Source organism: Leucogemmata humicola, from assembly GCF_055379415.1.
On sequence record NZ_AP040875.1, the window covers coordinates 748,571 to 804,671 of the forward strand.

Below are 56,101 nucleotides of genomic sequence, written 5' to 3' on the forward strand. Positions count from 1 at the left end.
GCGTACCCGGTCGACGACAAGCCGACGCCGCCGTACTCGGTCGGGATCGTCAGCCCGAGCAATCCGTCGCGAGCGAGCGCGCGGATGGTCTGTTCGGGGATGGTTTCCTGCTCGTCGAAGGCTGCCGAGTCGATCAGGCCGTCGGTGCGCATCTGGCGAAGGGCGTCGATCAACCGTCGAACCACCTTCGCCTCAGCCGGATCGTGCGCGTCGAGCTGATCGGGGAAGGGGAAGAGCAGGGCGTCGTGGAGCGCGCCAGCAAAAATGCCGCGGACAAAGGAGGCCATGTCTGGAAGCTACCATGCCCGGAAAAGCCGGAACCTCCGTCGATCCCGCTGGCCTTTCCGCTGAAAGGTTTCCGTAAAGGCGGTCCGCGCCTCTGGCACTTGTAAGGACCGACCGTTGTATTCAGGAATCATGCGTCGCTCACCCCGCCTGATCGGCACCGTTGCTCTGCTGATCCTCGCCCTCGTGGTCGTGGCAGTCTTGGCCTATCAGGCCTTCGACGCCGCGAAGTCCCAGAGGCGCACGGCGGAGAACACGCTCCACGACTACGCAAAGTTGGCCGACTGGCAACTGACCAAACAGGCCAAGAATCAGCTGCTGACGCAGGTCATCACGTCGCTCTACGGTCCGGCGACCCAGCTCGATCCGGCGCAGCTTAAAAAAACGGTCTTCTCGCCGACCGACGTCGAGGACCAGGCGCGCCAGGTGATGGGGTGGTGCAACTGCCTGTCGGGCGTGAAGTACTTCTTCCGGTACGACTGGCACGACGGGACGTTCCGCACCACCGACACCGACCTTCCGGACGCTGACCTGGCCTGGGCGCGCGACACGATGGTGGCCTACACCAAATCGGTCGGGCCGGTGCCGGATCGCGAAGTCGTCGTCTTCGGGTCAGCCGACAGGTCGTTTGGTCCGTTCAAGAATCTGGCGGTCGTTCTGACCAACGACTCGTACGCCATGCTGTTTGGCGAGCGCAACAAGAAGCCGGTGGTCGCCGTGTTCGTCGTGGCGCGCGATGTCGTGAAGGGCCTACCGGTCGTCACGTATGGCTACGTGACCGAACCCAAGCCGTTTCTCGCTCCAGTGTTCGCCAACATTCGCGGCGGGCCGGGCGAACCGAGCTCTCTCCTGCCGCCAGCGCTCATCGGTCAGCTTCCGATCGACTCGATCCTCTCGATTTCGGTGACGACGCCCAACGGAGTCGAGGTGTACAAGTCGCCGGGTTGGGCCGCGCCCTGGTACAGCACGACGGACACGATCGAGCCGCGTTTCGGCCGGCTCGTGATGCGCGTGAGTCTGAACACCGAGTTCGCCAACATGTTGGTCGTTGGTGGTCTGCCGCGCTCACGTCTGCCCATGCTCGTGACGCTCATCGTCATCGCGGCTGGATTGCTCACGCTGGCGCTCGTGCAGTTGCGACGGCAGCAGGAGCTCGCGCGCTTGCGCACAGAATTCGTGTCCGGCGTATCGCACGAGCTTCGCACTCCGCTCGCGCAGATTCGCTGGTTCGCTGAGCTCCTGCACCTCGGCAAGCTGCGGAGTGAAGACGAGCGAGCGCGGTCGGCGGGGATCATCGATCAGGAAGCGCGACGACTGACGTATCTCGTCGAGAACGTGCTCAACTTCTCGCGGTCGGAGAAGGGCGCGAACCGTGTGTCGCTGTCGCCTGCCGATCTCGATCACGAAATTCTCGAGGCGCTCGAGCTGTTCGCGCCGCTGGCTCGCGCGCGGAAGATGGTCGTTGCCACCGCACTCGACGCCAGTGCTGTCATTTCGCTCGACCGCGACGCATTTCGTCAGATTTTGCTCAATCTCCTCGACAACGCGGTGAAGTACGGCCCAGCCGGTCAGACGATCACCGTTGGATCGGAGATCACGAGTGATCGCGCGCGCGTCTGGGTCGAAGATCAGGGCCCTGGTATTCCGAACGAAGATCGGCAGCGCGTCTGGGAGCCGTATGTCCGCCTGAATCGCGACGTCGAGTCGGCGACGGGTGGCAGCGGCATTGGACTCTCTGTCGTTCGCGAGCTCGTGTCTCTTCGCGGTGGCCGCACGCGGGCCGAGAGCGCCCCTGGCGGCGGCGCACGCGTGGTGATCGACCTTCCGCTCACGCACCCCGATTCGGGCGAGCCGTCGCGTGAGTCTCCCGATACACCTGTGCAACTCAAGGCGGTGCCATGACGTACTCAACGATTACCGATAGTCGCCACGGGACAACGGACACCATCGCGACCACCATGACCCGCATCCTCATCGTCGAAGACAATCCCGATCTCGCGTACGGTCTGCGAACGGGCCTCGAGATCGAAGGTTATGAAGTACAGGTTGCCGAAGATGGAGAGACGGGACTCGAGCGTGCGCGCAGCTGGGCGCCTGAGCTCGTGATGCTCGACCTCATGCTCCCGGGCATGGACGGTTATCGAGTACTCAAAACTCTCCGCGAAGGTGGTTCGGACGTTCCCGTGCTGATCCTCACCGCCCGCGGCGAGGAGGCCGACAAGGTGCTCGGCTTCCGCTTGGGCGCCGACGACTACGTCACCAAGCCCTGCGGCGTGCTCGAGCTACTCGCGCGTGTTGGCGCACTGCTTCGTCGGTCGCGTATTGCAGAACATCGCGGCGGCGGTGATGGACATGAGCGCTTCGGCTCGGTCGAGATCAACCCTGCGTCACGCACCGTCTTCAAAGAGGGCATCGCAGTTGCACTCAGCCCTAAAGAATTCGATCTGCTGTTGGCGCTCGTTCGCCGTCGTGGCGCCGTTGCGTCTCGCGTCGAGCTGCTGCGCGAGGTGTGGGGCCACCGCGTCGAGGTCATGACGCGAACCGTCGACATTCACATCGCCGAGCTTCGACGCAAGCTCGAGGATGATCCGTCGCAGCCGCGCCACATTCTCACAGTGTGGAAAGCGGGGTATCGACTCGAGCCGTGACCATGATCGCTCTCTACCGCATTCTCTCAACCCCGCGCCGATTGGTCGTGGGGTTGTTTGTTTTTGCCGCTGCCTGCACGAGCCATACGCATGTCGTGACTGCGACACCGGCGCCACCGATGGGTCCGCCCAAGGAAGTCGCTCCCACGACCGCGACGGTCAGCGACGGCGCGAGTCTCATCTCGGCGATGCATGACCGATATCGGTCGACGTGGTATCAGTCGCTCACCTTCGTGCAGCGAACCACGGTCGGCATGGCTGGTGGCGGTGATCTCGTTCAAACGTGGTTCGAGGCAGGACTGCTTCCCGGTCGACTACGCATCGACACGGACACGGCGTCGAAGAGCGGCGTTCTGTATGCGCGCGACAGCGTTTATCGGTTTGCGAATGGCAAACTGACCAAAGCCGACACCGGAATGAACGAACTGCTGGTGTTGGGCTTCGATATCTATACGCAGTCGCCCGCGAAGACTGAGGCAGCGCTTCGGCACTTGGGCTTCGATCTCGCGAAACTGCATCAGACGACGTGGCAGGGGAAAGATGTCTACGTCGTTGGTGCGACCGCAGGCGACACAGCGGCAAAGCAATTCTGGATCGAGAAGGAGCGGCTGCTGTTCGTGCGCATGCTGCAATCGAATCCGCGCCGCGGCCAGGTCGATGTGCGTTTCGACAAGTACGTTCCCGCGGGGCGAGCGTGGATTGCCGTGCAGGTCGAGCAGTTCGTGAATGGCAAACGCACGCTGCTCGAGGAGTACACCGATGTGAAGACCGACGTGAAGCTGTCAGCTGATCTGTTCGATCCGAAGTTGTGGGGGACGGGCAACTATTGGGAGAAGAAAGACTGAGCTGCTCGTTGGATGCATGCAGGACTTTGGTGAAAACGAAACGGCCGAGTTGAACGGAAAACAGCCGGATTCAACGGAAACTGCCGGATCCGGCCCTTTCCGTTCATCCGGTCGTTTCCGTTCATCAATTCGCGATCTATACGCCGAGTCTGAGGGCAGTCGGGACTAGCACCATGGTAGCGCCGATATCAGAATGAGGAGACCCGCCCCACGCGTCTCCCCCTCGCCCCGCGTCGCCATGCGTTCTAAGCTCCTCCGCCTCGTTCCCGCCGCGGTGATCGCCGCCGCCGTTCCGCAGTTGCTCCATGCACAGGAAGCGAAAGGCTCCGGCACGGTCGCCCTTCGCGCCGCGCGCGTGATCGACGGAACCGGTGCCGCCGCGATCCAGAACGGCGTCGTCGTCATCACCGATGACAAGATCGTCGCCATTGGCAAGCAGGGATCCGTCACGATCCCCAGCGGCGCCAAGATCATCGACCTCGGGAATTCCACGCTGCTCCCGGGCTTCATCGACGCCCACACGCACATCATCGGTCGCACGCTCGGCGACCCGGCCGGCGACGACGCAGCGGTGCGCGACTACGAAGCGTTCGGTGCGATCCTCGGTGTGACGAACGCCGATCGAACGTTGATGTCCGGCTTCACCACGATTCGCAACGTAGGCGCGCCGAACTTCGACGACATGGCACTCCGCAAAGCGGTCAATGACGGTTTTGTGAAGGGCCCGCGCATGCAGAACGCGGGTCACGCCATTGGCATCACCGGCGGCCACTGCGACGAGAACGCGTTCAAGCCCGGCCTCATGGACGGCGATCCAAAGACCGGCATCGCTGACGGGCCCGATCAGATTCGCGCCGCCGTGCGCTATCAAGCGAAGTACGGCGCCGACGTCATCAAGACGTGCGCGACCGGTGGCGTACTCTCCGAGGGCGACGCGGTCGGCGTGCCGCAGTACACCTACGAAGAAATGAAGGCGCTCGTCGACGAAGCCACGAAGCTCGAGCGAACGGTGGCTGCACACGCACACGGCGCTGAAGGCATCAAGATCGCCGTGCGCGCCGGTGTCTCGTCGATCGAGCATGGCTCGTTCCTCGACGAAGAGGGCGCCAAGATGATGGCGCAGCGCGGCACGTACCTCGTGCCGACGCTGAGCGCCGGCGAAGTCGTCGAAAAGGCAGCGAAGTCAGGCGTCCTCAAAGGCCTCCGCGCCGAGAAGGCGTTGGCTGCCGCGCAGGCGATGCGCAACGGCGTTCGGATCGCGGTGAAGGACGGCGTTCCGATCGCGCTCGGCACCGATGCCGGGGTGGGAGCGCACGGAGCGAACGGTCATGAGTTTTCTCTCATGGTCGACTGGGGCGGTATGACGCCAATGCAATCGATCGTCGCCGGCACCATGAACGGTGCCAAGCTGCTCGGCTGGGACAATCGCATCGGGTCGCTGTCCGCTGGCAAGCTTGCCGACATCGTGGCGGTTCCGGGCGATCCACTCCAGGACATTCACGTCATGGAGAAGCCGACCTTCGTAATGAAGAACGGCGTGGTGTACAAGCAAATCGCTGTCGCGCCGCTTCCCTGATCTCGGTGCAAGCGCGAACTGAGAGCGTTCGGCGGAAGCTCTCAGTTCGCTCGCGGTTCACTTGCGAAGATACCGATCGAACCACTCGAGGGTTTCCTTCGTCACCACTTCCTGCGGAATGAGATGGCTCGCCGTCGAGTACTCGCGACGCTTCTTGTCGGCGAGCGGTGTGCCCAACTGATCGAAGAACGGCCGCTGTGACGTCTCGTATGGGAAGATGACGTTGTCGTGCTGGCCGCTGATGAGGAGCACCGGAACGCGCACCCGCGGTGCGTAGTTACCTGCCTCCGTCTCGGGGTGCGGCGAGTCGGTGACGTTGTAACCACCGCTGTTGAGCGCTGCCGCTTTGAAGCGCGGTTCCAGTGCGAGCGCGAGGGGCGCCATCTGTCCGCCCCAACTCACGCCGTAGTAGCCCAGCTGCGCGGAGTTCAGGTCGTTGCGCGTTTCGATGTAGTCCACTGTCCGCCGCAGATCCTTGATCCATTGCACGGCCAAGTCACGGTAGAGTGTGGTGCTGTCGATGCTGAGCCTCGTTTTGCTGTATCGGTCGCCATCTCGCTCGTAGCTCCCCTTGAACAGGGGAATCACGATCGCGCGGCCGGAATTCGGGAGGAATTCAATCAAGCGCTGGAAAATGAGCCCCTCGGGTTCCGCCGCTTTAACGCTGATCGGCGCTCCGGGCGGCCAGAACAGGATCGGCTCAAACGGCGCGGTTCCGGTCTTGGGCAGTAGGACGTACGCCAACATTCGTTCGCGATCATATCCTGCGCTGAAGCTGACTCGCTGCCACCGGAAGTGGTCGCGTTCACCCTGTGCTTCGATCTTGGGATCGAGCGGGCGATGGTCGTAGTCGAACATACGGCGATAGATGGCGAATTCGGCGTCAGAGATCGCTTTGAAATCTCTGAAGTCTCGTCGTCGTTGTCGCGCCGTTGGAACCGATACTCGCGCGAGCGTCGTGTCGTCATCGGTGAACGAGGCGAGACGCACCCCGTTGCTCGCATCGCGATCGAACTCAGGTCGCGATAGCGTATTTCCAGCCACCCATTCCGCGTCCTCCCAACCACCACCCATTACGACGTGGCCGCCAGTGGTCATTGCATTCGCGCACCACTCTCGAACGTTGCCGGCGACGTCGAACAAGCCGTACGGATTGGCGTTGCCTTTGCCGACTCGTCGCGGCTGATTCCCGTTGAGATTGCTCGAGCCGAGATAGGTCCAACCGAACTCGCGAAAGTGCACCAATGCCGCGCGTCGCCAGTGGCCGGTGGTTGGCAGGCGTTTCCCAGCGAAGCGTGCGTACGCCGCCGCTTCGTAAAAACTCAGTCCGCCGACCGGATAGTCCTCTTCCTCGGTGGGATAGGTCCCATTCGTCCAGCTGCTTGGCCCCGGCTTTCCCGACCGATCGCGAAACACGAGCATCGCCTCCTGCCACGAGACTGGACGCCCATCGCGGACCATCGGCTCGGTCCAGTACTCCGGCTTCTCGTATCCGCCGGCGGCCACGAAGCGCGCGTACTCTCGATTGGTGACTTCGGTTTTCGCGATGTGGAAGTCGGCGACGCGCAGGTCGTTCGACACTCGAAAACCGGGAATGCGGGCCATTCCTGGCGCGGCGCCAAGGCTGTCCAAGCGGAGCGTGTCGAGCGCGCGCGCAACAGGGGGATAATCGGCAAACAGGTCTGCGAACACCTCGACCGGCTCGAACCCAGCCAGATTGATGCGAACTCGATAATCCACTCCTCCGTTGTCGAACTTTGGCAGCGCGAGGCCAACGATCGGAGTCGTGCCGACGCTCGTCCATCCGCTATCGGGCGCGTTGATCGGTTGAATCAATACCTGCGCTCCGGCGGGCTTCGTCGTGATCTTGAGAAAATCAGTATACCCCGGACGAAGGCGTCGCAGCGTCGAATCGTTCGGAATGACAGGGAGAATCTCCTGGGTAACGCGGAATGCCGACGCGAGATCGCCAGCCGCCGCGTAGCGACTCACCTCGGCAACGCGACGCGTGGCGCGAGCGACCGCTTGCTCGCGTCGCAGCCAGGCGCCACCGCCGACCAGCGCGACAACCGCCGCTCCTGCGACGATCCACAGCGCTCGCTTGGAGGAGCGCTCCCTGGGAAGCGCCGCGGTGATCGCGTGCGAGAATTCTTCCATCGTTGCGAAGCGCGCGTTCCGATCTGCCGACAGCGCGCGATGAATCGCTGACTCGAGTTCGGGCGGCGTGTCAGGTCGCAGATCGCGCAGCTTGGTATAGCCATCGGTCAATTTTCGCGTCACCACCTGTTGCATGGACGCGTGGTCGATCGGTGGATGATTGGCAATCATCTCATAGAGCACGCAGGCGAGGCTGTAGACGTCGCTACGCGCATCGACGTCGCGCTCTCCCGCCGCCTGTTCCGGGCTCATGTACGTCGGGCTGCCGAGCGAGATGCCGGTCTCCGTGATTCGCCCCACCGCGGCACGCTGCAGTGCAGTCGCGATGCCGAAGTCGGCGACCATCGCGTGCCCGCCGCTCATGAGGATGTTCGACGGCTTGATGTCGCGATGCACGACGCCGTGATCGTGAGCGTAGCGCAATCCGTCGGCGACTTCCTGCGTGATCCGCACTGCTTCGTCGAACGGGAGCTTGCCCCGGTTCGTGATGAACTCGCGAAGACTCTGCCCCTCGACGTACGGCATGACGTAGTAGGGAAGACCGTCCACGTCGCCCGAATCGATCAGCGTTAGCAGGTGCGGATGCTGTAGCCGCGCGATGACCTCGATTTCACGGAGAAAACGCTGAACGCCGATCGTATGCGCCAACGTCTCATGGAGCACCTTCACGGCGACTCGCCGCGGATGCTTCAGGTCCTCGGCGAGAAACACCGTGGCCATTCCCCCGGCGGCGATGCGTTCCTCGACGCGGAAGCGCTCGGCGACGATACTCCCCACGAATCTTTTCTCGAATCGCGAGGTCGCGTCGGCGTTCAACGCCAGGCCATCATAAGTGTCTGTCATGATAGAATCCTGATGGTGCAGGTTACACAGTTACGAAGGTTCACGCAGATGCAGCCCGATCGCCGACAGCTCGGCGAGCACCTCTGCTGCCGAGTTGGGGCGATCGTCAGCTCGCTTCGCGAGCAGGCGCATGACCAATTGCTCCAGCCTTGCTGGCACACCGCTTCGATGTCGCGTGAGCGGTTGCGGGCGCTCGACGAGGTGGGCCGTCAGCAACGCTTGACGCGACTGGCCGGTGAAGGGCGTCACGCCGGCAATGAGCTGGTAGGCAATCACTCCTAGCGCGTACAGATCGATACGGTGATCCGCAGTCGGATCAGCGGACGCTTGCTCGGGCGCCATGTACGCTGGAGTGCCGATGCGTACACCCGCCGTCGTGGCGCCGCCATCGCGCAGGGCAACGGCACTCTCACCACTAGTTGCGACGACGAATGCCTTGGCCACTCCGAAGTCGGCAATGATCGCTCGACCGTCGTGGAGCAAAACGTTGTCGGGCTTGAGGTCGCGATGAATCACTCCACACGCGTGCGCATAGTCGAGCGCCGGGGCAATTTCGTGGACGATACGAACCGCATCGACGATCTCGAGCCTGCGTTCGCGCCGAAGCCGAGCGCCGAGCGTCTCACCGTCGACGAACGGCATCGTGTACCAGAGTCGACCAGCCTCCTCACCAGAGTCGAGGACGGACAGAATGTGCGGATGCTGCAGGCTCGCGGCAAATGCGATCTCGCGTCGGAAGCGCGCGGGGCCGCGACCGCCCACGGTCGCGCGCAGCACTTTCAGCGCGACGTGACGATCGCGAGCAATGTCACGCGCGCGGTACACGACGGCCATGCCGCCACGCCCTGCCTCGGCCTCGACGACATAACGGTTGCTGAGCGCCGCGGCAAATGACGCGTCGCCGCCCGGCTCCTCCCACAATGAGGCAAATCGCTCGGCGGCGGGCTGCGACAACAGATCGCTGCGCTGTTCGAGCCGATCGCACGCGATGAGCATTATCGAAAGCTCGTTGCGCAGGGCAGTGTGCCCTCCGCATTCGGTGTCGAGGAACGCGGCGCGCTCACTCGCAGGTAGCGCGAGCGCGGCATCGAGCAATGGTTCGAGCTCGTTCCACTGGGCGGGAGATGGCGTCTTTGCCGTCATGAGAGGAGCATCCGTTCGAGCAGCATCCGCGCCTTGGCCCAGTCGCGCTGCACCGTGCGAGTGGTGACGCCGAGTTCCGCAGCGGTTTCGCTTTCGGACAGTCCGCCGTAGAAACGAAGCTCGACGACTCGCGCGAGACGCGATGAGAGTTCGGCAAGACGATCGAGCGCTGCATCGATCGCGAGTAGCACCTCTGGCTCATCGCCCGCCGGTATGACGTCGTCCTCGAGCGTAACCCGTGTGTAGCCGCCGCCGTGTTTGTGCGTTGCACGAGCACGCGCACGGTCGACGAGAATGTGCCGCATCGCGACGGACGCAACCGCGCGAAAGTGAGCTTGGTCGCGCCACACACCCGGCGTGTTCGTAGCGAGTTTGAGATATGCCTCGTGAACGAGCGCCGTCGTCTCGAGAGTGCAGCCGCCGTGCTGCGCGCCGCGCGCAACGAGATGCCGGTGCGCGATCGTACGCAGCTCGTGATACGCCGCTTCCACCAATCCATCGAGGGATTTGGTCGCCTGCGCCTTGGTCCGGTTCACGTGCTCTCGAGGGCGTGTCGTGTTGCGCGGCCGATTCTCGTGTTTCCTGGTAGGCAGCGCGGCCTCGAACGTGTGACGTCGCGTCGAAAACCGCAACGGGAATTTTCATGAGACTCTTACGGATGCGAGCCATACGGCTTGCGAGCTTTGCCACGCTCGTCAGTGTCCCACTGCTGCTCGGCACCACGAGATCACGCGCGCCGGAAACCGCGGTCCCCAACGACAATCGCCGGGCGGCGGGGTCGTTGACGAACGGAGTGCTCGTCGTGACGCTCGAAGCACGCGAGGGACTCTGGCAGCCGGAAGGAACGAGCGGACGTGCGCTTCCCGTCGCCGCCTGGGCCGAAGAAGGCAAACCGCTGTCTGTGCCAGGACCGCTCATTCGCGTGCCCGTCGGCACCGATGTGCGCGCGACGTTGCGCAATACACTCGACAGGCCGCTCACCGTATTCGGATTCGGAAAGACACGCGGCATGTCGGACAGCGTCGTGATTCCGGCGCGTACGTCGCGCGTCGTGCAGTTCACTGCGAACGCGGCGGGGACGTACTACTACATGGCCCGCCGTGAAGTCGTGGCCCCGTTCGGTGGGCGCGCCGAGGGGGACATGGAACTCGTTGGCGCAATCGTCGTCGATCCGCCGGGCGCGAAGGCAAGCGATCGTGTTTTCGTTCTGTCATGGTGGCTAACGCTCGATCCAAAGAGTCCCAGTGGCGTCGGCCGCGGGACGATGGCGATCAACGGACTCTCATGGCCGCATACGGAGCGCATCGACATCACGCAGGGGGACTCCGTGCGCTGGCGTGTGATCAACATGACCGAGCTCGAACATCCGATGCACCTGCACGGCTTCTACTTCAGCTTGAAGTCGAGAGGCGACGGCGTGCGCGATACGATCTTCCGTCGCGACCAGGAGCGTCTAGGTGTGACCGAGCCATTGACTCCGTTCACGACGATGTCGCTTTCGTGGCTGCCGGATCGCGCTGGGAATTGGATCTACCATTGCCATTTCGCCGACCATATCTCTGCGCTCGCGTCACTCGAGGGCGGGAAGGGTCAATCTGCCTCCGGCATGGCGATGAAGCACGGCTCCGACACACCGCACGAAATGTTCGGTCTCGTGCTCGGCCTTCGTGTCGCGCCCAGCGGAAAGCCGGTGACGCTGGCGGAAGCGCCGCGCGCGGTTCGCATGACTGTGCGACAAAAGGACAACGTGTACGGCACCCATGCCGGGTATGCGATGGTGCTCGACGGAACGCCTGCGGCGAAGGATCCGAACGCGATGCCGGTTCCCGGTGCGCCGTTGGTGCTCGAGCGCGGAAAGCCGGTGGCGATCACCGTCGTAAATCGCGCGAAAGAGCCGGCGTCGATTCACTGGCATGGCATCGAGCTCGAGAGCTATCCCGACGGCGTTCCTGGTTGGAGCGGCAGCGGACAACAGGTTCTGCCCGCCATACGACCCGGCGACTCGATCACCGTTCGCTACACTCCGCCGCGCGCCGGAACGTTCATGTATCACTCACACTTCAACGAGAACGCACAGATCCCGTCGGGCTTGTACGGACCAATCCTCGTCGTCGAGCCAGGCGAGAAGTACGATCCCGAGCGTGATCGGCTGATGTTCTTCAATACGGCGGGTCCGTTCACGAACGTCGTCTTCGGACCCTTTCCAAATCACGTGTTGAATGGAGTCGAGCAACCGACGCCGATGGACCTGCAGGCCGGAAAGACCTATCGCCTTCGTCTGTTCAATCTTGCTGAAGGCGGTCCCACGGTTCTGTCGGTAATGAATGGCAAGCAGCCCGTTCAATGGAGAGCTGTCGCGAAGGATGGCGCTGCCCTGCCGGCGTCGCAGGCGACGATGCGACCCGCGGAGCTTCGATTTGATCCGGGCGAGATCTACGACTTCGAACTCACTCCGGCTAAGGCAGGCAATCTCGCATTCACGTTCGGACCGCCGCCGGCAGGGAGCGTTCCTCTGCCGCCGGGAGTATCGTTGCCGCCGCGACGGACGCTGACGATGCGAGTGAAGTAGTCCACGCACATCGAGAACAGAACGAGGCGAAGGGCCTCGTCCTGTTCTCAGTTTACGAACGTCTTGGCGTTACGGTTTGTTCGTGTTCTGCTTGTGGTCCCAGCTCTCGCGCAGCCAGCCCACCTTTCCACGCAATCCGCCGAACTGCTTCGACGACAGCACTGCCCCCGTCCGCGCATCGATGATCACCTTCGTGTGCGTCTGCTTCTTGTCCGGGATGATGTCGATGGCGTACTGCGGGCGACCGTCGACCGCGTTCATTTCGCCTGAGCCGATCTGCCCCGGTACCACGCAGAGCGCGATGAGCTTTGCCCGATTGGGCGAAATCATCGTCTCCTTATCGTAGAGGTCGGTCTTGATCGACACTTCCTTCGCGGCCGGGACGTCCGTGCCAGCGCAGGTCTTAGCGTCTGGCCGATACCATTCGCCCTTCTGCGCTCGCGCGGTCGCGGCTGATGCCACAACAAGCGCTGCTGCCAGTATTGTCATTTTCATTGCTCACACTCCTTCTTGAAGGCTCTGTTCGCTCCGATGGCGAGTTGGCTCTTCAATTGGCAATGCTCGTGCTCGAAATGCCGCGTGCTCACAAAGAAACGGGCGGAAGGCCGGGAGCCTCAATTCGTAGCCTTCAGAACTCCGTCGAGTTGCTCGCCGAGTCTCTCGGCGCTCGTCGCCGGCTCCTCGCACGCGTAATTGCGGCACACGTACGCCGTCGCCCGCCCATCGCGCGCCTCGCGACCCTCCAACAGCGCGATCCCATGATCGGCGCCGCCGGCAATCACCAGCGACGGCACATACCGCTCGCCCGCCGTGCGCTCGAGTGCCCCAAATTCCGCCGATCCAACCTCGCCGACGATCGCCAGCTCCACAGCGCCGTTCACCAGCATGTCCGCGCTGCCGAGCATATGCCCGAACGCCGACGGGTACCGCGACATCGACGGTGCGAGCGTTTCCACCACGTACGTCGCGCGCCGCCGTGCATCGGTGTCGTGATACAACTCCGCGAGCCGCGCCAGGAGCTCTACGGCGAGTGACGTGCCCGACGGTACCGCGTTGTCCGTCACGTCCCGCGGACGCGTAATGAGTGTTTCGTGATCACTCGCCGTGTCGTAGAACGCTCCTGTCGCATCATCCCAAAACCACGCGACGGTAGCGTCGCTCATCGCGCGCGCCCGATCGAGCCAGCGCACGTCGAATGTGACTTCATACACGCTCAGTGCCGCGAGGCCGAGCGCTGCGTGATCCTCCAAGTAGCCAGCGATGCGCGCTCGCCCGTCCTTGTAGGAGCGGAACACTCGGCCGTTGGCGACCATCGAGTCGAATAGAAAGTCGGCAACGTCCACCGCGAGCGCGCGATACTTCGCATTCCCAAACGCGCGCGCCGCCTCGGCGATGCCACGCACCATCAGTCCGTTCCACGACGCGAGCACCTTATCGTCGCAGCCAGGCCAGACTCGCTTGGCTCGCACGTCGTACAACTTCTGCCTAGCGCGTGAGATCGTCTCCACGAGTGTGGACTCGGAGATCTTGAACTTCGCCGCGATCGTGCGCCGGTCGCTCACGACGGACAGAATGTTCTTGCCTTCGAAATTTCCGTCGTCGGTCACGCCCCAGTAGGCGCGCATCACCGGCGCATCGTCGCCAAGAATGGAGTCGAACTCCTCGCCGGTCCACACATAGAACTTGCCTTCGTGTCCTTCGCTGTCGGCGTCGAGCGACGAGTAGAAGCCGCCACCGCTGGGTGCACGCATCTCGCGCACGGCCCAGTCGATCGTCTCTTCCACGACGCGTTTTGCGTCGGGATCATGCGTTGCCTGCCATACGTGCGCGCCAAGGCGAACGAGCAGCGCGTTGTCGTACAGCATTTTCTCGAAGTGCGGCACGAGCCAGACCGCATCGACCGTGTACCGGGCAAAGCCGCCGCCGACCTGATCGTAGATGCCGCCGTTCGACATGTGACGGAACGAGCGCGTCACCATCTGGAGCGCGTACTCCACGCCAGTGCGTGCCCAGTACCGTAGCAGCGAATCGAGCGACATCGTTTGCGGAAACTTTGGCGCGCCCTCGAAGCCGCCGTTCTCCTCATCGTGGCGGTCGCTCAGCGCGCGATACGCGTGGTCGAGGAGTTCGGACGTCAGCGGACCCGCGCTGCGCGTCTGCTCTCTCGTCACGTCGTACATCTCACGCACCGACTCGGCCGTGCGCGCCACGTCGGCGGGCTTCGACGTGTACGCGTTGGACACCGCTTGAAGAATGCGCGTGAACGACGGCATCCCTTGACGATCGTGCTTGGGGAAGTACGTGCCACCGTAGTACGGAAGGCCATCTGGCGTGAGAAACACCGTCATTGGCCAACCGCCATGACCCGTCATTGCCTGCACGGCCTGCATGTAGATCCCGTCGAGGTCCGGGCGCTCCTCACGGTCGACCTTGATGTTCACGAAGCGCTCGTTCATCAGCGCTGCCGTCGCCTCGTCCTCGAACGACTCGTGCTCCATCACGTGGCACCAGTGGCACGCCGCGTAGCCAATACTCAGGAGAATCGGCTTGTTTTCGGTGCGCGCGCGCTCGAGCGCCTCCGGTCCCCAGGCGTACCAGTCCACGGGGTTGTTGGCGTGCTGCAAGAGATATGGGCTCGTCTCGTTCGCCAGGCGGTTGGGCATTGTGAGAACAGGGAAGGCGCGTCAGTTTGTCGAACACTTGGGACTGTCTGCACTTCACGCTCAAACTATACCGGCTTGCCACGCTCCACCGCTCGCGCCTCGCGCAACGATTCCACCGCCGGCCCCGTGTCCTGGCGCCGCCGAATTCCCTGGTGGGCCGTCGCCATCACCGGTCTGGTGTTGATCACCGCGGCCTTCGCGACCGATCCGATTCGCGACGCGGTGAATCTCACGGGCGTGGGCGAGGGACGACTCGAGGTGTCTCCGGGCTACCTGTCGATTGCGCCGCTGTCCAACGTGCTCGACACGCTCACACTGCTCACCGTCGCCCAGCACATCGCGATTCTGGTCACGCTGATCCTCGGTTTTGCGGCGTACCGGTTCATGCGCGTGCGCGGGTCGCTCATGGGCACGACGATCGTGCGCGAGTTGGCGGCTGCCGGAGTCTTTCTCGGAGTCATCCTGCTGACGTACGCGATTGCGCTTGCAGCTCCGCGGCCAATGGCGCAGTTCGTCGCGTCTGACGGGCTCGTGATCAGCGTCGATTTTCACGCGCACACGAAATATTCGCACGACGGACGCGCTGGCTGGAGCGAGGACGACGTACGCTCCTGGGCGCGCGGCGCCGGGTTCGACGCCATCTATGTCACCGATCATCGCTCGTTCGAAGGCGCCGAACGTGGCATTGCGGCCAATCCGCCGCAGGCGGGTGAAGGACCGATCATCCTGCAGGGACTCGAGGCTTTCTATAAGGGTGAGCACGTCAACGTGCTTAGCGCGGGTCGACGCTTTCGCGGCGTCACCACGCCCGACCTCAAGGACGTCGACGAGCAGTCGCTCTCGCTCGCGAGTCTGATTCCTGCCACGGCGCCCGTTCTCATCGAGACCGTTCCGGCGAATCTCGCCAAAGTGCCGGCATCGTCGAACGGCGTGCCCGGCGCCACGGCAATCGAGATCGTCGACGGATCGCCGCGCGGTTTATCGCAAACGCGCCGTGAGCGCGCACGCATCGTTCAATTGGCCGACAGTCTCAACCTCGCGCTCGTCACTGGCTCCGACAATCATGGTTGGGGACGTGCCGCACCGGGATGGACGCTGCTCCGAATTCCGGGTTGGCGTGGTATGAGCACCGATTCACTGTCGCAGCGCATCGAACTGGTCATCCGTCAGGGCCGACGCGACGCGACGCGACCCATCGAGCGCACCATCGCTTCGGCGACCAATCCGCTCACCATCGCGCTTTCGCTGCCACTCGTCACGTGGACGATGTTCACCACACTCGGCCCCGATGAGCGCGTGATGTGGCTTGTCTGGACGTGGGGGATCGTGATCGTCAGTGGCGTGATCGCTCGCTACCGCCGACGCCCAATCGCCGCGTGATCGACGCGGCCGCACCGCGCGCGAACGCTTCATCGCGCGCGATTCTCATCGTAACTGTTGCGGCGCTCGTTCGACTCGTCTTCGCCGCGGTCATTCCCGCGTTCCCAGACGAGACGTACTACTGGGATTGGTCGCGACAGTTGGCCACCGGCTACTTCGATCATCCGCCCGTTGTCGCGTGGCTCATTCGACTTGGTGACGTTCTGCTGTCGCCATTGGGACTGTCGGCCACGCCACTCGCTGTGCGCTTCGGACCAGTGCTCGCCGGTTGGGTTGCCGCACTCGCGACCGTTGGTATTGCGCGCCGCCTCGGCGGCGAACGCGGAGCGATTCGCGCGGCGATTCTCATTACCGTGCTCCCGTTGGCTGCTGCCGGGTTGATTCTCGCCACGCCCGACGCGCCCCTCCTCGCTGCTGCTGGTCTCGGACTCTATTGCATCGTTCGCGCGCTCGAGCATCCACCTCGCTCGCGCGACGCGCTCGTCTGGTGGGCGCTCACCGGCGTCGCGCTCGGCGCCGCATTCTCGTCGAAGTTCACGTCGATCTTCTTGCCGGTTGCCGTGACGCTCGCCGTGCTCGTTCGCCCGTCGCTACGCGCGCGACTGCGCGAGCCTGGACCATACGTCGCGTGCGCGATCGCGACGATCGTTTTTCTTCCGGTGCTCGTCTGGAATTCACACCACGGTTGGATCGCATTCGTCTATCAGGTTCGGCACGGGCTGTCCGCGCCGCAGGGATCGGCGCTGCTCGCCGCGTGGAAGCACGAGGGCGATTTCTTTGGCGGACAGGCGGCACTCGCGTCGCCAATCATCTTCATCATGCTGGCAATCGCCGTCGGCCGATCGCTGACGCGCAAGTCGAGTGACACACGCTTTGTGCTGGCGATGGTCGCACTCGTGTCGTTCGGCTTTTTCATCTACAGCGCACTGCGCCAGCGCGTCGAACCAAACTGGCCAGCGCCGGCGTTCATTCCCGCGATCGTCCTTCTCGCCACCGCAACGTGGAATACGGCGGGTGAGCGCTGGCTGCGGGCGGGTGTGGTGCTCGCCGCGGCGATGTCACTGTTGATCTATGCACAGGGCGTGGTTCCGATTCTGCCACTACGCCCCGCCAAAGATCCGATCGCTCGCGCGTTCGGTTGGAAGGACCTGACGGCAGGCGCCGAATCCGCCGCGCTATCGGTGTCGACGCGAACGAACCATCCGACGTGGCTCGGCGGCGACCGGTATCAGGAGGCGTCCGAGCTCGCCTTCCACGCGGCGTCGCATCCGCGAACGTTCGCCACGAATCTGTCTGGCCGTCCGAATCAGTACGACCTGTGGCCCGGTTTTGCCGATCTCGCCAAACCCGGCGACAATCTTGTTCTCGCTCTCGACGACTCGCGCGATATCCCCGGCGCGATCGCGCAGCTGTCTCGCCATTTCGCGGTCACCGAGCGTGGCGATAGCGTTGTTCTTCGCCGCGGCAAAGGCGAAATCGGCGTGCGCAGATTGTGGTTGCTGGAGGGGTGGCGGGGCGGATGGCCCCAATCCGATCGACCCTAAGCCGTCGACCCTAGACGTTCCGGTGCCGAGCGCGGACGCCTTCGAGCAGTTTGATCAGCTGGCGCTGCTCGTCTTCTGACAGGTTTCCGACCGCGACGTCGTCGGCTTCCTTCATCGCCACCTCGAGCTGATCGAGCACGGCGCGCCCGGCGTCGGTGATGTAGCAGAACACCTGCCGGCGGTCTGGCGATGTGCGCTCGCGGCGCGCGAGTCCGGCTGTTTCGAGCTTGTCGAGCAGGCGCGTGATGCCCGGCGCCGCGTGGATCATGCGGTCGCGAATCACGAGGGTGGGCAGACCCTCTGGGCCGGCACCCCTCAGAATGCGCAGCACATTGTACTGCTGAATCGTGACACCTGTGCTGGCCACCACCTGCGCAAAATGCCGCTCGATGATCGCAGCGGTTCTCAGGATGCTGACGGCAACTTCGGCTTTGACGGAATGGAAGGGACGCCGCTGGGCGATTTCCTCCCGAATTCCGCCGCCATCCGATTCTCCATCGTCGCTCGGTGACGACCGATCCGTCACGAACGCGTTTCCGATCGCAAGTGCGTCATTCTCCTGCTCAACTCCCGCTGATTGCTCGGTTTCCATTTCACCGTAGCTGATGATAGGCGCCTGTGAATACTGACGCGAGCCGCCGACCAATCGTTGAGCGGGCGAAACTGGATCCAATTTCGGCCAAACTGCCCGGAAGCGCCCGGCACCACCGCTCGTTCACCAATCGCTTCAACCCGCACAGAGTTCACGCCGGCACCAGGTTTCGACCGCTCACCGAGCCGCCAGGACGGTTCGCCGAATTGTTGTAAGAGAACGCTCGGCACTGCCGTAGGCTCAACCATGCGAACTACTCACCGTCATCTCGCGTTCAGCCTGGCCGGTGTCGCGCTCACCACCTCTCTCGGCGCCCAAACGCCGACGCCTCATTCGCTTCGCGGGATCGTATCCAATATCGCCGGTGCACCAATCGCCGGTGCGAGTGTCTTTCTGCTCGAGTCGCTCGACGCCTCGGTGACTGACAGCGCCGGACGCTTCGTCCTTCGTACCGACGCCACTGGGACTGTCACCGTCGTCGCCCGTCACATCGGCTTCGCGCCCGGGACCGTCTCGGTTCCCGTGGATACCGCCGGGTCGATCGCGATCAGACTCGTATCGCAGGCCGCCGTGCTGACGCCAATCACCGTGCAGGCCGGTGCATACAAGGCGGGCAACGAACACGGCTCGAGCCTCACCGCGCTCGAAGTGGTCTCCACGCCTGGCGCCAACGCCGACGTCGCTCGCGCCATGCAAACACTTCCCGGCGTCCAGAACGTCGATGAAGGCACCGGTCTCTTCGTCCGCGGCGGCGACGTCACCGAGACGAAGGTCCTGCTGAACAACGTCGTCATGCTGTCGCCCTACAACTATGAAACACCAACGGGCAACTACACCGTCACCGTCAATCCATTTCTCCTCGACGGAATCTTCTTCAGTTCCGGCGGTTTCGGCGCGCGGTACGGCAACATTCTCTCTGGCGTCGCCGACCTTCGTACCGCCGGACGTCCGGTTCAAACCAGCGTGACGGGTGTGGCAGGATTGGCCAGCGTCTCGTCAGGCGTCGACCTCGCGCTTGACCACGGCCTCGCCATCCACGCCACGGCCGCGCGCAACGACACCCGTCTTCTATTCAAGCTGAACGGCGCCACGCGTTCGTACTCGCCCGCGCCAAGTGGCACCGACGTCAGCGGCAGCGTCGTGTACAACTACCGCCCATCGGCCGAGATCAAGACCTTCGTCATCGATCGCCGCAGCGCGCTGGGCATCGGCGTCGACGATCCATCGTTCAACGGCGGCTATTCGTCCGACTCGCACAGCACGATGATCCAGTCGGGGTGGAGCGATGTCTTTGGCAAATTCTCTCCGACGCTCAGCGTCTCGTACGCCAGCGCCCACCGCAACGAAGGCTTCGGCGTCTTCGACCTCGGCAACGACGAGCACTGGTCGCAGCTCTTCACGCAAACCGCGTGGAGCCCGGACGATCGCCTCGCGCTACGCATCGGTGGCGACCTCGATTGGCGCGACGGGCGGTTCATCGGTTCGCTTCCGCAGCAGTCCGATGATCGCGCTCCCGGCGCGCGCTTCACCACCTTCGACTCACGCGCCGACGGTTCGCGCAACGGCGTCTTCGGTGAAGCGGACTGGCGTGCCGCCGAGCGTTTGCGTGTGATCGCTGGACTGCGCAGCGACTACTCCAACTTCACTCACGTTCGCACCGCGGATCCGCGTCTCTCGCTCGCGTACAAACTCGGCGAGGCTACGGTCACCGCGGCCGTCGGCGAATACCACCAGGTATCCGATCCGTTGTACTTCGCGTCGGGAATCGGCGCCTCGAATCTCGAACCGATGTCCGCGCAGCAATACGTCCTCGGATGGCAACTCGGCGAAGACAAGCAGGTCGTGCGCGTCGAGATCTACGACAAGCGCTATCGCGACCTCGTCGGTCTCACGCGTGACAAGGATGTCGTGGGGAATGGCACCGGGAACGCGCGCGGCGCCGATGTGTTCGTCCGTCGCAACATCGGCCCTTGGTTCTCGACGCGGCTCACGTACACGTATGTCAACTCGCGCCGTACCGATCCGAGTAGCGGGGTCATGGCGTCCGCGCCATTTGATATCACGAATTCAATCACGCTCATCGGTGATCAGCAGCTACCGAAGGGATGGAGTGTCAGCGGGGCGGTACGATACGCTACCGGCAAGCCATTCACGCCGGTGACGGGCGCTTCGTTCGACGCGTCGCGCAACGTGTGGACGCCAGCGTACGGCGCACCCAATAGCGACCGACTTCCCCCAGCGGAGCGCGTGGACCTCAGCGTGTCGCGCGTCACGCGCCTGACGCCGCGCACGATCCTCGTGTACTTCGCGTCGCTCGACAACGTCTTCGATCGCACCAACGTGTACCAGTACACCTACAACGCCAACTACTCGCAGCGCATTCCCGTGCGCAGTCTGTTCAACCGCTCCATCTATCTCGGAGCGTCCATCACCCACCTCGAGCTCGGACGATGATGCGTACTAAACACCTCGTGCTCGCGTCGACGCTATTTCTTGGCGCACGCACGGCGCAGGCTCAAACCGCGCCGCCCAAATGGGCCGATACGCTCAGCGCGGAGATCGACAAGGCCGCACTTGCCGGCGATTTCGCCAAGGTACAAGCCGCGCGTGCCCTTGCCGATCGCGTTGCCACGGCGTTCCCCGACGACGGACTCATTCTCCACTATCAGGCCTTCGCGATCTACCGCGAAGCAATGTTCGCCGTAGGGCGAGGCGCCGACGCCAGTGCGCTTCTGAGCCGCGCGATGGGGATCCTCGAGAAGTCGGCGAAAACGCGGCCGCTGGCCGAGACGTATGTAATCATGTCGTCGATCGACGGCCAGTTGATTGCGCGCGATCCGTCGCGAGCCATGGAGCTCGGCATCGCGTCACAGGCTGCGTCACAGGCGGCGCTCACGCGCGGTCCGACCAATCCGCGCGTTTGGCTAGTCCGCGGTATGGGCGCACTCTATACTCCCGAAGAGTACGGCGGTGGAATCAAGCCGGCGAAGGAGCAGCTCGAGCGCGCGATTGCACTGTTTGCCAAGGATGCGCCCAAGCCCGGTGAGCCGTCGTGGGGCCGCGCCGAAGCGTATGCGTGGCTCGGTCAGGTGTATGAGAGAACTGGCGACAAGGCAAAGGCAGCCGAGTCGTACAGGAGCGCTATTGCGATCGCGCCCAATTATTCGTACGCAAAGTCCCTCGCGGCAGCACTCAAGTAGGTCCGAGTCGCGTTCACGTCTCTAGCCCCAAACTCCTCTCGCAATGACGACACGCTCTAGACTCTGGCTCTGGTACGCCGCGGCGTGGGTCCCACTGGGCCTGTACTACGCAGTGTTGATGTCACGCACACGCGCGATGTCGATCGACAGCGCGCTGCTCCAGGGAACGACGTACGTCCTTCCCATCGCGCTGTTCGGCGTCGTCATCTGGTGGCTCAGCGGAAAAGTCGAGTGGCCGCCGCGCAGCATCGCTCGCTTCGTCGCGGTTCATGTCGCGACGGCGGTGTTGTTCTCGTCTCTCTGGCTTGGAATCGAGATCTCGCTCATCGCGACGAGCACCGGCTATGCGATCGCGTTCGATATCGCCAAGCAGTTCGCTGGTTTTCAGGCGCTGGATGGTCTGTTCTTCTACGGGCTGATGGCCGCTGGTTCGTACGTCATTCGAATCGCGTCGCGCTTTCGCGAACAGGAAGCTCGCGCGGCTCGTGCCGACGCGTTGCGCATGCGCGCCGAACTCGCCGCGCTGCGCGGGCAACTCAATCCACATTTTCTATTCAACACGCTCCACACGCTCACGGCATTGGTGCGCCGCGATCCCGATACCGCCGAGCATGCGCTCGAGCGGTTTGGCGACATGTTGCGCTATGTGCTCGACGTGAAGCGATCGCAACGCGAGGACGTCACGCTCGGCGACGAGATGCAGTTCGTGAGAAACTATCTGTCGCTCGAGCAGCTAAGATTGGGCGGGCGTCTGCGGGTCGTCGAACACATCGACTCCGATGCACTCGACTGCGTGCTTCCGTCGCTCACGCTTCAGCCGCTGGTCGAGAACGCGATCAAGTACGGCATCGCTCCGCGGGCCAAGGGTGGCACGCTCGAGATCATCGCGCGTTTCGACGATGACGCGCTCGTCCTCGAGGTGCGGGACGACGGCGCTGGAGCAGCAGCCGACATTCTCGATGGCGCCGAGGGCGTTGGTCTGCGCGCGGTGCGTCAGCGTCTCGAGACGCGGTATCCGCGCAAAGCAGGGTTTGTCGTCACGACCGCGCCCGGCGAAGGATTCATCGTGCGCATCTCTCTCCCAGCGCACAGTACGGCGGCGACCACCGGCACGCACGCCGCATTCGCGTCGGCATGAAGACACGAGCTGTGATCGTCGAAGACGAGCCAATTGCGCGGCGGCAGTTGCGCGACCTGGTGAGCGCCGTCGACTGGATCGAGTGCATCGGCGAAGCCGCCGACGGTCGCTCGGCCGTGCGTATCATCGACGAGCTCAAGCCGGATCTCGTGTTCCTCGATATCGAGATGCCGGAGCTCAATGGGCTCGACGTGTTGCGGACGATCACGCACGAGCCGGCGATCGTCTTCACGACCGCGTACGACAAATTCGCGGTCACCGCGTTCGAGCTGGAGGCGATCGACTATCTGCTCAAGCCGTTCGGTCGCGACCGGCTCCTCGCGGCGCTCGAGCGAGTCAAGCGCGCCGTGCACACCGACGGCGACGTTTCTGTTACGCAGCGCGCCAGCGACGCGATGGACCAACTCGCCGAACCTGGCCCGCTCACGCGAATCTTCGTGCGCGATCGCGGGCGCATTTTGCCGATTGCCGTCGCCGACATCGAGCGCCTCGAGGCCGATGACGACTACGTCGCCGTGCACCTCCGCGGTCGACGATTCCTGGTATACATCGGTATGAACGAGTTCGAGGCTCGGCTCGACCCGGAGCGCTTTCTCCGCATCCACCGCTCGCACATCGTCAACCTCGACCACGTGGCCGCCCTCGCGCCCTTCGACGCGACCCGGCTGCGCATCGAGATGAAGGACGGAACTAAATTGGTCGCTAGTCGCACGCGATCGCGCGAGCTTCGCGGTCTGGCCATCTAGACGCGCACTAGCGATCCTGAGCCCCCGAGCGCGCTGCGCGTTTTGGCGGAAAATTTGGTCCACGGAGTTGTGCCATCGTCATCGCGTTCGCCCGGTCGAGTGTCGCCGCGAATGCGCGCGTCGAACGCTCGAGACCTGTTGCGGGCACGAGGTCGGGCGTGTCGAGCGACGTGTGATAGATGACGTGGTCGATGATGTGAAACGATGGCGCATAGTTGCCGTTCTTCGGCCCGTCTTCTTCCGCGTATACTGACACGCCGAATTCGCGGAGTGTGTTGAACACCATTTTCTCGAACTCTGGACTGCCAAGAGCGTTCCAGCGAAACGCCCCGATGGCGTTTGTCGGTGTCAGCCCGTCGTTATACAGGTAGAGCAGCGTCTGTGACGGATGCTCCATCGTCAGCTTCACCGCAACCTTGTCCCATGGATATGTCGCGTCGATGCCGACCTTCGGACGCGTGCGCGCGACCTCGCCATGATGATGATCGGGAAATTGAATGAACCGCATAGTGCGCGGCCGCTGCTTCAACGGCTTCGCCGCATAGAATCGAGCAAGCTCCAAGGCACTTGCCATGCCGGCGGCGTTGTCCATCGCCGCCTCGAAGTAGCCGTCGGTGTGAGTCATCACCACGATCTGCTCGTCTGACACGCCTGGCAGCGTCGCAATGGTGTACTCGGTGGCGACGTCCTTCAGTTCTGGCACGATCAGCTTTGCCGTGAACTGCACCTTCTCGCCCTTGTCCAGGCGATCGCGCAACGCGAAGCCTTCGTCCTGACTCAGTGTGAATTGCGGAACCGTCTTCAAGCCGTCTTCAGGCTGAAACTGGCCGTTGCCCGGAACGCCCATGACGTTGATCACCATAGCCGCGCCGAGTTGCACGGCTCGCGCATTCGAATTGAATAGGCGCGCGCGATCGCTGGCCGAGTGGCTGCGGCCGCCGGGAACGAACACGCTGTAAATGATCACGGCTTTGCCCTTCACGTCCCGCCCGATGAAATCCGCTCCGGCACCGACGCCAACCCACACCGCTTCTGCACTCACACCGTCAGGTCCGGTTGCCTTGGTACCTGAGACGGGGAACGCAGTGCCGAGGTTGATCGTCGCGCCGTCTGCGGTCTTGTAGCCCACGGACCATTCGGTCGGACGCCAATCACTCGGCAAAACATACGGAAAGTGTTCGACTTTGAGCCCGAGACGCTCAAACTCACGCGTCATGTATTCCATGCCCTCTTTGTCGGCAGAGGTGCCCGGAAAGCGCCCCCACCACTGATGCCCGAGCTCGCGATATCGAATCGAAATCTGGGCGAGGTCCACGACCTCCTTCTTCATGCGTGCGCCGCGAATCGTCGCGTACGCCTTTTGATCTGGGGCCAGTGGCCACACTGGATACTGATCGTCGGAGAACGTCAGCTTGTCACGGTCTCGCGGGAGTCCGGCACCGTAGGTCTTCTCGACTTTCGGACCGAGATCCTTTTGCGCGTGCGATTGGCTCGGCGCTGCGATGACGACGGTAAGCGCTGCGAGCGCACGCAATACAAGTTTACTCATAACGACTCCCCTGTGGCGAAAACAGCGGCTGAACCTACGGATCGCGTATTGACCGCGCAAACGCGATTTCCGCCGAAAATACGTTGTAGGGGAAAGCCGCGGCTCGAGACCCTTAGGAGATAGCCCGCCGGTCCCGCCGCCGTCCTAGGAGCGAATGCGCCTACACCGCAACCTCACCGTACAGGTCCTCGTCGCCATCAGCCTTGGTGTCGCGCTGGGCCTTCTGTCTCCGGAAACGGCGAGGCGGATGAAGCCGATCGGCGACACGTTCGTGAATCTCGTCAAGATGATCGTCACGCCCGTCATCTTCCTCACGATCGTTGCCGGTATTGCGAGCGTCCGCGACATCAAGCAGGTCGGTCGGGTTGGCGGCAAGGCGCTCCTCTACTTCGAGGTTGTGACCACGTTCGCACTCGCGATCGGCCTACTCGTCGTCAACGTGACCAAACCCGGTGCGGGTCTCGATGTGAGCGCGCTCGCCAAGGGCGACGTCCACACCTTCACCGACGCGGGCAAACAGCTCGGGTTCGTCGACTTCGTCACCCACATCGTCCCATCGAGCGTCGTCGGCGCGTTCGCGGCCGGCGACGTTCTCCAAGTCGTCTTCTTCGCAGTGCTGTTCGGCATCGCGTTGGCCATGGTCGGCGAGCCCGCGCGCCCAGTCGCCGACTTCCTCGAGCGACTCCAGATCGTGTTTTTCCGCATCGTCGCCATCGTCATGAAGGTCGCGCCGCTCGGCGCGTTCGGCGCGATGGCGTACACGGTCGGGACCTTTGGCCTGCAAACGCTGTTGCCGCTAGCACGACTCATGGCCGACGTGTATCTCACGATGGCGCTGTTCATCTTCATCGTGCTCAATGCCATTCTTCGGGCGTACGGCTTTTCGATCGTGAGCTACCTGTCGTATATCCGCGAAGAGATCGTACTCGTCCTCGGTACCTCGTCGAGTGAAGCGGCGTTACCACGAATGCTCGACAAGATGGAGCGATACGGGTGCGACAAAGCGGTCGTGGGTCTGGTCATACCGGCGGGATATTCGTTCAACCTCGACGGGACGTCGATCTATCTGTCGATGGCGGCCGTATTCATTGCCCAGGTATTCAAGATCCCGCTGACGCTCACCCAGCAGCTCACCATCCTCGGCGTCTTGATTCTCACGTCGAAGGGTGCCGCGGGAGTCACGGGATCGGGTTTTATCGTGCTCGCGAGCACGCTCACGGCAATGCGCGTCGTGCCGGTAGAGGGCGTCGCAATTCTCCTCGGCGTCGACCGATTCATGAGTGAAGCTCGGGCGATCACGAACCTCATCGGCAACGGAGCTGCGGCGCTGGTGATTTCGCGCAGCGAACGGGCGTTCGATGACGAGCGCCGACTGGTTGCCGTGCAGCAGATTGCCGCGGCCAGATCTGGTAGAGCGCGATGACTCGCGATCCGGCGGGCGGTCAAATGTCGTCGCATAACTCGTCGCGCGCCTCCGACGAGGAACTCGCTGCCGCCGTTACCGCAGGAAGCACGCGGGCGTTCGAAGCGCTCTTCCGTGCGCACTATCCCGGCATGTGCGCTTTCGCCGCTCGCATGGTCACGCAGCGCGATGTCGCTGAAGATCTCGTCCAGGAAGTCTTCCTCTATATCTGGCGAAATCGCGAAGCGTGGCAGATCCACAGCTCTGTGAAGCAATACCTCTACGCGGCGCTGCGACATGGGGCGCTTCGCTATCTCCGCCACGAACGCATCGTGCGAAATTCGACCGCGGAGACGGTGTTCCTGTTCGAGCGTCCGCCGCGCCTCTCCGACGCCGATCTCGAGTCGGAAGAGACCATCGCTCTCGTGCAGGCAGCGATCGCCAAACTGCCCGAGCGCTGCCGTCTCGTATACACGCTCCACCGCGAACAGGAGCTCACGTACGCCGAGGTCGCGGAGGTCATGGGGATCTCCGTCAAAACCGTCGACGTCCAGATGGGCCGCGCGCTCAAGGCGCTTCGGCGCCTGCTCGGGAACAGCATCGATCGACCGACGACGCTGTAAGGGACGCGCGCTCGTCGCGTACCTAACAGTCATGACCAGCAGCCCTGTCGATCGATGATCGACGACGCCGATTGCCGCCGGCTCGCCCGCTACTTTGGCGGCGAGTGCACGGATGATGAACGCCAGGAGACCGCGGCCTGGTTAGCCTCCGATCCGGAACGACGCGCGGAGGCCGAACAACTCCGCGCACTCTGGAATGCGAGCGGATACCCGTCGTGGACGCCGAGCACCGATGCGGCATGGATGAGCGTCGCCGCGCGAATCCACGTCGCAGACGCACAAACGCCGCTCACGCTCGTTGCGTCGCATCGCCCGCAGCCCGCGAACAAGTTCCGTTGGCGTCGAGCGTCGTCGAAGTGGGCAATGGTTCCGCTTTTCATCGCCGCCTCGGTCGTTGCCGCGGTGGCGCTCGTACTGGTCGCCGAGAGTGAGCGGTTCCCGTTCATCGATCGAGCGCAGCAGCTCCGCGTGGCCGAAACGCCGGAGCGAGAATTCCGCACTGCTCGCGGACAGCGCGCCGTCGTCGTGCTCGGCGACGGCTCTCGCGTTGAGTTGGGTGCCGCGAGCGTACTGCGCGTCCGCGAGTTGGGCGCGAGCGGCCGTCGCGTCGTCGTGCTCGATGGTCAGGCCGTCTTCGACGTTGTCCACGACACGCTACGGCCGTTCGAGGTACGATCGGGCAACGCAATTACAGAAGATCTGGGTACCCGCTTCACGGTCCGTGCGTATCACGGCGAATCGCGCGTGCAGGTGTTCGTTGCTTCCGGGAGTGTCGCGCTTCGTGCCGCAGGAGCGCCGTCGAGTTCTGGCACGCTACTCGGCCCGAACGACCTCGGAATTCTCGATTCGATCGGTCGCGCCACCGTGCGCAATGGCGTCGACTCCACGAGTCACCTCGCTTGGACGCGCGACCGATTCGTCTTCGATAACGCGCTTCTGGGAGACGTGATTTCCGAGATCTCCCGCTGGTTCGACGTCAAAATCGAAGTCGCCGAGCCAGCGCTGTTGAAGCGACGCATCACGATGAACGTGCCAGCACGCTCGCTCACCGAGGTCCTTGGCGCGGTGACGACGCCTCTGCGTATGCGTTCCGCGAAACGTGGATCGACAGTCGTGATTCAATAGTTCGCCGCTGTTGCTTTTGTCCGCCGCTGTTTCGAATTCCGCTTGCACGTTTCTCCCCTCCTCGAGAGCCAACGGATGATCGACACGCTCCGACTGACAACCCTGACCGCGCTGTTCGTTTCGGCGAGCGCTATCGCGGTCGCGCAGGGTCAGGCCCGAAGCAAGGATTCGACGCCCACGCAGACGTACGCGAGTAGTCGGCTGCCGCAGTACCTGCCCCTCGAAACCGTGCGGTCTGGCAGCGTGCGCATGCCGGAGTCGCTCAAGCGACGAGTGAATGTGACGCTCGAAAAAGCACCTCTTCAACGGGTGCTCATGGAGATCGCGACCCAGGCAGGTCTCGGTCTTTCCTATGGAGAGGATCTCGTGCGCGCCGCGCCAATGGTGTCGGTCCGCATTGACAACAAGTCGGCGGCCGACGCGCTCGCGCTCGCCGTGGACGGCACCAAATGGAGCGTGCTCGTCACGGCGAACGGACAGGTCGCGGTCAGTGAGGCCACCATCCCTTTGGTCGGCACGGTCACCGGCCGCGTGACCGACCGAACAAGCGGTGAACCTGTCGAAGGCGTTCGCGTCACGATCGCCGATACCGAGCTTGGGCAGACGACGGCGGCTGACGGACGCTTCTCGATTGCCGGCGTCGCTGCTGGTCTGCGACACGTCGTCGCGCGCCGCATCGGCTACGATGTCGCAAGCGCTTCTGCCGTCGTCACCGACGGCGAAACCGTCACGGTCGCGTTGTCGCTCGGTCGCAGCGCGTTCTCATTGTCGCAGGTCGTCGTTACCGCGACCGGCACGGAACGAACGCGCGAAGTCGGCAACAGCGTATCGGTCCTCGACGTCGCCGCACAGAAGGCACCGGTGTTGAACACGCAGCAGCTGCTGACGGGCCAAGTTGCCGGTGCGACAGTGCTGCTCAATTCGGGACAGCCGGGCCAAGGCGGAACGATTCGCCTGCGTGGAGTCAACAGCATCAGCCAGGGCAATTCGCCAATCATCTACGTCGACGGCATTCGAATCTCGAACGCGTCGACACCGGCGAGCGTTGGCGGGCGTGGCAATACCTCTCCGCTCAACGACATCGACATGACCGACGTCGAGCGCGTCGAAATCGTGAAGGGTCCCGCGGCAACGACGCTGTACGGCACCGAAGCGTCAGGCGGGGTCATTCAGCTCTTCACCAAGCGGGGTCACGGCGGCGCCCTTCAGACGTCGATCGACGCCAGCACAGGCTTCAACAACATGGGGCACATCGGCGCGGCTTCCGATCCGACCGGTATGTTCATCAATAACTGCACGGGCACGATGACGCTTGGCGACGGAACGAAGTTCCAAGACGCGACCTGCCCGGCGAGCGGAACGTATCTGCGAGATGGTCCGATCAGCCGTCTGTCGCTCGGCCTCCGCGGTTCGGCGACGACGACCGACTATTTCCTGTCCGGCAATATCGACAAGGAACATTCGGTTCTCCGCATCGGCGACAATCAGTCCGGCGGCGTTCGCGGAAACATCACAGTTCGTGCGACGCCAAAGCTCTCGCTCTCACTGAACAGCTCATTCATCAAACGCGACGTTCGCTGGTTCCCGGACGGATTGAGCAGCAACGGATTCCTGCTCAATGTGTCGCGCGGGTCCGGCTCGTTCTTCAAGGGCACCGGGTGCGCCGATAAGACCGTCGTGTGCGTCGTGCAGGACAGCATCTTCAGTGTGAAGAGCACAACGTCGACGAATCACTTCATCACCGGCGGCACCGGCACCTACATACCGTTCGAGGCACTGACTGTACGCGTATCGGCGGGCTACGACTACAACAACGGCGACATCACCGACATCGTGCCTTTCGGGCACATTCGTGTGCCGCTCGGCTCGATCGCGCAGACGGAATGGAATCGCACGCTGATCACGTTCGACGGTGCTGCCACGCTCAAGAAATCGTTTGGCAACTCGATCACCACGAGCACCGCGGTCGGCGGACAAACATTCGACAGCCGGCTCGCCTCGACGGATCTTTCGTCGACCAACTTCTCGGCGCCGGGGGTTCCGACGCTGACGTCGGGCGCGTTGCGCAACATCAACAACGTCAATCAGCAGCGCGTCATCAACGCTGGGTTTTTCGGGCAAGAGCAAGTCGGCTGGCGCGATCGCGTGTTCGTCACCGGTGGATTGCGCGTCGACGGCAATAGTGCTTTCGGCTCCGGCTTCGGTCTGCAGACATACCCGAAGGTGAGCGCCTCGTACGTCCTCTCCGACGAGTCGTTCTGGAAGCATTTCACGTGGATCGAGACACTCAAACTTCGCGCCGCGCTCGGCGAATCCGGCAAAGCACCGGGCGCGTTCGACGCGGTTCGCACGTGGGATCCCGTTGCAGCGGAGAACGGACAGTCGGCGTTCGAACCGTCGCAGGTCGGCAATCCGAACCTGGGGCCGGAACGGACGCGCGAAACGGAAGGCGGTTTCGATGCCAGCGCGTTCGATGGTCGCGTGACTGTCAATTTTTCATATTACAAATCACGCACCAACGGCGCGCTCGTTCCGGTGACGCTGCCGCCGTCCAACGGCTTCGGCGCGCGCCAACTCGAGAACATCGGCGTTCTGAACAATCACGGCAGCGAGCTCGCGCTCAACATCGACGTCATTCGGCGCCCCAGGTTCGAGCTCTCCGTCGGCGGCGGCTACACCATCGTCAAGAGTGAAGCCGGTGACCTCGGCGGCCAAACGATCACGATCGACGCGAATTCCGCATCGTACGTTCAGCAGGGACTTCCTGCGCCGGCCTATATGGGCCAGCTCATTACGAATCCCGATGCGATCGCCGATCCGATCGTGCAACGCGGCGTGTTCCTCGGCGCCACGTTCCCCACCAAGATTGTCACGCCGCACGCATCGCTGAAACTGTGGAAGCATCTGACGCTCGATGGACTCGGCGAATTCCAGCGCGGCGGCCACCTCAGCAACTCGATCGGCTCCGTGCAGTCTGGATTATTCGCCTGGCAGCCGTGTTACGCCACGCAAGCAAAGTTGCGCGCCTTCACGGCGGGCAACACCGCGGCGCTCAACGATGTCACGGCGCTCGAGCGCGGTCGTTGCGGCATCCTCGCGGCGAACCGCGATGGAACGTACTGGATCGAGTCGAGCGACTTCTTCAAGCTGCGCAGCGTGTCGGCGACCATCGACATTCCGGCGCGGCTCCTTCGGTCGCTGCCGGCTGCGTCGATCGTGTTCAGTGGACGTAATCTTTATAAGAGCACGAAGTACACGGGCACCGATCCGGAGTCGGCCGATCAGTTCATCAGCTCGTTCTCACGGCGCGACTACTATGTGTTCCCGTCGCCGCGGACCTTCCTCGTCACCATCCGGACGGGATTCTAACCATGAGACATATCAACGTCCCCTCGAGACGCGCTGTCGCATCGGCCGCGGTCGCGGTGTGTATGGTCGTCACTGGTTGCGATCTCAGCGTGAGCAACCCGGGCCCGATCGCCGACGATCAGCTCAACGTCTCCACCGCGATCCCCGCCTTGGTGAACGGCATGTCCGGCGATCTCTCCTTCGCACTCGGTAACTACATCGATCGTGGCGCCCTCGCGACGAAGGAACTGACCGAGGCAGGCATTTTCATCACTGAGCGCCACTTCTACGAAGGTACGATTCAACCGGCCGACGCCAACGTCGACTGGGGGAACATGCACACCGCACGATGGACCGCGGAGTCCGGTCTCGTACGCATGAAAACAGTCCTCGGCTCCTCGTTCGAGACCAACATCAACACCGCTCGCGCCTACCTCTACGCAGGATTCGCGAATCGATTGCTTGGCGAGAACGTGTGCACGGCGGTGATCGATGGCGGTCCGGCGCAGAGCGATAGCGTTCACTTCACACGGGCCGAGAGCCTGTTCACGCGAGCGTACACGCTGGCGACGGCGCTCAACAATACCAACATTGCTACAGCGGCGATCGGTGGCCGGGCGAGCGTCCGCGCGTGGCTCGGCAATTGGGCTGGTGCGGTGACCGACGCGTCGACCATTCCTACAGCGTACGTCTTCAACGCCATCTTCTCGACAAACACGACGCGCGAGAACCTCGATATCGCGAATCAGACGATCACGCGCAGCGAGACCTCCGTGTTTGGAACGGCCTACGCCGTGACCAACAAGGATCCGCGCGCCACGTGGGACACGGTGCGCACTGGAACGACTGTCGTAAACGGGGCGAATGGAACACCGTTCTTCCGTCAGACGAAGTACAAGTCGCTTGCGGCGCCTGTCGCGCTCACGAAAGGCACCGAGATGTTGCTCCTGCGCGCCGAGGCGGCACTTCGCGCGAACGACGTCGCCGGTGCGATGACGTTGATCAATCAGGAGCGCGCGTCGTTCACGCTCGCACCCCTCACGGCAACGACCGTGACGGACGCGTGGACCGCGTTGCAATCGGAGCGCGGTTACGTTCTCTGGCTCGAGGGGCGCCGGCTCTGGGATCTGCGGCGCTGGTTCGTCGAGGGCCGGAACACGTTCCTGCAGGGCCGCGACAAGTGCCTCCCGCCCAGCGCGAACGAACAGGCGTCGAATCCCAACTTGCCGAAGTGATCTGGTGGCGGTTGCGTGGCTCGGCCACCTGACTCAGCTTCTTCAGATGCCACTCGCAACCGACCTCCAGAGCTACCTCGCCAAGCATCAGTCGCGCACCCGCGACGAGCTGTTCGACTTCCTCCGCATCCCGAGCGTCAGCGCTCGCACGGAGCACAATCAGGACACGGCCCGCGCCGCTGGTTGGGTCGCTGAGTCACTGCACAACATCGGGATGGAGGCGTCGATCCATCCAACGAAGGGCCATCCGATCGTCGTGGGCGAGTGGCGTAAGGCCGCGCCCGGCGCGCAGACGGTTCTCGTCTACGGCCACTACGACGTTCAGCCCGCCGAGCCGCTCGAGTTATGGGACAGCCCGCCATTCGAGCCGACGGTGCGCGACGGCAAAATCTTCGCGCGTGGTTCGGTCGACGACAAAGGCCAGCTCTATCTCCACATCAAAGCGCTCGAGGCGCACCTCGCGGCGCGTCGCACGCTGCCGGTAAACGTCATCGTCCTCGCCGAGGGCGAGGAGGAAGTCGGCAGCGAGAATCTGGCCGAGTTCATCGAGGCGAACAAGGAGATGCTGCACTGCGATGCGGTGATCATCTCCGACTCGTCGATGTTTGCACCGGGTCTTCCGTCGATTCTGTCGTCGCTGCGCGGACTCGCGTACTTCCAGATCGACGTGCAGGGTCCGTCGGGCGATTTGCACTCTGGCATGTACGGCGGCGCGGTGATGAATCCGGCGATGGCACTCGGCCGCATCCTGGCGACGATGCATGACGCCGACGGTCGCATCGCCATTCCGGGCTTCTACGACAATGTTCTCGATTGGGGCGCCAAGGCCAGAACGGACATTGAAAAGCTGCCGTTCGACGACGAGCACTTCCGCGCCGAGACGGGATCACCGGCGCTGTTCGGTGAGAAGTCGTACACGACGCTCGAGCGTTTGTGGATGCGTCCGACGTGTGAGGTGAACGGTCTGCTCAGCGGCTATACGGGCGAGGGCGCGAAGACGGTTCTTCCGGCGAAGGCGATGGCGAAGGTGAGCTGTCGTCTCGTGCCGAATCAGACGCCGGAGGAGATCGAGAAGCTGATGCGCGCCCACGTGGAGCGAGTTGCGCCGCCGGGTGTGAAGGTGACGGTGACGCCGTTGCACGGTGGCCGTCCGTGGCGCGCGGACATTGGTGGTCCGCTATTCGACGCTGCGCGGCGTGCGCTTGCGGCGGCGTTCGACCGTGAGCCTGTGATCACCGGTGAAGGTGGGTCGATCCCGGTCGTCGGCGATTTTCAGAGAATTCTCAATGCGCCGGTATTGCTCGTGGGATTCGGGCTGCCGGGCGAGAATGCGCATGCGCCGAACGAGTGGATGAGTGAAGAGAACTACTTCAAGGGCATGGCGGCGATGGCTGCGCTCTGGGACGAGCTGGCGAAGGGCTAGGTTCGGGGGCTCTGCCGGCCGGCTCGCGCGTCGGGGAGGCGGATGATTATCCGCTAGGCGACGCTCAGAAGAATTTTGACGGTTTTCGCATGTTATGCTGCGAGGTCTTGCGGCATAACATGCGTGAATTGGCGTGAGCTGAGGTTGTGGAAGGATATGTCGTTGTGGGAGATGGGGGTTAAGCGTGCGATGAATGATCGCATGTTACGCAGCAGCACTAATTGGCCAATTTGTTCGCAAAGTCGCATAATATGGTCGTCGAATCGGCGTTAGGCTTCCACGACTCCCTCCCTATGGAAGGAACCAAGCGACAGCACTGGGTGCCGAGGCTATACCTCCGTGGTTTCGCCACACCGGATACCGCGAGCGAGGAGAACCCGCAGGTCTGGTGCTTTCACAAGGACGATGGCGAACCGTTCTGCACCTCGATTCTGAATGTTGCAGTCGAGCAGTATCTGTATTCGCCACTTAGTGAGGACGGTTCGCGCTCGTTTCGTCTCGATACAAAACTCACGCGACTCGAAGACACTGTGGCGCCAATCTGGCGCGCACTGGCCACCGGGAATACCGACCTTAGCGATGAGGCGACGCGCAAGATCCTCGCGCTCTTCGTGGCCACGCTGTTCCTCCGTAATCCCCAACGGATAGCCGATCGGCGGTTTCTTTACGCGACGAATGTTGTTGAGTGGGAGACACTACAACGCGAGAAAGCAACGAACCGCGGACATGACCCTGATACGGCGTTCCCTCCGCGGTCCGTGGAAGACGTCGAGCGCGATTTGGCCGCTTCTGACGCTGTTGATAGCGAGTTACGGCGCAACTTTCTCGACTTTATCGAAAGAGACGCAAGATCCTTGGCCGAACGCCTCATTCGGAAGCGTTGGACGCTTCTCGAAGCGGAGGACCCAACGTTTGCAACCTCCGACAACCCATTCATTGTCGGCCATCAAGACCCAACGCTCCGTGGGCTACATCTCGTTGAAGGGCTGGTGATCCTCCCAATCAGCCCGATGTTTGCGTTGCTGATGGACGATCTCGCGTCCGAGCCGGACAACCATGTGTACCCTCTGGCGCCGGGTAACGGAGATCGGCTCAATGCCATCGTGTTCGGACAAGCCCTACGCTTCTTGATTAGCTCACAGCACTCCGACAAGGTTCTCAGCGGCATCGTCGCTGTCGGAGAAGCCGCAGCGAGCTTCGATCCCCGGAAGCCTAACGAACGCTGAAGCTGTCAAAGCATCGCTATTGAATCGTGCGGCCTGCGGCCGCACTCTTATGAGAATGCTTTGCAGCTTAGCTCGGGCGTTAGACCGCCACGGGCAATCAGTGCTGCACCTCTCGCGCGGATTGGCGCGTGCGGCGAGCCGCCGGATCATGCTTCTTACCTCGCATTTCCGTCGCGCCGGCACGGAGCTCGCGCGCGCCCCGCGTGATTATGTCTTGCCGCCGCCAGTGCGATCGGAAACCGTTTGCGCACCGCCCGTGTCAAACACGCGTCCCACGTCGCCGCCGGATCACGAGTGAATGGAGCGCCTGATGACGAAGGTAGCTATGTGGTTCGGGCTCCTCGCGATGATACCCGCCGCCACAGTGTCGGCGCAGGATCTCACATGTCGCGGCGTTGCCTACGACGTTCCTGCTGCCCATGACGGAACGGTCAGCCTCGAGATCCGACGGCGGGACGGAGAGTGGACGCCGCTGCATGGGCGTATCGGCGACGCGGGATCACTCCATGCAACGTCGATTGCGATGCGCCGCGATTCACTGGTCATCGAGTTCAAGGATCTGAACGCCGTGTACGCGGGTGCGCTCATGAGCGGCGGCACGGTCATTCGCGGGGCTTGGACACAGAATGGATCACAGATACCGCTGACGGTTCGCTGCAGGGGCGACGCGCCGTCTCCCGACACGTCGCCTCACAAGACGCGATACGTGACGGTCGAACGGGGAGTGCAACTCGAAGTACTGGATTGGGGCGGCACGGGCCGGCCCGTGGTGCTCCTTCACGGCATGAACGCCACCGCACATGTATTCGACGACTTTGCCGTGGGGCTCACTCGCGACTATCACGTGTACGGAGTGACACGTCGCGGCTCGGGACGGTCGAGCATGCCCGACAGTGGGTATTCGTTCGACCGAAAAGGGAATGACGTGCTAGCGGTTCTTGACTCGCTTCGACTGCGTCAGCCCGTGCTGATTGGCCATTCGGCGGCCGGTGGGCAACTCAGCTTTGTGGGATCGCGCGATCCAAAGCGTGTCGCCGGCCTGGTGTACCTCGAGGCCGCGTATCCCAACGCATGGCTCGATACGGCGCGTCAGAAACTTGATACAGAATTGCAGGCGGATGAGCTACCGAAATGCCCGTGTTCGATCGTCGAGCAGCAGGAGCTGACATCCACGTCGAAGCATTTCGATCTGCCGCTCCCGGTGCTCGCGATCTATGCAGTACAGGCAGATTGGACGACGCGCACGTTCGACAGCCGAGCACCCGACTGGACGCCGGAGGCCCAAGCGCGAGAGTTCGAGCGGGGCGTGGCGACGGCGCACGTCGTGCGCATCGCCGGTGCGACGCACGAAATCTATCAATCGAACAAGGCACAGGTCTTAGACGAAGTCCGCCAGTTCATCGGCTCTTTGCCGACCACGAAGCCCTAGCATCCCGGTGGCTCGACACGCCGCCGCGCCAATGCACACGCCGCCGTGCGATTGCGCGGGCTGCACCCGCGCTCTTATTTGATTCGCTCGCAGCTTAACTCGGGCGCTAGGCAGAGCACGACCATCTCGTATCGCAATCCCTGTCAAATGTTGCAGCTTCCATCCGACCTCGCTCAGCAGGTCACAACTGCTCTGGCTGAGGACATCGGCGGCGGTGATATCACCGCTCAACTCGTCCCCGCCGCACAACGCGTCACAGGTAAAGTCATCACTCGCGAGGAGGCGACCTTGTGCGGCCGCCCTTGGGTGACTGAGCTATTCCGTCAGTTGGATCCAGCTGTCCAATTGACCTGGCATGCCGACGACGGCGACCGCGTCACTGCGAATCAAACTCTGTTTGAGATCGCAGGCCTGGCCCGGCCCGTTCTCACAGGTGAGCGCACTGCGCTCAACTTCCTCCAACTCCTTTCCGCAACGGCGACCGCCACTCGCCGCTTTGTAGATGCGATCGCGGGAACCCGCTGCGCAATTTGGGATACGCGAAAGACGGTCCCAGGACTACGGACGGCGCAGAAATACGCGGTCGTGTGCGGCGGTGGCCAAAACTACCGCATCGGGCTCTTCGACCAGGTGCTGATTAAGGAAAACCACATCGCTGCAGCCGGCTCTCTGACGGCCGCAGTAGCCGCGGCCCGCCGCGCAGCCGGTTCACGCAAAGTCAAAGTGGACGTGGAAGTGGAAACGATGGACGAGTTTGAGGAGGCGTTGCGCGGAGACCCGGACATCATCATGCTCGACGAATTCAGCCTGGCCGACATGAAAGCCGCGGTAGCGTTAAACAACTCTAAAGGACGTCGTGTCACAATCGAAGCATCGGGTAGCGTAACGCTCGAGACCGTCCGCAGCGTCGCAGAAACCGGCGTTGACTACATCTCGATCGGTGGCATTACCAAACACGTCCGCGCTGTGGAACTGTCAATGCGGTTGGCATTCGCCTCTTAGGCAACACGAATTCAACACGCGCCGAGGCTGTTGGACACCGACACCGTCCGGCGCCTTTGCACGGTGGGCGCGTCGCGCCGATTCAGATCACCTGGCGACCTGCAGCTGCTGCGCGAGCGCGCGTCGCCTTGCGGTCAAGGCAGAAAATTTCCGATTCTCCTGTCTTAGCAGCGCAATCGCGCCGCAGAGCAAGACCGCGCCAAAAGCCGCGACGCCAAACGCAGACGAAATCCCTTTTACAAATCCGACGCTTGCCGCGCCGACCATGACCACCGCGGCTAGTGCAACTGCCACGCGACACCCGAGGACGCGGTGTCGAGCGAGCACGACGCCCCGGGTGTTCAACGCCCAGAGTGCGGAAGCGGTCCCAAACGCTCCGATCGCGATGATCGCCGCGAACACGATGCGGACCCGCGATGGCAGGGAAGGGGCCGCGACGCCCAGCAGTCCGATGATGCCAACCATCACGATGAAGGCGAGTAAAAGTGCTATTTGTCCGAGGCGGGCCGCGCGTGAGAGTTCTCTGTCCACGAGGGCGAGCAAACCGTTCGGCGAGTATTGCTGCTGACGCAACGCGATCATGAGTTGTCTCCTTTACCAGTGAGTTCGCGCAGGAGCAAACGTCGAGCGCGATGCAGTCGTGATTTTACAGTACCGACGGGTATGCTCAGCGCCTGTGCGATCTCCTGGAGCGACAGCTCGCGCAGGTAAAACAGTGTCAACGCTTCGCGCTCGATGGCGGGCAGACGAGCGAGTCCTTGTTCCATCGCGGCCAAATCTTGCTCGACCTCATCTGTCGCAATCGGATCGGCCAGTGAATGCGGATCGACCTCCTCGATGTCGGTGGCGACGAACGCATACTTTCTCCGCAGCGCGTCGATCCACGTCCGATGGGCAATCCCGAAGAGCCAGGCGCGGAGGTTGGCAGGGTCGCGGAGCCGACCGATGCCGCGCAACACCCGTAACCAGATATCCTGAGCGATATCCTCGGCAGCGGCGTCGTCGTCGGAGAGATTCCGCACATATCGCCAGATCGGTCCGTGCCAGCGTTGCACCAGCTCGTCGAACGCAGCGCGTTCGCCCAGCTGGCACCGCACCGCGATCCATTCATCCTCGAGGGCTCGTCGATCTGCGAACTCAGTGTCTGGCAAATTCTTCTCCGACCATGTTGATAAGGGAGTCGGAAGCGGCAGCGAAAGGTTCATATTGATGTGGGCGCGCTCCGTGCGCACCCTTACTTGCATCCTTTGCGGCTGAACTCGGGCGTTGGCTGGCGCTTGATCGTCGGAACTGACCCACGTACGTTCGAGCAGTTGGTCAACGCGCAACCGGCGACATGTCGATGGCATCTTCTCGTGCCCTGATGCGCCTGCTTGCCGTGGTGTTCCTGTTGCTTCTGCCGAGCAACACGAACGGACACGCGGGTATCCTGGTGCACCGCCATCGCGGCTCGCACCCAGGTATCGCAGCGGCGAACCATAGTGCGCTGCTGGCCGCGACGCCCGTAGGGAAGGACGTCGATGCTGCGCGGCCGCAGCTGTTGGCATCTGAAGCGAGCCTGCACGTCCGCCGAGTTCAGTCCGCGCCGGCGCCGACTCGCGATTCCCTGTCGTTGTGCTCGTACGAGCGCACGACGGGCCAAGCCGCCAGACCACCTCCGTTCCAGGCCTGAAGTCAGACTGAACGATCGCCGGCACTCGCGTGCCGCGCATCGCACTGTCCGCGAACACGTCGCGGCAGTGATCTCTCATGTCCGATCTCTCAGACTGGAGCGCCCAATGTACGAGTCATTTCGCAGGCGGTCTTGCGTGCACCCACGCATGGACCGCAAGCCACGCTTTGTAATCGTTCGTACTCTGTTGTCGCTGATGATCTGTCTATGTCTCGCTTGCTCCACACGACAGGAGTCAAGCGCGCCGTGCCCCACCATCGAGATGAGCGCGGTCGCGGATACGCAGACGGATTCGACCAAGACCGTCGCTCTCAACGACACTACGAAAATCCTGATGTCTAGGACTCCCCTGGTGACTACCGGCGACATCACCGGCGCCACGGCATCCCAGGCCGGGGATCAATGGGTTCTCAACTTCACTGTGACCGATGATGCGGCGAAGCGCGTTAATGAATTCAGCAAACAGCACGTCGGCAGAAATCTGGCCCTTGTTGTCGACGGGAAAATCCAGGGCACGCCTCGCATTGCCGCCGCGATCATCGGCAATAACTATCGAATCGGAGACTTCAATCGAGCAGACGCGGAGCGGCTGGCGACCGCGATAACCAGCGGTTGCCGTCACTAGACGCCGGCACTCCCACCCAGCGCGGTAGAGTCTGACGCGGACCAGCGTAGTGGGTCGCCAACGGCGCCCACGGCTGGCCCGCGCAGCTCGAACTGGAGCGCTGAAGCTGTCAAAGGGGCTATCGATTGTGCGCGCTACGCGCGCCCTCATATTTGACGTGTCCAGCTTTGCTAAGGCGTTAGCCGACGACTAATCCACTCTCGCCAGACGGTATGACACCCGCCGAGTTACTCACGTTCTTGCGGTCGCAGCGTCTGGCGGTCCAAGCGTCGTGCGGGCCAGACGCGACTGCTCAAGCGGCGGTCGTTGGCATTGCCGTAACCGACACGTTCGAGCTCGTCTTCGATACCCTGACCACAACGCGCAAGGTGAGCAACCTTCGCGCACGACCCCGCGTCGCGTTCGTCCTTGGCGGGTGGGAGGCGGCCGATGAGCGCACGGTCCAATACGAGGGAATCGCCGACGAGCCAACGGGGCCCGAATTCGAACGACTCAAAGCCGCCTACTTCGCTGTTTGGCCCGATGGCCCCTCGCGAGCCTCCTGGTCTGACCTGACGTACTTCCGCGTTCGGCCGACTTGGATTCGATACAGCGATTTCAATGGCGCGTCACCGGTGATTCAAGAGTTCACAGCTCGCGATCTCGCTCGCGCCGGCTAGCGAACGCTGAAGCTGACAGCGGAACCTGGCGCGCTCTGCGAGTATTCCCGCCGCGCAACGCAATGTCCACTTGCATGCGCCAGTACGGTCGTTGAAACTGACTACGGGTAGGAATTCGTGGTCGTTGTTTCACGATCACATGCTTTAGCAGATCGATAGGCCATCGTGATCAAGTTTGTCCCGCAACCAAGCGCCGGCGACTGTCCAACGGTTTTCCCAACGCCGTTTGACCGTGCTGCGATGCACCCGCTCGCGCGCCGCGCGGCCATGGAGCTCATGGAAACGTTGCAGTCGCACGTCGCGGCTCAGTGGCGTTTGTGTGACGCGGGAAACGGAAAAATGTTCGGTGTGCTGGTAGTTGCTACGCGTGACGGCACGATCGGATATTTGCGCGGCTTTTCCGGAATGGTGAACGGAACATGGGACGTCGACGGTTGGGTGCCACCAACGTTCGATCGGCATACCTACGACGCGGTGCGAATTCCAGCCGAAACGGAAATGTTGGAATTCACCGCGCAACGCGCCGCCCTGCTCGCAAGTGTGTCCAATAGTGCGAGCCCGGCGGACGTGCATCGTGTTGACGCTGCTGTGCGCGCGCTGGACACGACGCGTGCCTCCCGCTCGCGCGCGCTGACGACGCAAATTCACGATGCGTATCACTTTGCTAATGCGCGTGGTGAGGTGCGCTCACTGCGATCATTGTTTGCACCCGGCGAGCCACCGACCGGCTCCGGCGATTGTGCGGCGCCAAAGTTACTCGCACATGCGTATCGACTCGGACTGCGGCCGATCGCGTTGGCGGAGTTTTGGTGGGGCGCTGCATCGGCAACGGGCGACCGTCGCGAGGCTGTGTTCTACGCGGCGTGTCGCGGAAAATGTTTGCCCATTCTCACGCACATGCTCGACGGATTGCCGGTCGAGGCGCCGCCGCTGTTCGGCAGTGCGGCACTTGACTCGGCCGAGCCACGCGCGGTGTTTGAAGATGAGCATTTGCTCGTAGTGAACAAGCCGAGCGGGCTGCTCACCGTTCCTGGGCGTAGCGCTGCGCTGAGCGATTGCGTGGTGTCACGACTTCGCGAACGTTATCCGCACGCAACCGGTCCGCTCGCCGTGCATCGACTTGATGTCGATACCTCGGGACTGCTGTTGATCGCAAAGCATGCCGACACGGCCAAGGCGCTCCAGCGACTGTTTTCGTTGCGCGAAATCGAGAAGCACTATGTCGCGTGGCTGAACGGAGACATTGCCGCTGACCACGGACACATCACGTTGCCGTTGCGGGTAGACGTGGATGACCGACCGCGGCACATACATGATCCGGTGTTCGGCAAACCCGCCCACACCGAATGGCATGTGTTAGCGCGAGAGAACGGACGTACGCGCGTACGATTCACTGCGCACACCGGTCGTTCGCACCAACTTCGCGTCCACTCGGCGCACCCGCTGGGACTCGACGCGCCGATTGCCGGCGATCGTCTCTACGGTCACAATGCGCCGAGCGAAGGCGAACGGATGCAGTTGCACGCGGAACGGTTGGCGTTCGTGCATCCGGTGAACGGTGCGCGGTTGGTGATCGAGCAGCCGGCGCCGTTCTGAGAGCGGCGACGCTAACGCGCCGGACCCACGCCCAGTGAGATCAAGAATTTCTGCATGAGTGGGTTGATCAACGCGTAGCCTTTGTCGTTGAAGTGCTCACCGTCCTGAAACAAATCGCCCTGGACCTTTCCGTTTGCATCTAGTACCGGCGCGTCCATGTCGAAGTATTTGAAGCTCGGATCTTTCTTGGCTTGCGCCTTGGCGAGCTCGTTAAATCGGTCGATCGCGCCCGGCTCCGCCGGGTCCGCGAAGGCGGAGTTGGGCGCATGCTTCATGCTCAGAAATGCGAACGGCACCTTCGGAAAGTCCGAGCGCACTTTGGTGTAGATCTGCATGACCTTCTCGAAGGCCTGATCGGGATTGCCGCCACTCGCAACGTCGTTGTCGCAGTAGAGCAGGATCGCGGACGGATGATATTTTCCGATCACATCGTTGTAGAAATAGAGCACGTCGCCGAGCACGCTCCCGCCGAATCCGCGATTGATCACGCTGAGCGTGGGAAATGCCTCCGCGGTCTTCCACTTCATGATTGTCGAACTGCCAACGAACAGCGCTGCTTTTTGGGGCGGCGCGTTCTTGGAGTCGAACTCCTTGAACGCATCGATGTCTTTCCGGTAGCGCTCAGGATCGCGCGCCGCTTGCGGGCGCGGGTAGAGCGCCTGACCCGCGCGATAGAGCGCCATCACGTCGGCGTAATTCTCGGGATGGTGCGAGTAGTCCAGCCAGTGGGCGCGCCAGAACGCTCCGGTAGTCCTGTAGAATGCGGTGACCTTTTCCTGATCGCCGCCGCCGTTGTTCTTCGCCTGGGTGAGGAAGTCACGGAATGCCTGCTGATCGTTCGCGTCGGCGGCTTGGCTCCGAGCGGTGCTCGGGCGAAGCAGGATCAGCACCAACAACAGGGCTCTCAGCGATATGCTCGCGGGAAAGTTCCGCATCCTTGCTCCTCGTAGATAATGGCCGAGACGAATCTGGCTGAACTGCGGCAGGAAGCAACTAACGAGCGCTGAAGCTTTCAACCGATCTATTGAATTGTTGTGGCTTTGCCACAACGTTTGTTTGACTCCTTTGCAGCTCAGCATCGTTGGACGTCAACACGCATTCGTGCACGTTCGTGGTTTGACTTCACATCAAGGGACTACCATGTCGCACACGTCCACGCCCGACGCCCGCGTGTACGTCCTTGGCCACGCAGATGCGGAGTTACAGCGACTCGCCGAGCAGGCGGCCTTCTACGCCGATCTGACTGAGGACGCTTTCCGGCGCGCCGGACTCGCCCCGGGCATGCGCGTGCTCGACGTGGGCTGCGGGGCCGGCGACGTATCCCTGCTGGCGGCGGCACTGGTCGGTCCCTCAGGCACCGTCGTCGGCATCGACCGTTCGCCGCAGGCCATTGCCGCTGCCCAGCAGCGCGCGGCTGCGGCCGGAATCACGAACGCACGTTTCGAAGTCGCCGAGATCGACGCCGTCGTGCCCGAGGCAGTGGGCTCCGAGTTCGACGCCCTCGTCGGCCGCCTCGTGTTGCTGTATCAGCCCGATCCGGCGGCCGCCGTGCGTAAGCTGGCGCGCCTTGTACGTCCTGGTGGAATCGTCGTGTTTCAAGAAATGGCGATGCACGATGCGCGGAGCCGCCCGCTTGTTCCCGCGTATCAGCAGTCGATCGATTGGATTGTCGCGCTCTACGACCGTGCCGGGTTAGAGTCCGACATGGGCTCGAAGTTGTACAGCACTTTCCGCGATGCCGGCTTTTCGACTCCCGAGATGATTGGCGCCTGTCGAGTCGAGGGCGGGGCGGACTCGCCCGTCTACCGCTACATCACCGAGACGATCCGAAGCCTGCTCCCGATGTTTGAGCGCTTTGGTGTGACAACCGCAGCAGACGTGCAGGTCGATACCCTCGAGGCGCGGATGCGGGCGGAGGCGATGGACGGCGCGTGCTGTCTTGTGTTGCCGACGCTCATCGCCGCGTGGGCGCGCACGCCAGCGATTTAAGGAATGCGCGCTTTTTCCTTCCGCCGTGAGGCTTTCGTGGTCCGAGCGCTCGTCTCCACATGATCCCATTGCTTCGGTCGGTCGCCGCGGTGCTCCTCGGCTACGTCGTTTTCGCCATTTGCTCGTTCGCGTTGTTCCGCGTCTCGGGACACAATCCGCACGCGCCTGCATCCGTGGGCTTCATCGCAGCGACGAGCGCCGCGGGCGTCGTGTTTGCCATGGCCGGTGGCTATATCGCAGGCTGGATCGCGGGGCGAAGGCCACTCGTCCATGCTGTTGTCATGGCCGCTGTACTCGCTGTCGGTGCGACGGTGTCGCTAGTCGCGACGCTCGGTCATGGCGCCGTATGGTCTCAGGTTGCCGCGCTGGCGCTGATGGCGCCGGCGGCAGGGTTTGGCGGGTGGTTGCGCGCGCGTTCGCTCTAACGAATCGTTGCAAGGCGTAAGCGTGCGGCGCTCTCGGTGTGGGACGCAGCATCCCAATTTTCTCGGCTCGTTCGCGACTTGACTTGGGCGTTAGCTCGCAGACGTCGTCATGAAACGGTACCGAATCCGCGACGTAGTGAGCTGGCACCCTATTGGGAGAAATCGATGATCGATGCTAAAGCCGCCGTGATGATTGGGGGTTCGCTCGCCGGCGCAATCGCGTTCTGCGGTGCCGTCTACGGCTGGACCAGGTGGCTGATTCGCCCGCAACAGCCCGTCCGATTGGACACGATGGACCGGGATGCACGCCTCGAGCGCATCGAGCACGCCGTGGAGGCCATCGCGATTGAAATCGAACGACTCGGCGAGGGCCAGCGGTTTACTACCAAGTTGCTTGCCGAGCGGGATCGGCTTCAGGCGGGCGTGATCTCGCAAGGTCCACCATCTCCGCGATCGATCACGCCGCATTGAGAGCCGCACAGCGTCGTCGAGGTTGACGAGCGACTCGGGCATTAGGACTAGCTGAGCCACGAGGAGAAATTTGCGCGAGCGTCTCATATGGGTCGCGGCGTTGGTGCTTTGTCTCATCGGCGTTACCGCCGCCGTCAATCGTGGCCTTCACGTCGCAGATGCTGGCGCGCGTGTTCAAGCGACCGGCGTGTTCGACGCGCTTGGCGTGCGGGTGTCGCCGGCCGATAGCGCGCGGATGTTGCTGGTCGATCACCGCTTTGCGCAACGTCCATCGCTGACTCGACTGCACGTCGCAGCCGGTGGGCTCTTCCTACTGCTTGCACCACTCCAGTTCTGGCGCCGCCTCCGGAACTCGCACCGCTCCGTGCATCGATGGTCCGGTCGGCTACTCCTGGTCCTGCTGATCGTTTCAGTGTCGGCGAGCGTGCCATTCGGCATTCTGTCGCCTTATGCTGGAGCGCCCGAAGGCGTGATCGCGACCATCGTCGCGCTTCTTGTCATCGGAGGCGCGGGACGCGCCTACTGGGCGATACGCGCGCAGCGCGTCGACCTGCATCGTGAATGGATGCTGCGTGTGTTCGCACTGGGGGCTGGGATCGCAAGCGTTCGGCTCGTTGATTCGGTGTTGATACTGCTGATCCTGCCGCTCGTTTCATCGGTCTCGATCTTCGTGCTCTCGTTGTGGCTGGGATGGGGACTTACGCTCGCTGGGGTCGAGTGGTGGATAGTAAAAACGCGCCCCATCGCAGCGCCGGCCGCCAGCGGCACCATGCCGCTGCAACTAAACTCCGGGCATTAGGCACCAGCGGTCGGCAAGGTGGCCCGCCTACCGTGCGCTAAGGCCACGTACATTCACGGCTGTCGGATCCGTCGAGGTGAAGCCTTGCGCGCATTTCTCGGTGTCGTGTTCGTCGCGTCGTTAGCGTTTCCTGCTCCGGTGCTCGGACAAATCTCACCGGCATCCACGCCGACAAAAGTTGGGCCGGCACGCGGAACGGTGATCGTCGTTGGCGGTGGTTTCATGGCGCCCGAGCTGTTCGCGCAGTTCATCGACGCGGCAGGCGGCCCGAATGCCTTGATCGTCGTCGTGCCGACCGCAAGCGCCGAAGGCGAGATCGCGCAGAGTATGCCGGCCGCGATTTGGGGGATCATGGGCGCGCACAACGTGCGCGTGCTTCACACGACCGACCGCCGGCTAGCCGACAGCGATAGCTTCGTGGCGATCCTGAAAGACGCCGGCGGTGTCTGGTTCGAGGGCGGACGACACTATCGCCTCGTGGATGCATACACCGGCACGCGCACGGAGCAGGCATTTCGCGACGTGTTGACGCGCGGCGGCGTCATCGGCGGCAGTTCGGCCGGTGCGACGATCCTCGGCGACTTTCTTGTACGCGGTGCGCCGTCCAATGACAATTTCATCATGGACTACCCAGGCTACGAGAAGGGCTTCGCGTACCTGCGCGGCGTGGCCATCGACCAGCATGTGATCGCCCGCGAACGGTTGCGCGATCTCGCCGACTCCATAATCCCGAAGTATCCAAAATTGCTCGGCATCTCGGCGGACGAAGGGACGGCGTGGATCGTACGAGGCGACACGGCGACTATCGCAGGCGCGAGCAAGGCGTTCGTCTATGGATCGCACGAAGTGAATGATCCGGGCAAGCCGTTCGTCACACTCTTTCCCGGCGACCGGTTCAACCTCGCTGAGCGGCGGCTCTTGCACCGCGCGGCGTCGGATTCACCGGTGAGCGAGGCGTTCGTTGATTCGCTGATAGGCACCGGCGCGCGCGCTGGCGCCGCCGTTCTCGTTGCACAGGGCGGCAAGGTCTTTGTCGACAAATCATATGGCATCGGTCCGCAAGCGAAGTACATGCCGACGACCACCGTGCCACTGTTTGCGCTGGGTGCGATCGCAGATGTCTTCACCGGCTTCTGTGGTCAACTGCCGATTCCACGCGAGCGCTGCCTTCCGGCGGTGTTGAACGGGATCGGCATGCACAAGAGCGGTGAATCAGCGGCCATCGGAACGATGTCGAGTGTCGACGAGCTCTATCGGTGGGCTGAGATGCTGCGGGCGGCGCGTATCGTGACGAATCCAACCGTCACCCCGGAGGAGTTCGCCCGCACCTTCGATGTGAATCGGGGGTGGCAGGCGGATACGTATCGCGGCGTCACGCGCTATCGAGCGTTTGGTTTGCCAGAGGGCAGGCGTGCCGCGTTCGTTCGGTTGCCCGACCGGCAGGCGACAATCATTGTGCTCACCAACGTCGACTCGGCTGATGCAACCGGTATCGCGGACCGGATCGCGAACCGGCTGCTGCCAACTAGGAACTGAGTCGGCCCCAGCGATCACTAGTGCCGCTGTCGGCGCCGCGGTCACAAAAGAGCTGCTAGCGACTGATTCGCCTCGCTCCTCGATCTAGACTTGCGACACCGATCGGTTGCGCATATACTTGCAACCAAGTAGTTGCAGATTCCGAGGCCACTTGATCAGAAGAGACGTTTTTCAAGCCATCGCCGATCCAACAAGGCGAGCGATCATCGCGCTCATCGCTGTACACGCCATGACGCCGAATGCGATCGCCGAGCATTTCGATACCACGCGACAGGCCGTCTCGAAGCACCTGCGGATACTCACAGAGTGCGAGGTCGTGACCCTGGAGCAAAGGGGGCGGGAGATCTACTACTCGCTCGAGATCGAACGAATGCAAGAGATCGACAAATGGATGGAGCAATATCGAAAGATCTGGAAGGCGCGGTTCGATCAACTCGATGAAGTACTCGTAGCCATGAAAAAGAAGCCTCGGCTCACCAGAAAAATCAGTGAGGAATGACCATGGATTTCACTGTGAACAAAGAGACGAGGACTGTCTCCATCAGCAAAGAGTTTGCGGCCGGCCTTTCGTTGGTGTGGGACGCATATACAAAGCCGGAAATTCTCGACCTGTGGTGGGCGCCAAAACCCTGCACATCGCGAACGAAGTACATGGACTTCAAGGTCGGAGGGCGTCGCTTCTATGCGATGGTCGTCCCCGAGGTTGGCGAGCGATGGGCCGTTCAGAAATACACGTCCATCACTCCGAAGACCAATTTCAAGTTCTTTAATGCATTTACCGATGCGGATGAAAACCCCGAACTACCGGGCTCCGATTGGGACCTGAGTTTCAGCGAGCATGACGGAAGGACAAAGGTCAGTATCTCGATTTACAACGAGTCGCTGGAACGGTTGGAGCGGATGATCGAATTCGGCTTCCGCGAGGGAGCGACGGCACAGTTGGACGCCCTGGAAGAGTTGCTCACGACGTTGTCGCTGACGACGGAACCGGAGCAATGACCGGCGAGAAATTGGAATTCAAATGCGAAGACGACAACTATTTGCTTCTCGATGCTTATGACAATGCTCCTATCGGACGTCGTGTCGGGGCAGCAAAAGCCTACGACGGGTTATGCGCCCGTCAACGGACTCAAGATGTATTACGAAATTCACGGTCAGGGCGATCCAGTTGTGTTGATCCACGGCTCGTTCATGACTATCACCAACAACTGGATAGCCCCGTGGGGTGACGGGGCAGCGAATTGGATCAACGAACTTTCCAAGACGCGGAAGGTGATCGCCATCGAGATGCAGGGCCACGGGCGGACGGCCGACATCACGCGCGATTTCAGCTATGACAAGCTTGGCGACGATGTCGCGGCGCTCCTCGATTATCTCAAGATTCCACGAGCGGACCTCATCGGTTACAGCTTGGGTGGCGCCGTCGCGATGCAGTGCGCGATCCAACATCCGGACAAAATCCGGAAAGTTGTTGTCATGTCAGCAGCGTTTCGCTACGACGGTTGGGTCAAGGAAAAGAACGACGCCGTTCGCAAGATCACGGCGGAAGCCTTCAAAGGCTCTCCTCTCGAGACGGAGTACAAGAAACTGAGCCCGACACCGAACGAATTCCCGAACTTCGTGAAGCATCTCGTCGCGATGGCTCCGAAACCGTACGACTTTGGCGCCGACAAACTCAAGGCTACCAAAGCCCCGATCTTCTTCATCAACGGCGACGCCGACGGCGTGCGACTCGAGCACATTTCGGAAATGTTCAGCCTGAAGGGCGGCGGGGTCTCTGGCGACCTCGGGCCGCGCTCAGCATCGAGATTGGCCATCTTGCCTGGCACAACGCATGTTGCGCTGATAAACCAAATGCGCATCCTCGTCCCGATGATCAACGACTTTCTGAACGCAAAGCAATAGAGTTTCACCACCACGCGCGAGTCACCGATGCCGATGCAGCATATCGCAGCACACGCTCGCAGAGGGCTCGTCATCGCTCTCCTCGGCGCACTCTCGTTCGCCGCGGGATGTGGCCGAGCGAGCGGTGCCACTCGAACCGCGCTCGAAAGTTCCGGTGCGCTCGTTGGCGTCTGGGACCTCGTCTCGGTGAAAACGCGCTGGCCCGATAGCCATGTCACCGAGCCTTGGGGCGCGGCGCCAGTCGGACGCATCACCTATGGGGCGGATGGCCGCATGATCACGCTGCTGATGGATGCGCGGCGGAACCAAGCCGATGGCCGCACCGTCCCAGCAGACGTGGCAGCGAGCGTCGCCGCCTACTACGGGACCTACTCGGTCGATGCCGCGCGCCAAGTCGTAACTCATCATGTCACTGCATCGCTTCGAGCGTCCGAGGCAGGCTCGATCGAGCGTCGCTATACGCTCAATGCCGACACATTGGTGCTCATCGCGAATGCGCTGTACGAGGGTGCGGCAGTGACGCACACACTGGTGTGGCACCGGGGGGCCGCCGCTCGCGGACAATGATGGTAGCACGCGTTGGTCCAGGTAGCATTGCGCTCGGAATAGCGCGTACTCCAGATTGGCGGGCACGCCGCCACCTTCTCTTGGAGAGCGCTCATGGGTGCCACCGCTGCTGCTGCTGTTCTCATCGCGAAAGAGAAGGATCTCGTTGCCCACTTCCGTCGCGCTGGAGCGCTCAGCGCCGCGAGCGCGAAGTCCGTGAGCGAGCTTGGTGTCGATACGAGGCTAGCTTGGTACGTTCTGGAGCGGCGCACGATCATCCGTGACGCTGGTCAGGGGCTCTACTACCTCGACGAGCCCGCGTGGCTGGCGCACCAGAAACGGCGCCGGCGTGTCGCGCTAACGATGCTTGTCATCGTACTCATCGTTCTTGCGGGCAGCATGTTCGCGGCGCTTCGCGCCTCGGCGCCTCACCAATAAACGTCGGAGCGCGATAGTCTCTTACGGCTCTCGCATCCAGAATGTCCGTTACGCACCGCCTCAGATGCCTCGCAGCGTTTCTCCTCTGCGTAGGTGTTGTCCGCACTAGCCACGCCCAGCGCGGATCAAGCGCACCATGCGACGCCGATGTCGTCCGTCAACGCGTTTGCGCCGTCGACGATTCCCTCGGGATCGCGCTCATTCGGGCGGATACAGCGGCCATCGCGCGACTGTACGCCGACGACCTCGTCAGCATCAACTATCGTGGTGTGCGGTCGACGAAGCCAATGCTTCTCGCAGCAATCGGCGCAGGCCGCTTACGGTTCGACACGCTTCGCGCACGGAACAGAGCGCTTGAAGTTTACGGCGATACCGTGTTACTGCTCCAACGCATGCACCAAGTCGCGACAGGCTCGGAGGGCCGCCATCCGTCTGAAGTCGACTATCGACGCACATACGTTCGCCGAGCAGATCGCTGGCAGCTCGTGGCTGCGGTGATTGGGGTGGCAGCGCCCCAGTAAGACGACCGCGCCGCATCACGACCGCCATCATTACCCAAAAAAACTATGGCCAAGTATCTGATCTCCTTCCCCAGCGCGGCGATGGTCGTGCCCGAAGGTGAGCTGGAGGCGGCGGGCCGCGACGCGCACGCCGTGATCGACTTCACCGTGCTCGAACTGCCGTCGCGTGAGGAGGTCGTCGCATGGGCTGCGCGCATCGCAAAGGCCTGTCGCTGCGATCAGGAGTTGCGCGTCTTCGGGTTCGACCCGCAGTCCTGACGGTAGTCGGTGCGGCCTGACTCAGCTGTTAGGCTACTAAAACTCTCAATACCTTCGGGGCATGCCAGAAGCCCAGCGTCGTACTCCGATTCTAGCCGCGGCGCTGGGACTGATGTGGCTGTTGAAGTGGTTGACGCTTCAATGCTACCTACGGTTTGTCTTTCGCGACTTGCGGGATCGCAGCGACGTCCCGGCGACTGAGACCATCGACCCAGCCGCCACACATCGCCGCGCAGTGGCCGTCGACGCATATGTCATTCTATGGTTGGTTCTGGAGGCGACAGCGCTCGCGCTCACGATCTCCAGGCCCACAGCCGTGACGATCGCGATTGCTCAGGGGCTCGCGATCAGCCGAATCGTGGATCTACTCCGCGCTGGGCTCAACACCAGTCTCTTTGACCAAGTCACAGGGCGCGACGACAGTCGCGTTGCGTCGGCGCCTCGACTGGTTCTTCTCGCGTTGTTGGGGTACTTGGAGCTGATGGCGTGTTTCGGCGTCATCTATGCCTCTCACCTACAGTTGCTTGCTCGAGCGGACAAGAGCCCAAGCAATCCGGTGGATGCGCTCTACTTCAGCGTTCTGACACAATTGACCATCAGCTTCGGCAATCCGTTGCCGGAAGGATGGCTCAGATATGTGGCGGCGTCTCAGGGCCTGTTTGGTCTCGTACTCGTCACTCTGATCATTGCGCGGATGATGTCGAGCCTGCGCCCGCTCCAGACACTGGACAATGCGCGCCCGCCGACCTCCTCCCCGCCAGCAGCCTAACGACGGTTGCACCTGACAAGACTGTCGATGACGCTCGCCCCGCGAGCGTTTCGGTTAGATCACGTGCGATCAGTCGAGTCCTTTCGCGCGCTTGTAGTACGCGAGGTATTCCTTTGGCGTCGACATCGCGATCACCTTCGCGACGGAGGTGAGCTCGAGATCATCGAGCTCCTTGAAGTGGAGACAGCACTTTCCCATGTCGAGACGCTTCCCGGCTTTCTTGAACGCGTCGACGAGCAGCTTCTGCGAGAACGGCGATGTGTAATTGCCATCCGAAGCGTACACGCCCATCAGATAGAGCGAGTTGTAGTTCTTCTGCGCGCCGAGGCCCACGTAGCAGAGCGGCTGCCCGTTGTACGTGTCGGGGAACTCCTCGAGCGGGATCCCCCAGTTGATCACGCCCCAGTTCATGAACTCGGCGTAGCCTTTGGGGAGGTGTTTGCGGACGAAGGCCCGGGCCTCTTCGATCACCTCGCGCTTTTCCGGAGTGAGCGAGGCCAGGTAGGCGGCGACGGTGGTTGGGCGAGCGGTCTTCGCCTTTACGCGTGCTTTCTTGGCAGCCATTGACCTGTTCCTCGTATTCGGGTGCTCCGACGCGGTTCGCGTCGGGTGCTGCGCCGCTCGCGGCCTTACTACCACGTCGAACGAGATCGGTGAAAATCGACGCAGGCCCGCGAAAGCGCAAACTTCTCGGACGACCGCGATCGGGGCACCGATTCGCGACCAAGACCGCGCCGCGCTGGCGCCCCGGTCAGAATCTGTGCAAACTCTGCTGAGGTTCCAGGCATGGACAGCACATCTACGCACGAGGTTCGCCTTCCTCCGCGCGCTGCACGCCCTATCTCTCGCCCTCGTTCTTGCGTTGCTCAGCGAATCGAGCGCGGCGCAAACTGCGTGGCGCGACGCGTCCCCCCATCGAGCGGGCTTCCTCGTCATCAACGGCGCGCGTCTCCACTATCTCGATTGGGGCGGCCACGGGCCGGTTCTCCTTCTTGTCCACGGTTGGAATTCCAACGCGCATGTCTTTGATGATCTCGCGCCACGACTCATCGATCGCTATCGCGTCGTTGGATTGACCCTCCGCGGATTCGGCGAGTCGGACACAGTGCCGAGTAACTATTCTCTGACGCGGTACGCGGACGACCTTCGCGGACTCCTCGACTCACTGCACATCCAACGGGCCACCATCGCGGCGCACTCATTCGGTGGCTGGGTGTTGACCGAAACGGCGCGTCGATATCCAGATCGGCTTGACCGCGTCGTGTATCTCGATGCTGCCTTTGACATGCGTGCGTCAGACAGCATCGTTGCTCGCAGACCGATCCACCGACCGCCGCTCAGCAACGCGCGCTCATCGGCCGATGTCATGCGATGGCTCCAGGCAGACTTTTTTGGGCTGTGGACGCCGGCGCTCGAGGCGGAGTTTCGCGCGCGACCACGAGACGAGAATGCGCGCGCGGCCCAGCTGCAGCGCGTTGGTGACGAGGCTGAGCGGACGCCGCCCGATTGGGCAAAACTCACAGTGCCAGCGTTGGCCATTTGCGCACTCGCAACGCCCGCGTCGGAATTTCCGTGGCTCACGCCAACGGATTCGGGTTATGCGACCGCTCGCCATTTCGTCGAAGCCGAACGTCGCCCGCGCCAACATGCGGAGTGCGAACGATTCCGAACAACGGGCGCGGATCACCGCATCCTCGAGCTACCGGGACACCACTACGTGTTTATCTGGCATCCGGCCGAAGTCGCTAACGCAATTCGAGCGCTAGTGCCAATCCCTCACACCTAAGAGCAGAACGATATGCAACCAGCTTTGCGTCTGTTCACTGTTGCGGTCGCCGTAGCATCGCTCGCCGCGTGCAATAAGGCGAAGGGCTTCGATCAAATGAACCTTCGCGTCGAAGAGGTAGGTGAAGTGCCGCTCAACTCCGTCGCGAAGCCGCCGGCGGCCGTCGGTGACATCACGACGTGGCGCACGCCCTTCGCCGGCCAGCTCTTCGCCGCGGTCAAGACCGAAGCGCCGTGCCCGCGAGACATTCACACGGCGGCCGGGGTGAAGTTCAAGAGGGATCAGATCGAGCTGTGCTTCAGCGCGAACGCGCGCAGTGAGCCTGTTCCTGGATTCGCGTGCTCGCCAGACGTGTACGTGAAGTACGAAATCATGGGAGTGCCAGCGAGCATCGAACCGAAGTTCGTTTTCGTCGGCGCGTGCGCTGCCTAAAACCGTCTCGTTGAATAACTCGTTTTGCAAACGAGCTCAGGATATCTCGTGATGCTCTGGTCCGATTGTTCCGCTCTCCGCATCGGGCCGAAGCTTCATAGGGTATCGACGCAAACCGCCATCGGAGTCGTCAATGAGCAACGTGCAAATCGAACGGCAGAGCTATGAGATGCCCCCGCGAGGAGGGATCAGCATCGCTCACTTTCTCACTGTAAAAGACATCGAGCGATCGGCGCGCTACTACGAAACGGTCTTCGGCGCTCGAATCCTGAGCCTCGGCGACGGCAATGCACCTGGATACCTTCAGCTCGCCAACATTTGGATGATTCTGAACGTCGGCGGCGGGCCAACGCCGGATAAGCCGACGGTGACGCTCGATGTCCCCGATCCAGATCACATCAGCAGCTTCATGAATTTCCGCGTCGCCGACATTCACGCGTGCTACGAGATGTGGAAGAGTCGAGGAGCCGAGTTCATCACCCCGCCGATTCCTAAGTATGGCGAGACGCGCTGCTACATCCGCGATCCCGACGGATATCTGATCGAGGTCGGACAGAGCACAGACGTTACGTACGGCTGACTCGCCCCGCACTACTTCATCGCGATCACGTGTTCCACAAACTGATCGACGGCGATGTTAGTACCCTCGTAAAAGCCCGACGTCTTGTTCGTCTCGAGGTCCGCTTCGTTCCGGTGCAGCGCGGTGAAGACGTATCGAGTACCAGCTCCAACGGTTTCCATCGTAACGATGGCGGTGATTGGAACATCGTCAAAGACGGCCGGGCGATAGCCAGGGAACAGCATTGAGGTCCAGGCGAGCCGCACCATCGGAACAACGTCCAGAAAACACCCGAGGTTGGGAACGTCGGGACCGTCGGTCACTGCGATGTCGATACTGAAGATGCCGCCCGGTCGCACGTCCATTTCGGCGCGCGACACACGACCCCAAGGCTTCGGCATGTACCACTCCTTGAGATGCTCCGGCTTCGTCAACGCTTCCCACACGAGTCGCACGGGCGCGTCGATGAACCGCTCGATCGCGAAATCGAGTTTCGGATTGAAGGTGAACTGCTCGCTCATGACTCTGATTCCTTCTCTTTGAGTTGTTTGACGTACTGGTCGAACCGGTCGAGTCGAGCTTCCCACACCTGACGACGGGCGGTCAGCCAGTCTTCAACGACCTTGAAGCGTTCGGGTGCGATCTCGTACGTCCGCACCCGTCCGCGCTTCTTGGACTTCACCAGCCGGCTCCGCTCGAGCACCGAGAGGTGCTGCACGAATGACGGGAGCTGCATGTCGAACGGTGCCGCCAGTTCACTGACGGTGGCCGGTCCACCGGACAGTTGCTCCAGCACTTTCCGCCGAGTCGGATTGGACAGGGCGTGAAAAACGACGTCAGCGACTGCGGATTGGACCATTCCGACACCATCCGATTGCTTGGGTTACGCGACCTGACGGGAGGACTTTACTGTCGCGGAATACTTTTGTAAATACCTAAGTATTGTTCACCTCGGAAGACGGCGGCAAAGGCACCGAGGTCGAAACCGGATCTCGGAGCCTGCCAGCTTACGCCTTTCTCGTAGTGCGTGTCGATTTTGCCAAGCCTCGTTCGACGTGTTAGTGAGGCCGCGAAGCAGCGCCACCGTCGCAACCGAATTCAGGAGAGAACAATGCGCTTCATGATCATTGGTAGAGCAACGAAGGAATCCGAGGCAGGCATTCTGCCAAAGCCGGAACAGTTCGAAGCGATGGGCAAATACAACGAAGAGCTCGTGAAGGCTGGCGTCCTCCTCGCCGCTGAAGGGCTCTCCGCAAGTTCGAAGGGCGCGCGCGTGAAGTTCGACGGCGACAAACGCACCGTCATCGATGGACCGTTCACCGAGTCGAAGGAACTCATTGCGGGCTTCACGATCATTCAGGTGAAGTCGTTGGCGGAAGCGATCGAGTGGGTGAAGCGCGCACCGAACCTGTCTTCGAACGGCG

Annotated in this window: 55 protein-coding genes (2 of these 55 cut by a window edge); 41 read left to right on the plus strand and 14 right to left on the minus strand. The window is 62.4% G+C overall.

The annotated features are described in order from the left end of the window. Positions 1-287 carry the 5' end (the start) of an acyl-CoA dehydrogenase family protein gene (locus AC6H4Z_RS03020; RefSeq protein WP_497545261.1) on the minus strand. It extends 1,474 nt beyond the left edge of the window, so 287 of the gene's 1,761 nt are visible here — the first part of the coding sequence; the start codon lies at positions 285-287; its stop codon lies off the left edge, out of view. 130 nt (positions 288-417) lie between these two features. On the opposite strand from AC6H4Z_RS03020, the gene AC6H4Z_RS03025 reads away from it, so the two are divergent. The 4 genes from AC6H4Z_RS03025 (at position 418) to AC6H4Z_RS03040 (ending at position 5,354) form a co-directional block, all read left to right on the plus strand. Beyond that, positions 418-2,187, plus strand: coding sequence for a sensor histidine kinase (locus AC6H4Z_RS03025; protein ID WP_497545262.1), 1,770 nt, complete (start codon positions 418-420; stop codon positions 2,185-2,187). After that, positions 2,184-2,933, plus strand: coding sequence for a response regulator transcription factor (locus AC6H4Z_RS03030; protein WP_497545263.1), 750 nt, complete (start codon positions 2,184-2,186; stop codon positions 2,931-2,933). The genes AC6H4Z_RS03025 and AC6H4Z_RS03030 overlap by 4 nt, the downstream gene beginning before the upstream one ends. Before the next feature lie 2 nt (positions 2,934-2,935). Then, on the plus strand, positions 2,936-3,778 hold the full coding sequence (locus tag AC6H4Z_RS03035) for a hypothetical protein (RefSeq protein ID WP_497545264.1): 843 nt from the start codon (positions 2,936-2,938) through the stop codon (positions 3,776-3,778). A gap of 238 nt (positions 3,779-4,016) precedes the next feature. Next, positions 4,017-5,354: a metal-dependent hydrolase family protein gene (locus AC6H4Z_RS03040; RefSeq protein ID WP_497545265.1), complete on the plus strand. Its 1,338-nt coding sequence runs from the start codon at positions 4,017-4,019 to the stop codon at positions 5,352-5,354. Positions 5,355-5,411: 57 nt separating this feature from the next. Here AC6H4Z_RS03040 and AC6H4Z_RS03045 read toward each other — a convergent pair whose 3' ends face one another. From AC6H4Z_RS03045 to AC6H4Z_RS03055, 3 genes are read right to left on the minus strand one after another with little or no spacing between them, the layout of a single operon-like run. Next, positions 5,412-8,354 (minus strand): protein kinase domain-containing protein, encoded by a 2,943-nt coding sequence (locus tag AC6H4Z_RS03045; protein ID WP_497545266.1) that lies wholly within the window; start codon positions 8,352-8,354, stop codon positions 5,412-5,414. A 30-nt stretch (positions 8,355-8,384) separates the two neighbouring features. Beyond that, positions 8,385-9,497, minus strand: a complete 1,113-nt coding sequence (locus AC6H4Z_RS03050) for a serine/threonine-protein kinase (RefSeq protein WP_497545267.1) — start codon at positions 9,495-9,497, stop codon at positions 8,385-8,387. Beyond that, a complete protein-coding gene (locus tag AC6H4Z_RS03055; protein ID WP_497545268.1) occupies positions 9,494-10,033 on the minus strand; it encodes an ECF-type sigma factor in 540 nt (179 codons plus the stop codon). Before AC6H4Z_RS03055 ends, AC6H4Z_RS03050 begins: the two co-directional genes overlap by 4 nt. Before the next feature lie 107 nt (positions 10,034-10,140). Here AC6H4Z_RS03055 and AC6H4Z_RS03060 point away from each other — a divergent pair, with 107 nt between their 5' ends. Continuing rightward, positions 10,141-12,066 (plus strand): multicopper oxidase domain-containing protein, encoded by a 1,926-nt coding sequence (locus AC6H4Z_RS03060; protein ID WP_497545269.1) that lies wholly within the window; start codon positions 10,141-10,143, stop codon positions 12,064-12,066. A 69-nt stretch (positions 12,067-12,135) separates the two neighbouring features. Here the strand turns inward: AC6H4Z_RS03060 and AC6H4Z_RS03065 are convergent, their stop codons facing one another. Continuing rightward, positions 12,136-12,561, minus strand: coding sequence for a PepSY domain-containing protein (locus AC6H4Z_RS03065; protein WP_497545270.1), 426 nt, complete (start codon positions 12,559-12,561; stop codon positions 12,136-12,138). A gap of 119 nt (positions 12,562-12,680) precedes the next feature. After that, the gene (locus tag AC6H4Z_RS03070; protein WP_497545271.1) at positions 12,681-14,729 is read right to left on the minus strand and encodes a thioredoxin domain-containing protein; all 2,049 of its coding nucleotides are present in this window, start codon (positions 14,727-14,729) and stop codon (positions 12,681-12,683) included. Between the two features lie 75 nt (positions 14,730-14,804). Here AC6H4Z_RS03070 and AC6H4Z_RS03075 point away from each other — a divergent pair, with 75 nt between their 5' ends. Together AC6H4Z_RS03075 and AC6H4Z_RS03080 are read left to right on the plus strand one after the other, a co-directional pair. After that, positions 14,805-16,109: a PHP domain-containing protein gene (locus tag AC6H4Z_RS03075; protein WP_497545272.1), complete on the plus strand. Its 1,305-nt coding sequence runs from the start codon at positions 14,805-14,807 to the stop codon at positions 16,107-16,109. Next, entirely contained in the window at positions 16,106-17,653 is a 1,548-nt protein-coding gene (locus AC6H4Z_RS03080; protein ID WP_497545273.1) for a glycosyltransferase family 39 protein, read from the plus strand. Before AC6H4Z_RS03075 ends, AC6H4Z_RS03080 begins: the two co-directional genes overlap by 4 nt. A gap of 10 nt (positions 17,654-17,663) precedes the next feature. On the opposite strand, the gene AC6H4Z_RS03085 is transcribed toward AC6H4Z_RS03080, so the two are convergent. Then, positions 17,664-18,245 (minus strand): MarR family winged helix-turn-helix transcriptional regulator, encoded by a 582-nt coding sequence (locus AC6H4Z_RS03085; RefSeq protein ID WP_497545274.1) that lies wholly within the window; start codon positions 18,243-18,245, stop codon positions 17,664-17,666. Between the two features lie 246 nt (positions 18,246-18,491). Between AC6H4Z_RS03085 and AC6H4Z_RS03090 the strand changes: the two genes are divergently transcribed. Genes AC6H4Z_RS03090 through AC6H4Z_RS03105 form a run of 4 tightly spaced genes read left to right on the plus strand, consistent with a single transcriptional unit; the run spans position 18,492 to position 23,329 of the window. Next, entirely contained in the window at positions 18,492-20,699 is a 2,208-nt protein-coding gene (locus AC6H4Z_RS03090) for a TonB-dependent receptor (RefSeq protein ID WP_497545275.1), read from the plus strand. Then, complete coding sequence (locus tag AC6H4Z_RS03095) at positions 20,696-21,445, plus strand: tetratricopeptide repeat protein (protein WP_497545276.1); 750 nt, start codon at positions 20,696-20,698, stop codon at positions 21,443-21,445. The genes AC6H4Z_RS03090 and AC6H4Z_RS03095 overlap by 4 nt, the downstream gene beginning before the upstream one ends. Before the next feature lie 43 nt (positions 21,446-21,488). Then, a complete protein-coding gene (locus AC6H4Z_RS03100) occupies positions 21,489-22,583 on the plus strand; it encodes a sensor histidine kinase (protein ID WP_497545277.1) in 1,095 nt (364 codons plus the stop codon). Continuing rightward, positions 22,580-23,329, plus strand: a complete 750-nt coding sequence (locus tag AC6H4Z_RS03105) for a LytR/AlgR family response regulator transcription factor (protein WP_497545278.1) — start codon at positions 22,580-22,582, stop codon at positions 23,327-23,329. The genes AC6H4Z_RS03100 and AC6H4Z_RS03105 overlap by 4 nt, the downstream gene beginning before the upstream one ends. 7 nt (positions 23,330-23,336) lie before the next feature. Here the strand turns inward: AC6H4Z_RS03105 and AC6H4Z_RS03110 are convergent, their stop codons facing one another. Continuing rightward, positions 23,337-24,878, minus strand: a complete 1,542-nt coding sequence (locus AC6H4Z_RS03110; RefSeq protein ID WP_497545279.1) for a M28 family peptidase — start codon at positions 24,876-24,878, stop codon at positions 23,337-23,339. A gap of 154 nt (positions 24,879-25,032) precedes the next feature. On the opposite strand from AC6H4Z_RS03110, the gene AC6H4Z_RS03115 reads away from it, so the two are divergent. The 9 genes from AC6H4Z_RS03115 (at position 25,033) to nadC (ending at position 37,691) form a co-directional block, all read left to right on the plus strand. After that, entirely contained in the window at positions 25,033-26,301 is a 1,269-nt protein-coding gene (locus AC6H4Z_RS03115; protein WP_497545280.1) for a dicarboxylate/amino acid:cation symporter, read from the plus strand. Further along, positions 26,298-26,903 carry an RNA polymerase sigma-70 factor gene (locus AC6H4Z_RS03120; protein WP_497545281.1) on the plus strand — a complete coding sequence of 202 codons (606 nt, stop codon included), beginning with the start codon at positions 26,298-26,300 and terminating at the stop codon, positions 26,901-26,903. Before AC6H4Z_RS03115 ends, AC6H4Z_RS03120 begins: the two co-directional genes overlap by 4 nt. A gap of 54 nt (positions 26,904-26,957) precedes the next feature. Beyond that, on the plus strand, positions 26,958-28,028 hold the full coding sequence (locus AC6H4Z_RS03125; protein WP_497545282.1) for a FecR domain-containing protein: 1,071 nt from the start codon (positions 26,958-26,960) through the stop codon (positions 28,026-28,028). Between the two features lie 75 nt (positions 28,029-28,103). Then, positions 28,104-31,397, plus strand: a complete 3,294-nt coding sequence (locus tag AC6H4Z_RS03130) for a TonB-dependent receptor domain-containing protein (protein ID WP_497545283.1) — start codon at positions 28,104-28,106, stop codon at positions 31,395-31,397. A 2-nt stretch (positions 31,398-31,399) separates the two neighbouring features. Beyond that, on the plus strand, positions 31,400-32,611 hold the full coding sequence (locus AC6H4Z_RS03135; RefSeq protein WP_497545284.1) for a RagB/SusD family nutrient uptake outer membrane protein: 1,212 nt from the start codon (positions 31,400-31,402) through the stop codon (positions 32,609-32,611). A gap of 46 nt (positions 32,612-32,657) precedes the next feature. Beyond that, complete coding sequence (locus AC6H4Z_RS03140) at positions 32,658-34,034, plus strand: dipeptidase (protein ID WP_497545285.1); 1,377 nt, start codon at positions 32,658-32,660, stop codon at positions 34,032-34,034. Positions 34,035-34,327: 293 nt separating this feature from the next. Next, on the plus strand, positions 34,328-35,260 hold the full coding sequence (locus tag AC6H4Z_RS03145) for a DUF4238 domain-containing protein (RefSeq protein ID WP_497545286.1): 933 nt from the start codon (positions 34,328-34,330) through the stop codon (positions 35,258-35,260). A gap of 310 nt (positions 35,261-35,570) precedes the next feature. Next, the gene (locus AC6H4Z_RS03150; RefSeq protein ID WP_497545287.1) at positions 35,571-36,689 is read left to right on the plus strand and encodes an alpha/beta fold hydrolase; all 1,119 of its coding nucleotides are present in this window, start codon (positions 35,571-35,573) and stop codon (positions 36,687-36,689) included. Positions 36,690-36,836: 147 nt separating this feature from the next. Further along, a complete protein-coding gene (nadC, locus tag AC6H4Z_RS03155; RefSeq protein ID WP_497545288.1) occupies positions 36,837-37,691 on the plus strand; it encodes a carboxylating nicotinate-nucleotide diphosphorylase in 855 nt (284 codons plus the stop codon). 87 nt (positions 37,692-37,778) lie between these two features. On the opposite strand, the gene AC6H4Z_RS03160 is transcribed toward nadC, so the two are convergent. Together AC6H4Z_RS03160 and AC6H4Z_RS03165 are read right to left on the minus strand one after the other, a co-directional pair. Next, positions 37,779-38,273, minus strand: a complete 495-nt coding sequence (locus AC6H4Z_RS03160) for a hypothetical protein (RefSeq protein WP_497545289.1) — start codon at positions 38,271-38,273, stop codon at positions 37,779-37,781. Beyond that, positions 38,270-38,842, minus strand: coding sequence for an RNA polymerase sigma factor (locus AC6H4Z_RS03165; protein WP_497545290.1), 573 nt, complete (start codon positions 38,840-38,842; stop codon positions 38,270-38,272). Before AC6H4Z_RS03165 ends, AC6H4Z_RS03160 begins: the two co-directional genes overlap by 4 nt. A 191-nt stretch (positions 38,843-39,033) precedes the next feature. Between AC6H4Z_RS03165 and AC6H4Z_RS03170 the strand changes: the two genes are divergently transcribed. The 4 genes from AC6H4Z_RS03170 to AC6H4Z_RS03185 all read left to right on the plus strand — a co-directional run bounded on the left by AC6H4Z_RS03170 (position 39,034) and on the right by AC6H4Z_RS03185 (position 42,243). Next, positions 39,034-39,363, plus strand: coding sequence for a hypothetical protein (locus AC6H4Z_RS03170; RefSeq protein WP_497545291.1), 330 nt, complete (start codon positions 39,034-39,036; stop codon positions 39,361-39,363). Between the two features lie 262 nt (positions 39,364-39,625). Further along, positions 39,626-39,988, plus strand: a complete 363-nt coding sequence (locus tag AC6H4Z_RS03175) for a SecDF P1 head subdomain-containing protein (protein WP_497545292.1) — start codon at positions 39,626-39,628, stop codon at positions 39,986-39,988. 212 nt (positions 39,989-40,200) lie between these two features. Continuing rightward, positions 40,201-40,647, plus strand: a complete 447-nt coding sequence (locus AC6H4Z_RS03180) for a pyridoxamine 5'-phosphate oxidase family protein (protein ID WP_497545293.1) — start codon at positions 40,201-40,203, stop codon at positions 40,645-40,647. A gap of 240 nt (positions 40,648-40,887) precedes the next feature. Continuing rightward, the gene (locus tag AC6H4Z_RS03185) at positions 40,888-42,243 is read left to right on the plus strand and encodes an RluA family pseudouridine synthase (RefSeq protein WP_497545294.1); all 1,356 of its coding nucleotides are present in this window, start codon (positions 40,888-40,890) and stop codon (positions 42,241-42,243) included. A gap of 11 nt (positions 42,244-42,254) precedes the next feature. Here AC6H4Z_RS03185 and AC6H4Z_RS03190 read toward each other — a convergent pair whose 3' ends face one another. Beyond that, positions 42,255-43,178: a GDSL-type esterase/lipase family protein gene (locus tag AC6H4Z_RS03190; protein ID WP_497545295.1), complete on the minus strand. Its 924-nt coding sequence runs from the start codon at positions 43,176-43,178 to the stop codon at positions 42,255-42,257. A gap of 205 nt (positions 43,179-43,383) precedes the next feature. On the opposite strand from AC6H4Z_RS03190, the gene AC6H4Z_RS03195 reads away from it, so the two are divergent. The 13 genes from AC6H4Z_RS03195 to AC6H4Z_RS03255 all read left to right on the plus strand — a co-directional run bounded on the left by AC6H4Z_RS03195 (position 43,384) and on the right by AC6H4Z_RS03255 (position 51,900). Further along, positions 43,384-44,232: a class I SAM-dependent methyltransferase gene (locus tag AC6H4Z_RS03195; protein WP_497545296.1), complete on the plus strand. Its 849-nt coding sequence runs from the start codon at positions 43,384-43,386 to the stop codon at positions 44,230-44,232. A gap of 59 nt (positions 44,233-44,291) precedes the next feature. Then, positions 44,292-44,657: a hypothetical protein gene (locus tag AC6H4Z_RS03200; RefSeq protein ID WP_497545297.1), complete on the plus strand. Its 366-nt coding sequence runs from the start codon at positions 44,292-44,294 to the stop codon at positions 44,655-44,657. A 165-nt stretch (positions 44,658-44,822) separates the two neighbouring features. After that, entirely contained in the window at positions 44,823-45,128 is a 306-nt protein-coding gene (locus AC6H4Z_RS03205) for a hypothetical protein (RefSeq protein WP_497545298.1), read from the plus strand. A 70-nt stretch (positions 45,129-45,198) separates the two neighbouring features. Continuing rightward, positions 45,199-45,927 carry a DUF2306 domain-containing protein gene (locus tag AC6H4Z_RS03210; RefSeq protein WP_497545299.1) on the plus strand — a complete coding sequence of 243 codons (729 nt, stop codon included), beginning with the start codon at positions 45,199-45,201 and terminating at the stop codon, positions 45,925-45,927. An 84-nt stretch (positions 45,928-46,011) separates the two neighbouring features. Further along, positions 46,012-47,463, plus strand: a complete 1,452-nt coding sequence (locus AC6H4Z_RS03215; protein ID WP_497545300.1) for a cyanophycinase — start codon at positions 46,012-46,014, stop codon at positions 47,461-47,463. Between the two features lie 154 nt (positions 47,464-47,617). Next, positions 47,618-47,962, plus strand: coding sequence for an ArsR/SmtB family transcription factor (locus tag AC6H4Z_RS03220; RefSeq protein WP_497547004.1), 345 nt, complete (start codon positions 47,618-47,620; stop codon positions 47,960-47,962). Next, positions 47,959-48,462, plus strand: a complete 504-nt coding sequence (locus tag AC6H4Z_RS03225) for an SRPBCC family protein (RefSeq protein ID WP_497545301.1) — start codon at positions 47,959-47,961, stop codon at positions 48,460-48,462. Before AC6H4Z_RS03220 ends, AC6H4Z_RS03225 begins: the two co-directional genes overlap by 4 nt. Before the next feature lie 63 nt (positions 48,463-48,525). Beyond that, positions 48,526-49,368: an alpha/beta fold hydrolase gene (locus AC6H4Z_RS03230; RefSeq protein ID WP_497545302.1), complete on the plus strand. Its 843-nt coding sequence runs from the start codon at positions 48,526-48,528 to the stop codon at positions 49,366-49,368. Between the two features lie 27 nt (positions 49,369-49,395). Then, positions 49,396-49,935, plus strand: coding sequence for a lipocalin-like domain-containing protein (locus tag AC6H4Z_RS03235; RefSeq protein ID WP_497545303.1), 540 nt, complete (start codon positions 49,396-49,398; stop codon positions 49,933-49,935). Between the two features lie 93 nt (positions 49,936-50,028). After that, a complete protein-coding gene (locus AC6H4Z_RS03240) occupies positions 50,029-50,352 on the plus strand; it encodes a hypothetical protein (RefSeq protein WP_497545304.1) in 324 nt (107 codons plus the stop codon). A 41-nt stretch (positions 50,353-50,393) separates the two neighbouring features. After that, positions 50,394-50,873 carry a nuclear transport factor 2 family protein gene (locus tag AC6H4Z_RS03245; RefSeq protein WP_497545305.1) on the plus strand — a complete coding sequence of 160 codons (480 nt, stop codon included), beginning with the start codon at positions 50,394-50,396 and terminating at the stop codon, positions 50,871-50,873. 45 nt (positions 50,874-50,918) lie between these two features. Beyond that, a complete protein-coding gene (locus AC6H4Z_RS03250; protein ID WP_497545306.1) occupies positions 50,919-51,131 on the plus strand; it encodes a hypothetical protein in 213 nt (70 codons plus the stop codon). A 61-nt stretch (positions 51,132-51,192) separates the two neighbouring features. Continuing rightward, positions 51,193-51,900 (plus strand): ion channel, encoded by a 708-nt coding sequence (locus tag AC6H4Z_RS03255; RefSeq protein ID WP_497545307.1) that lies wholly within the window; start codon positions 51,193-51,195, stop codon positions 51,898-51,900. Positions 51,901-51,969: 69 nt separating this feature from the next. Here AC6H4Z_RS03255 and AC6H4Z_RS03260 read toward each other — a convergent pair whose 3' ends face one another. Then, on the minus strand, positions 51,970-52,464 hold the full coding sequence (locus tag AC6H4Z_RS03260) for a DUF1801 domain-containing protein (RefSeq protein ID WP_497545308.1): 495 nt from the start codon (positions 52,462-52,464) through the stop codon (positions 51,970-51,972). Positions 52,465-52,660: 196 nt separating this feature from the next. Between AC6H4Z_RS03260 and AC6H4Z_RS03265 the strand changes: the two genes are divergently transcribed. The 3 genes from AC6H4Z_RS03265 (at position 52,661) to AC6H4Z_RS03275 (ending at position 54,698) form a co-directional block, all read left to right on the plus strand. Further along, entirely contained in the window at positions 52,661-53,686 is a 1,026-nt protein-coding gene (locus AC6H4Z_RS03265; RefSeq protein ID WP_497545309.1) for an alpha/beta fold hydrolase, read from the plus strand. 12 nt (positions 53,687-53,698) lie between these two features. Continuing rightward, positions 53,699-54,118, plus strand: coding sequence for a hypothetical protein (locus tag AC6H4Z_RS03270; RefSeq protein ID WP_497545310.1), 420 nt, complete (start codon positions 53,699-53,701; stop codon positions 54,116-54,118). A 133-nt stretch (positions 54,119-54,251) separates the two neighbouring features. After that, complete coding sequence (locus AC6H4Z_RS03275) at positions 54,252-54,698, plus strand: VOC family protein (protein WP_497545311.1); 447 nt, start codon at positions 54,252-54,254, stop codon at positions 54,696-54,698. A gap of 11 nt (positions 54,699-54,709) precedes the next feature. Here the strand turns inward: AC6H4Z_RS03275 and AC6H4Z_RS03280 are convergent, their stop codons facing one another. Both AC6H4Z_RS03280 and AC6H4Z_RS03285 read right to left on the minus strand, forming a co-directional pair. Continuing rightward, positions 54,710-55,198 carry an SRPBCC family protein gene (locus AC6H4Z_RS03280; RefSeq protein ID WP_497545312.1) on the minus strand — a complete coding sequence of 163 codons (489 nt, stop codon included), beginning with the start codon at positions 55,196-55,198 and terminating at the stop codon, positions 54,710-54,712. Beyond that, positions 55,195-55,536: an ArsR/SmtB family transcription factor gene (locus tag AC6H4Z_RS03285; protein WP_497545313.1), complete on the minus strand. Its 342-nt coding sequence runs from the start codon at positions 55,534-55,536 to the stop codon at positions 55,195-55,197. The genes AC6H4Z_RS03280 and AC6H4Z_RS03285 overlap by 4 nt, the downstream gene beginning before the upstream one ends. Before the next feature lie 252 nt (positions 55,537-55,788). Between AC6H4Z_RS03285 and AC6H4Z_RS03290 the strand changes: the two genes are divergently transcribed. Then, a protein-coding gene (locus tag AC6H4Z_RS03290) for a YciI family protein (RefSeq protein ID WP_497545314.1) crosses the window boundary here: on the plus strand, positions 55,789-56,101 show its 5' portion. 95 nt of this gene lie beyond the right edge of the window; only the first 313 of its 408 coding nucleotides appear in the window; the start codon lies at positions 55,789-55,791; the stop codon falls past the right edge of the window.

What these genes read in the sequence shown, in the direction of transcription:
- AC6H4Z_RS03235 (WP_497545303.1), top strand. Translation starts at nt 49,396, where the DNA reads ATGCCGATGCAGCATATCGCAGCACACGCTCGCAGAGGGCTCGTCATC.
- AC6H4Z_RS03240 (WP_497545304.1), top strand. Translation starts at nt 50,029, where the DNA reads ATGGGTGCCACCGCTGCTGCTGCTGTTCTCATCGCGAAAGAGAAGGAT.
- AC6H4Z_RS03030 (WP_497545263.1), top strand. Translation starts at nt 2,184, where the DNA reads ATGACGTACTCAACGATTACCGATAGTCGCCACGGGACAACGGACACC.
- AC6H4Z_RS03125 (WP_497545282.1), top strand. Translation starts at nt 26,958, where the DNA reads ATGATCGACGACGCCGATTGCCGCCGGCTCGCCCGCTACTTTGGCGGC.
- AC6H4Z_RS03060 (WP_497545269.1), top strand. Translation starts at nt 10,141, where the DNA reads ATGAGACTCTTACGGATGCGAGCCATACGGCTTGCGAGCTTTGCCACG.
- AC6H4Z_RS03105 (WP_497545278.1), top strand. Translation starts at nt 22,580, where the DNA reads ATGAAGACACGAGCTGTGATCGTCGAAGACGAGCCAATTGCGCGGCGG.
- AC6H4Z_RS03040 (WP_497545265.1), top strand. Translation starts at nt 4,017, where the DNA reads ATGCGTTCTAAGCTCCTCCGCCTCGTTCCCGCCGCGGTGATCGCCGCC.
- AC6H4Z_RS03135 (WP_497545284.1), top strand. Translation starts at nt 31,400, where the DNA reads ATGAGACATATCAACGTCCCCTCGAGACGCGCTGTCGCATCGGCCGCG.
- AC6H4Z_RS03260 (WP_497545308.1), bottom strand. Translation starts at nt 52,464, where the DNA reads ATGGCTGCCAAGAAAGCACGCGTAAAGGCGAAGACCGCTCGCCCAACC.
- AC6H4Z_RS03095 (WP_497545276.1), top strand. Translation starts at nt 20,696, where the DNA reads ATGATGCGTACTAAACACCTCGTGCTCGCGTCGACGCTATTTCTTGGC.
- AC6H4Z_RS03200 (WP_497545297.1), top strand. Translation starts at nt 44,292, where the DNA reads ATGATCCCATTGCTTCGGTCGGTCGCCGCGGTGCTCCTCGGCTACGTC.
- AC6H4Z_RS03245 (WP_497545305.1), top strand. Translation starts at nt 50,394, where the DNA reads ATGTCCGTTACGCACCGCCTCAGATGCCTCGCAGCGTTTCTCCTCTGC.
- AC6H4Z_RS03275 (WP_497545311.1), top strand. Translation starts at nt 54,252, where the DNA reads ATGAGCAACGTGCAAATCGAACGGCAGAGCTATGAGATGCCCCCGCGA.
- nadC (WP_497545288.1), top strand. Translation starts at nt 36,837, where the DNA reads ATGTTGCAGCTTCCATCCGACCTCGCTCAGCAGGTCACAACTGCTCTG.
- AC6H4Z_RS03225 (WP_497545301.1), top strand. Translation starts at nt 47,959, where the DNA reads ATGACCATGGATTTCACTGTGAACAAAGAGACGAGGACTGTCTCCATC.
- AC6H4Z_RS03115 (WP_497545280.1), top strand. Translation starts at nt 25,033, where the DNA reads ATGCGCCTACACCGCAACCTCACCGTACAGGTCCTCGTCGCCATCAGC.
- AC6H4Z_RS03090 (WP_497545275.1), top strand. Translation starts at nt 18,492, where the DNA reads ATGCGAACTACTCACCGTCATCTCGCGTTCAGCCTGGCCGGTGTCGCG.
- AC6H4Z_RS03045 (WP_497545266.1), bottom strand. Translation starts at nt 8,354, where the DNA reads ATGACAGACACTTATGATGGCCTGGCGTTGAACGCCGACGCGACCTCG.
- AC6H4Z_RS03025 (WP_497545262.1), top strand. Translation starts at nt 418, where the DNA reads ATGCGTCGCTCACCCCGCCTGATCGGCACCGTTGCTCTGCTGATCCTC.
- AC6H4Z_RS03110 (WP_497545279.1), bottom strand. Translation starts at nt 24,878, where the DNA reads ATGAGTAAACTTGTATTGCGTGCGCTCGCAGCGCTTACCGTCGTCATC.
- AC6H4Z_RS03070 (WP_497545271.1), bottom strand. Translation starts at nt 14,729, where the DNA reads ATGCCCAACCGCCTGGCGAACGAGACGAGCCCATATCTCTTGCAGCAC.
- AC6H4Z_RS03285 (WP_497545313.1), bottom strand. Translation starts at nt 55,536, where the DNA reads ATGGTCCAATCCGCAGTCGCTGACGTCGTTTTTCACGCCCTGTCCAAT.
- AC6H4Z_RS03100 (WP_497545277.1), top strand. Translation starts at nt 21,489, where the DNA reads ATGACGACACGCTCTAGACTCTGGCTCTGGTACGCCGCGGCGTGGGTC.
- AC6H4Z_RS03160 (WP_497545289.1), bottom strand. Translation starts at nt 38,273, where the DNA reads ATGATCGCGTTGCGTCAGCAGCAATACTCGCCGAACGGTTTGCTCGCC.
- AC6H4Z_RS03085 (WP_497545274.1), bottom strand. Translation starts at nt 18,245, where the DNA reads ATGGAAACCGAGCAATCAGCGGGAGTTGAGCAGGAGAATGACGCACTT.
- AC6H4Z_RS03170 (WP_497545291.1), top strand. Translation starts at nt 39,034, where the DNA reads ATGGCATCTTCTCGTGCCCTGATGCGCCTGCTTGCCGTGGTGTTCCTG.
- AC6H4Z_RS03140 (WP_497545285.1), top strand. Translation starts at nt 32,658, where the DNA reads ATGCCACTCGCAACCGACCTCCAGAGCTACCTCGCCAAGCATCAGTCG.
- AC6H4Z_RS03195 (WP_497545296.1), top strand. Translation starts at nt 43,384, where the DNA reads ATGTCGCACACGTCCACGCCCGACGCCCGCGTGTACGTCCTTGGCCAC.
- AC6H4Z_RS03270 (WP_497545310.1), top strand. Translation starts at nt 53,699, where the DNA reads ATGCAACCAGCTTTGCGTCTGTTCACTGTTGCGGTCGCCGTAGCATCG.
- AC6H4Z_RS03185 (WP_497545294.1), top strand. Translation starts at nt 40,888, where the DNA reads ATGCACCCGCTCGCGCGCCGCGCGGCCATGGAGCTCATGGAAACGTTG.
- AC6H4Z_RS03280 (WP_497545312.1), bottom strand. Translation starts at nt 55,198, where the DNA reads ATGAGCGAGCAGTTCACCTTCAATCCGAAACTCGATTTCGCGATCGAG.
- AC6H4Z_RS03255 (WP_497545307.1), top strand. Translation starts at nt 51,193, where the DNA reads ATGCCAGAAGCCCAGCGTCGTACTCCGATTCTAGCCGCGGCGCTGGGA.
- AC6H4Z_RS03145 (WP_497545286.1), top strand. Translation starts at nt 34,328, where the DNA reads ATGGAAGGAACCAAGCGACAGCACTGGGTGCCGAGGCTATACCTCCGT.
- AC6H4Z_RS03205 (WP_497545298.1), top strand. Translation starts at nt 44,823, where the DNA reads ATGATCGATGCTAAAGCCGCCGTGATGATTGGGGGTTCGCTCGCCGGC.
- AC6H4Z_RS03130 (WP_497545283.1), top strand. Translation starts at nt 28,104, where the DNA reads ATGATCGACACGCTCCGACTGACAACCCTGACCGCGCTGTTCGTTTCG.
- AC6H4Z_RS03050 (WP_497545267.1), bottom strand. Translation starts at nt 9,497, where the DNA reads ATGACGGCAAAGACGCCATCTCCCGCCCAGTGGAACGAGCTCGAACCA.
- AC6H4Z_RS03150 (WP_497545287.1), top strand. Translation starts at nt 35,571, where the DNA reads ATGACGAAGGTAGCTATGTGGTTCGGGCTCCTCGCGATGATACCCGCC.
- AC6H4Z_RS03250 (WP_497545306.1), top strand. Translation starts at nt 50,919, where the DNA reads ATGGCCAAGTATCTGATCTCCTTCCCCAGCGCGGCGATGGTCGTGCCC.
- AC6H4Z_RS03180 (WP_497545293.1), top strand. Translation starts at nt 40,201, where the DNA reads ATGACACCCGCCGAGTTACTCACGTTCTTGCGGTCGCAGCGTCTGGCG.
- AC6H4Z_RS03190 (WP_497545295.1), bottom strand. Translation starts at nt 43,178, where the DNA reads ATGCGGAACTTTCCCGCGAGCATATCGCTGAGAGCCCTGTTGTTGGTG.
- AC6H4Z_RS03175 (WP_497545292.1), top strand. Translation starts at nt 39,626, where the DNA reads ATGAGCGCGGTCGCGGATACGCAGACGGATTCGACCAAGACCGTCGCT.
- AC6H4Z_RS03065 (WP_497545270.1), bottom strand. Translation starts at nt 12,561, where the DNA reads ATGAAAATGACAATACTGGCAGCAGCGCTTGTTGTGGCATCAGCCGCG.
- AC6H4Z_RS03230 (WP_497545302.1), top strand. Translation starts at nt 48,526, where the DNA reads ATGCTCCTATCGGACGTCGTGTCGGGGCAGCAAAAGCCTACGACGGGT.
- AC6H4Z_RS03120 (WP_497545281.1), top strand. Translation starts at nt 26,298, where the DNA reads ATGACTCGCGATCCGGCGGGCGGTCAAATGTCGTCGCATAACTCGTCG.
- AC6H4Z_RS03035 (WP_497545264.1), top strand. Translation starts at nt 2,936, where the DNA reads ATGATCGCTCTCTACCGCATTCTCTCAACCCCGCGCCGATTGGTCGTG.